The 57,671-nt window shown below is 41.4% G+C and carries 46 protein-coding genes; 21 read left to right on the forward strand and 25 right to left on the reverse strand.

Annotated features, from left to right (window positions below; translation table 11 throughout):
- Window positions 1–346 precede the first annotated feature (346 nt).
- The gene (locus tag AB4238_RS14830) at window positions 347–2,800 is read left to right on the forward strand and encodes a M1 family metallopeptidase (RefSeq protein ID WP_372034121.1); all 2,454 of its coding nucleotides are present in this window, start codon (window positions 347–349) and stop codon (window positions 2,798–2,800) included.
- A gap of 3 nt (window positions 2,801–2,803) precedes the next feature.
- Window positions 2,804–3,301, forward strand: coding sequence for a DUF6702 family protein (locus AB4238_RS14835; protein ID WP_372034122.1), 498 nt, complete (start codon window positions 2,804–2,806; stop codon window positions 3,299–3,301).
- A gap of 62 nt (window positions 3,302–3,363) precedes the next feature.
- Here AB4238_RS14835 and AB4238_RS14840 read toward each other — a convergent pair whose 3' ends face one another.
- Window positions 3,364–3,753 (reverse strand): glycine zipper family protein, encoded by a 390-nt coding sequence (locus AB4238_RS14840; RefSeq protein ID WP_372034123.1) that lies wholly within the window; start codon window positions 3,751–3,753, stop codon window positions 3,364–3,366.
- A gap of 127 nt (window positions 3,754–3,880) precedes the next feature.
- Here AB4238_RS14840 and AB4238_RS14845 point away from each other — a divergent pair, with 127 nt between their 5' ends.
- A complete protein-coding gene (locus tag AB4238_RS14845) occupies window positions 3,881–4,906 on the forward strand; it encodes a phosphotransferase (protein ID WP_372034124.1) in 1,026 nt (341 codons plus the stop codon).
- A gap of 111 nt (window positions 4,907–5,017) precedes the next feature.
- Here AB4238_RS14845 and AB4238_RS14850 read toward each other — a convergent pair whose 3' ends face one another.
- Entirely contained in the window at window positions 5,018–5,524 is a 507-nt protein-coding gene (locus tag AB4238_RS14850; RefSeq protein ID WP_372034125.1) for a hypothetical protein, read from the reverse strand.
- Window positions 5,525–5,931: 407 nt separating this feature from the next.
- Here AB4238_RS14850 and AB4238_RS14855 point away from each other — a divergent pair, with 407 nt between their 5' ends.
- Window positions 5,932–6,975, forward strand: coding sequence for a tyrosine-type recombinase/integrase (locus AB4238_RS14855; RefSeq protein WP_372034126.1), 1,044 nt, complete (start codon window positions 5,932–5,934; stop codon window positions 6,973–6,975).
- A 122-nt stretch (window positions 6,976–7,097) separates the two neighbouring features.
- On the opposite strand, the gene AB4238_RS14860 is transcribed toward AB4238_RS14855, so the two are convergent.
- The 4 genes from AB4238_RS14860 to AB4238_RS14875 all read right to left on the reverse strand — a co-directional run bounded on the left by AB4238_RS14860 (window position 7,098) and on the right by AB4238_RS14875 (window position 14,211).
- A complete protein-coding gene (locus AB4238_RS14860) occupies window positions 7,098–9,092 on the reverse strand; it encodes a bifunctional UDP-sugar hydrolase/5'-nucleotidase (RefSeq protein WP_372034127.1) in 1,995 nt (664 codons plus the stop codon).
- 388 nt (window positions 9,093–9,480) lie between these two features.
- The gene (locus tag AB4238_RS14865; RefSeq protein ID WP_372034128.1) at window positions 9,481–12,060 is read right to left on the reverse strand and encodes a M1 family aminopeptidase; all 2,580 of its coding nucleotides are present in this window, start codon (window positions 12,058–12,060) and stop codon (window positions 9,481–9,483) included.
- A 289-nt stretch (window positions 12,061–12,349) separates the two neighbouring features.
- Window positions 12,350–13,045, reverse strand: a complete 696-nt coding sequence (locus AB4238_RS14870) for an RluA family pseudouridine synthase (protein ID WP_372034167.1) — start codon at window positions 13,043–13,045, stop codon at window positions 12,350–12,352.
- 350 nt (window positions 13,046–13,395) lie between these two features.
- Window positions 13,396–14,211: a porin gene (locus AB4238_RS14875; RefSeq protein ID WP_372034129.1), complete on the reverse strand. Its 816-nt coding sequence runs from the start codon at window positions 14,209–14,211 to the stop codon at window positions 13,396–13,398.
- Between AB4238_RS14875 and AB4238_RS14880 the strand changes: the two genes are divergently transcribed.
- Window positions 14,197–14,568 (forward strand): response regulator transcription factor, encoded by a 372-nt coding sequence (locus tag AB4238_RS14880; RefSeq protein ID WP_372034130.1) that lies wholly within the window; start codon window positions 14,197–14,199, stop codon window positions 14,566–14,568. The genes AB4238_RS14875 and AB4238_RS14880 overlap by 15 nt on opposite strands.
- Before the next feature lie 22 nt (window positions 14,569–14,590).
- Here the strand turns inward: AB4238_RS14880 and AB4238_RS14885 are convergent, their stop codons facing one another.
- The 4 genes from AB4238_RS14885 to AB4238_RS14900 all read right to left on the reverse strand — a co-directional run bounded on the left by AB4238_RS14885 (window position 14,591) and on the right by AB4238_RS14900 (window position 17,468).
- Window positions 14,591–14,860, reverse strand: coding sequence for a hypothetical protein (locus AB4238_RS14885; RefSeq protein ID WP_372034131.1), 270 nt, complete (start codon window positions 14,858–14,860; stop codon window positions 14,591–14,593).
- Between the two features lie 105 nt (window positions 14,861–14,965).
- Window positions 14,966–15,724, reverse strand: coding sequence for a tRNA-uridine aminocarboxypropyltransferase (locus AB4238_RS14890; RefSeq protein ID WP_372034132.1), 759 nt, complete (start codon window positions 15,722–15,724; stop codon window positions 14,966–14,968).
- 87 nt (window positions 15,725–15,811) lie between these two features.
- Window positions 15,812–17,125 carry a CDP-diacylglycerol--serine O-phosphatidyltransferase gene (gene pssA / locus AB4238_RS14895; protein ID WP_372034133.1) on the reverse strand — a complete coding sequence of 438 codons (1,314 nt, stop codon included), beginning with the start codon at window positions 17,123–17,125 and terminating at the stop codon, window positions 15,812–15,814.
- A 10-nt stretch (window positions 17,126–17,135) separates the two neighbouring features.
- A complete protein-coding gene (locus AB4238_RS14900; protein WP_372034134.1) occupies window positions 17,136–17,468 on the reverse strand; it encodes a DUF1904 family protein in 333 nt (110 codons plus the stop codon).
- Between the two features lie 258 nt (window positions 17,469–17,726).
- Here AB4238_RS14900 and AB4238_RS14905 point away from each other — a divergent pair, with 258 nt between their 5' ends.
- Window positions 17,727–17,906: a hypothetical protein gene (locus AB4238_RS14905; protein ID WP_372034169.1), complete on the forward strand. Its 180-nt coding sequence runs from the start codon at window positions 17,727–17,729 to the stop codon at window positions 17,904–17,906.
- Window positions 17,907–17,937: 31 nt separating this feature from the next.
- Window positions 17,938–19,329: a D-alanyl-D-alanine carboxypeptidase/D-alanyl-D-alanine-endopeptidase gene (gene dacB, locus AB4238_RS14910; protein WP_372034135.1), complete on the forward strand. Its 1,392-nt coding sequence runs from the start codon at window positions 17,938–17,940 to the stop codon at window positions 19,327–19,329.
- A gap of 106 nt (window positions 19,330–19,435) precedes the next feature.
- On the opposite strand, the gene AB4238_RS14915 is transcribed toward dacB, so the two are convergent.
- Window positions 19,436–21,196: an acyl-CoA dehydrogenase family protein gene (locus AB4238_RS14915; RefSeq protein ID WP_372034136.1), complete on the reverse strand. Its 1,761-nt coding sequence runs from the start codon at window positions 21,194–21,196 to the stop codon at window positions 19,436–19,438.
- Between the two features lie 360 nt (window positions 21,197–21,556).
- Here AB4238_RS14915 and AB4238_RS14920 point away from each other — a divergent pair, with 360 nt between their 5' ends.
- The gene (locus AB4238_RS14920) at window positions 21,557–22,204 is read left to right on the forward strand and encodes a hypothetical protein (protein ID WP_372034137.1); all 648 of its coding nucleotides are present in this window, start codon (window positions 21,557–21,559) and stop codon (window positions 22,202–22,204) included.
- Between the two features lie 127 nt (window positions 22,205–22,331).
- Here the strand turns inward: AB4238_RS14920 and AB4238_RS14925 are convergent, their stop codons facing one another.
- The 9 genes from AB4238_RS14925 to aroA form a co-directional block, all read right to left on the reverse strand.
- The gene (locus AB4238_RS14925) at window positions 22,332–22,874 is read right to left on the reverse strand and encodes a DUF2058 domain-containing protein (protein WP_372034138.1); all 543 of its coding nucleotides are present in this window, start codon (window positions 22,872–22,874) and stop codon (window positions 22,332–22,334) included.
- 17 nt (window positions 22,875–22,891) lie between these two features.
- The gene (locus tag AB4238_RS14930; RefSeq protein WP_372034139.1) at window positions 22,892–23,704 is read right to left on the reverse strand and encodes an SDR family oxidoreductase; all 813 of its coding nucleotides are present in this window, start codon (window positions 23,702–23,704) and stop codon (window positions 22,892–22,894) included.
- A 95-nt stretch (window positions 23,705–23,799) separates the two neighbouring features.
- A complete protein-coding gene (pyrF, locus tag AB4238_RS14935; RefSeq protein WP_372034140.1) occupies window positions 23,800–24,495 on the reverse strand; it encodes an orotidine-5'-phosphate decarboxylase in 696 nt (231 codons plus the stop codon).
- A 64-nt stretch (window positions 24,496–24,559) separates the two neighbouring features.
- A complete protein-coding gene (lapB, locus tag AB4238_RS14940; protein WP_372034141.1) occupies window positions 24,560–25,720 on the reverse strand; it encodes a lipopolysaccharide assembly protein LapB in 1,161 nt (386 codons plus the stop codon).
- 1 nt (window position 25,721) lies between these two features.
- Window positions 25,722–26,030 carry a LapA family protein gene (locus AB4238_RS14945; RefSeq protein WP_372034142.1) on the reverse strand — a complete coding sequence of 103 codons (309 nt, stop codon included), beginning with the start codon at window positions 26,028–26,030 and terminating at the stop codon, window positions 25,722–25,724.
- 122 nt (window positions 26,031–26,152) lie between these two features.
- Window positions 26,153–26,440, reverse strand: coding sequence for an integration host factor subunit beta (gene ihfB, locus AB4238_RS14950; protein WP_044555860.1), 288 nt, complete (start codon window positions 26,438–26,440; stop codon window positions 26,153–26,155).
- A gap of 72 nt (window positions 26,441–26,512) precedes the next feature.
- On the reverse strand, window positions 26,513–28,180 hold the full coding sequence (gene rpsA / locus AB4238_RS14955) for a 30S ribosomal protein S1 (RefSeq protein WP_020912589.1): 1,668 nt from the start codon (window positions 28,178–28,180) through the stop codon (window positions 26,513–26,515).
- A 97-nt stretch (window positions 28,181–28,277) separates the two neighbouring features.
- Window positions 28,278–28,970 carry a (d)CMP kinase gene (cmk, locus tag AB4238_RS14960; RefSeq protein WP_020912588.1) on the reverse strand — a complete coding sequence of 231 codons (693 nt, stop codon included), beginning with the start codon at window positions 28,968–28,970 and terminating at the stop codon, window positions 28,278–28,280.
- 180 nt (window positions 28,971–29,150) lie between these two features.
- Window positions 29,151–30,431 carry a 3-phosphoshikimate 1-carboxyvinyltransferase gene (aroA, locus tag AB4238_RS14965; protein WP_372034143.1) on the reverse strand — a complete coding sequence of 427 codons (1,281 nt, stop codon included), beginning with the start codon at window positions 30,429–30,431 and terminating at the stop codon, window positions 29,151–29,153.
- A gap of 428 nt (window positions 30,432–30,859) precedes the next feature.
- On the opposite strand from aroA, the gene AB4238_RS14970 reads away from it, so the two are divergent.
- Window positions 30,860–32,050, forward strand: a complete 1,191-nt coding sequence (locus AB4238_RS14970; RefSeq protein ID WP_372034144.1) for an amino acid aminotransferase — start codon at window positions 30,860–30,862, stop codon at window positions 32,048–32,050.
- Window positions 32,051–32,110: 60 nt separating this feature from the next.
- On the opposite strand, the gene serC is transcribed toward AB4238_RS14970, so the two are convergent.
- Window positions 32,111–33,202 (reverse strand): 3-phosphoserine/phosphohydroxythreonine transaminase, encoded by a 1,092-nt coding sequence (gene serC, locus AB4238_RS14975; RefSeq protein WP_372034145.1) that lies wholly within the window; start codon window positions 33,200–33,202, stop codon window positions 32,111–32,113.
- A 354-nt stretch (window positions 33,203–33,556) separates the two neighbouring features.
- Between serC and AB4238_RS14980 the strand changes: the two genes are divergently transcribed.
- Window positions 33,557–34,717: a serine hydrolase domain-containing protein gene (locus AB4238_RS14980; RefSeq protein WP_372034146.1), complete on the forward strand. Its 1,161-nt coding sequence runs from the start codon at window positions 33,557–33,559 to the stop codon at window positions 34,715–34,717.
- Between the two features lie 78 nt (window positions 34,718–34,795).
- On the opposite strand, the gene gyrA is transcribed toward AB4238_RS14980, so the two are convergent.
- Window positions 34,796–37,486, reverse strand: a complete 2,691-nt coding sequence (gene gyrA, locus AB4238_RS14985; RefSeq protein WP_372034147.1) for a DNA gyrase subunit A — start codon at window positions 37,484–37,486, stop codon at window positions 34,796–34,798.
- A gap of 290 nt (window positions 37,487–37,776) precedes the next feature.
- Here gyrA and ubiG point away from each other — a divergent pair, with 290 nt between their 5' ends.
- The 11 genes from ubiG (at window position 37,777) to AB4238_RS15040 (ending at window position 53,722) form a co-directional block, all read left to right on the forward strand.
- Window positions 37,777–38,487: a bifunctional 2-polyprenyl-6-hydroxyphenol methylase/3-demethylubiquinol 3-O-methyltransferase UbiG gene (gene ubiG, locus AB4238_RS14990; protein ID WP_372034148.1), complete on the forward strand. Its 711-nt coding sequence runs from the start codon at window positions 37,777–37,779 to the stop codon at window positions 38,485–38,487.
- Window positions 38,480–39,178, forward strand: coding sequence for an HAD family hydrolase (locus AB4238_RS14995; RefSeq protein WP_372034149.1), 699 nt, complete (start codon window positions 38,480–38,482; stop codon window positions 39,176–39,178). The genes ubiG and AB4238_RS14995 overlap by 8 nt, the downstream gene beginning before the upstream one ends.
- Window positions 39,179–39,724: 546 nt before the next feature.
- Window positions 39,725–42,013 carry a class 1a ribonucleoside-diphosphate reductase subunit alpha gene (gene nrdA / locus AB4238_RS15000; RefSeq protein ID WP_372034150.1) on the forward strand — a complete coding sequence of 763 codons (2,289 nt, stop codon included), beginning with the start codon at window positions 39,725–39,727 and terminating at the stop codon, window positions 42,011–42,013.
- Window positions 42,014–42,087: 74 nt separating this feature from the next.
- Window positions 42,088–43,218: a class Ia ribonucleoside-diphosphate reductase subunit beta gene (gene nrdB, locus AB4238_RS15005; protein ID WP_372034168.1), complete on the forward strand. Its 1,131-nt coding sequence runs from the start codon at window positions 42,088–42,090 to the stop codon at window positions 43,216–43,218.
- Window positions 43,187–43,573 (forward strand): class I ribonucleotide reductase maintenance protein YfaE, encoded by a 387-nt coding sequence (gene yfaE / locus AB4238_RS15010; protein WP_372034151.1) that lies wholly within the window; start codon window positions 43,187–43,189, stop codon window positions 43,571–43,573. Before nrdB ends, yfaE begins: the two co-directional genes overlap by 32 nt.
- 214 nt (window positions 43,574–43,787) lie before the next feature.
- On the forward strand, window positions 43,788–44,156 hold the full coding sequence (locus AB4238_RS15015) for a hypothetical protein (RefSeq protein ID WP_372034152.1): 369 nt from the start codon (window positions 43,788–43,790) through the stop codon (window positions 44,154–44,156).
- A gap of 382 nt (window positions 44,157–44,538) precedes the next feature.
- On the forward strand, window positions 44,539–45,225 hold the full coding sequence (locus tag AB4238_RS15020) for a response regulator transcription factor (protein ID WP_372034153.1): 687 nt from the start codon (window positions 44,539–44,541) through the stop codon (window positions 45,223–45,225).
- Between the two features lie 98 nt (window positions 45,226–45,323).
- A complete protein-coding gene (locus AB4238_RS15025; RefSeq protein WP_372034154.1) occupies window positions 45,324–46,559 on the forward strand; it encodes a histidine kinase sensor domain-containing protein in 1,236 nt (411 codons plus the stop codon).
- 133 nt (window positions 46,560–46,692) lie between these two features.
- Entirely contained in the window at window positions 46,693–48,837 is a 2,145-nt protein-coding gene (locus tag AB4238_RS15030; RefSeq protein ID WP_372034155.1) for a TonB-dependent receptor domain-containing protein, read from the forward strand.
- Window positions 48,838–48,960: 123 nt separating this feature from the next.
- Complete coding sequence (locus AB4238_RS15035) at window positions 48,961–52,920, forward strand: RHS repeat domain-containing protein (RefSeq protein ID WP_372034156.1); 3,960 nt, start codon at window positions 48,961–48,963, stop codon at window positions 52,918–52,920.
- 553 nt (window positions 52,921–53,473) lie between these two features.
- A complete protein-coding gene (locus tag AB4238_RS15040) occupies window positions 53,474–53,722 on the forward strand; it encodes a tyrosine-type recombinase/integrase (RefSeq protein WP_372034157.1) in 249 nt (82 codons plus the stop codon).
- Between the two features lie 271 nt (window positions 53,723–53,993).
- Here the strand turns inward: AB4238_RS15040 and AB4238_RS15045 are convergent, their stop codons facing one another.
- From AB4238_RS15045 to AB4238_RS15055, 3 genes are read right to left on the reverse strand one after another with little or no spacing between them, the layout of a single operon-like run.
- Window positions 53,994–55,220 carry an ABC transporter permease gene (locus tag AB4238_RS15045; RefSeq protein ID WP_372034158.1) on the reverse strand — a complete coding sequence of 409 codons (1,227 nt, stop codon included), beginning with the start codon at window positions 55,218–55,220 and terminating at the stop codon, window positions 53,994–53,996.
- The gene (locus tag AB4238_RS15050; RefSeq protein WP_372034159.1) at window positions 55,217–55,930 is read right to left on the reverse strand and encodes an ABC transporter ATP-binding protein; all 714 of its coding nucleotides are present in this window, start codon (window positions 55,928–55,930) and stop codon (window positions 55,217–55,219) included. Before AB4238_RS15050 ends, AB4238_RS15045 begins: the two co-directional genes overlap by 4 nt.
- On the reverse strand, window positions 55,927–57,300 hold the full coding sequence (locus AB4238_RS15055; RefSeq protein ID WP_372034160.1) for an efflux RND transporter periplasmic adaptor subunit: 1,374 nt from the start codon (window positions 57,298–57,300) through the stop codon (window positions 55,927–55,929). Before AB4238_RS15055 ends, AB4238_RS15050 begins: the two co-directional genes overlap by 4 nt.
- Between the last annotated feature and the right edge of the window lie 371 nt (window positions 57,301–57,671).

Consider the following 57,671-nt stretch of genomic DNA (forward strand, 5'->3'; position numbering starts at 1 on the left):
CTCGAAAGATCAACAACCCTAAGTATTTAAATGATTAAAACGGCAGTTCTAGGTCAAAGGATAAAAGTAAAAATTGTAAACCTTTGTTAATATTTGGTATTTCGCGGTTGAGTAAGACGCTAAACATATCTAGTTTAGCGGTATAATATGCTGCTTTCTGCAAGATATCTGCAATAAATTCCTTTTGTAAAGCCAATGCAGCGCGAGATCCTATAAGAAATAACTCACCAAACCTTTTAGCAACAGAGTTAACTTAGTGTATCGAGTCTATTGTATAATTTTCTAAAACTACCCCATAAAAATAAGCAATGACGCAATGTCATTGTAATAATAAGAGATGTATCCAGTGTATAAGAATAACAATTCAACAATATTACTGTGCGCAGTAATAGCTGGTTTAGCTTTGCCAGTACAAGCCTCAGCAATAAAACAATCTAAAGGTGATTTTGAAGATAAGTTTCGTCAGCTAGATGTAGACTTACCGACGCCAAACGTATATCGCAATGCAGCGGGAGAACCTGGCCATCAATATTGGCAGCAACAAGTCGATTATCATATTAAGGCTTCTCTGAATGAAGATAAAAAGCGCCTTGAAGCTGAACAAACCGTCACTTACACCAATAACTCTCCTGACACGCTAAAGTATCTTTGGCTGCAGCTTGACCAGAACTACTATAAAGCTGACTCTATCGCCAGTCGCACTCGCACTTTCTCTAGCCCATCAGAACTAGCAAGCAGTGTTAATGGTAAGCCAACCAAAATCAGTTTAAAAACATTACGTGGTCAACAGTTATTAGCTGACACTGAAGTCGGATATCAAATAGGTGAAGTGACAGTTAATGGCACTCCTCTTCGTGTCACAATAGTTGGCACAAATATGAGAATTGATCTTCTTGAACCATTAAAACCTGGTAAAGAAGTAGAATTCCAACTTAATTATGCTTTTAACATTACCGATCAAAAAGCAGTGGGTGGTCGCAGTGGTTACGAGCACTTCCCTGATGATAAGCGTGACGGCGGCAATGACATATTTCAACTTGCACAATGGTTTCCTAGATTACATGCATACACCGATTATGAAGCTTGGACAAATAAAGCTTTCTTAGGCAGCGGTGAATTCACCTTGGAGTTCGGTGATTACGATGTTGAAATAACTGTACCAGCCGACCATATTGTTGCGGCTACTGGTGAATTAACCAATGCGAGTTCAGTATTAAATAAAACGCAGCGCAAACGTTTTGAAAAATCCAAAACCAGCAAAAGACCGGTTTTTATTGTGACCGAAGCTGAAGCTTTAGAGAATGAATTAGCGGCATCGAATAGTACCAAAACCTGGCATTTTGAAGCCGAAAATGTGCGTGATTTTGCATGGGCTTCCTCTAGAAAATTCATGTGGGATGCTAAAGGTTATCAACAGCAATCTGCTGAAAGGCCTTTAGTCATGGCGATGTCTTTTTATCCAAAGGAAGGTGGTGATCTTTGGAAGAAATACTCAACTGAATCTATCATCCATACCATGGAGGTGTACTCAAAGTATTCTTTTGATTACCCATATCCAACCGCTCAATCTATTAATGGACCCGTTGGCGGAATGGAATATCCAATGATCACCTTCAACGGTCCTCGCACCGAATTACAAGAAGATGGTAGCCGAACCTATACATTGTCGGAAAAGCGTTTTCTGATAGGCGTTGTTATCCATGAAATTGGCCATATTTACTTTCCGATGATCGTAAACTCAGACGAAAGGCAGTGGACATGGATGGACGAGGGGCTGAATAGCTTTCTAGACTCCGTAGCAAAAAGAGAATGGGAAACCGAATCTCATTGGGCTAGAGAGCCGCGCGACATTGTTGAATATATGAAATCAACAGTGCAAGTTCCGGTAATGACTCAGTCTGATAGTGTATTGAAACTCGGTCCAAATGCTTACACCAAACCCGCTGTGGCATTAGACATTTTACGGGAAGTAGTACTTGGACGAGAGCTGTTTGATTTCGCATTTAAAGAGTATGCCAATCGCTGGAAGTATAAACGCCCTACTCCATCTGACTTTTTTAGAACCATGGAAGAAGCATCTGGTGTCGATCTGGATTGGTTTTGGAGAGGCTGGTTTTACAGCACGGATCATGTTGATATCTCAATCGACAAAGTCTACAAGCTTAGAATGAATACTAAAAATCCTGATATCGATTTTGCTCGCGAACGCCAGATGGAGCAAGATAAACCGACTCCTATCGCGATAGAAAGAAACAAAGAGCAAGGGCTTAAAAGCTGGATAGATCTAAACCCAGATGTGACTGATTTTTATGAATCTAACGATGAATATACAGTTACCAACAAAGAGCGGAATAAATACAACAAGTTTATTAAGAAGTTAGAACCTTGGGAACGTGATGTAATACAAAGAGCAATTAAAGAAGATAAAAATTATTACGTACTTGAATTCTCTAACTTAGGTGGACTAGTGATGCCTATTTTGCTGCAATTAACCTATGAAGATGGCAGTGTCGAACAGCTAAACATTCCTGCAGAGATCTGGCGTAGAAGCCCGAAGTCAGTTAATAAACTCATCGTATCAGACAAAGTTCTAAGAGAAGTTGAAATCGATCCTAGCTGGCAAACAGCGGATGTTGATTTGAACAACAACTACTTCCCACGCAGGATTATTCCATCAAGAATTGAAGCCTATAAAAAAGAAAAAAGTAAGGCAAAAGTTAAACGCGATATTATGCAGGATATTAAAACAGAACTTAAAACTGAAGAAGATGAAGAGTATAACTCAGAAAAGGCTGGATAAAATATGAGATTAACAATAATTATTGCGGTTTTCATTGGGTTAATCTCACTTTCGTTAAACGCGCATCAGCAAAAGATGGCAACCACTACCGTTAGTTTTAACCACAGAGTTGATAATATAGAAGTAATGCACAAGTTTTATCTTCATGATGCTGAGCATGCGGTAAGAGATCTTTTTGATCCCAGTGCAGATATTTTAAGTAGTAAAGCAACCCAGAATAGCTTTGCAGAATATGTACAGACTCAATTTGCAATTGAGATTAATGATTCCAAACAGCTACCACTTAAGTTTGTTGGATTAGAGCTTGATGGCAAGTACATTTGGATCTACCAAGAAACCGCAATTCCAAGCAATATCACTGAACTTTCCATTTCAAACGGAGCCCTACAAGAACTTTGGCCATCTCAGTTAAATTTAGTCAATATTGAAGGCAAAGGTGAGTTACAGTCTTTACTATTCAACGATAGCGATCAATGGCTTAATGTGTCATTGGCCGAATAACATATAAAAGGGCTAACACTAATAAAGTGTTAGCCCTTACGCTAACTCGGACCAAATCACATTTAATTCAGCACGACATAACCACGGTTTACCATACAGTTTTTAACCACTTGTTGTTGTTCAGCTTCAAATTTTGCAGCATCATTGCGTCGACTTCTACCGTTAGACAGCACACCAAGCCCAAGGCCTATCGCTGCACCTTGTTTGGCACCGTCAGTCCCGGAACCACCGGCGATTGCTTTACCCGCTGAACCAATTGCTGCTCCTTTTGCTGCACTACCTACCGCGCTACTACTGGTATCCGTTTTTTGAACTTGGGTCGATAATTCAGTGCATTGGTGCAGATCATAGATATAATCTTTCTCATCCACTCCTGTTTTATCTACAATAATATTTGCCGTAACATTTGATGAAACCAGTAGTAAAATAACCATGAGCATGCTTTTATTCATTGAGTGCACCTTAGCTGTTCTAATTCAATAATTGACAAGTACGCTAACAGAATGCAAAAACACATCACACTCGTAAAAGTACCAGTATTATCAATTATGGTACAAAGGCTTAGATTAGGTTGTTAAATTGACACAAAATGCAGTAAAACTCGAAGAAAGATTGTCTACGCTTTTGGCAACAACTCAGTTTGAAAAAATTGAAATAATCCAATCACTTTGGTCAGGTTATGGTGAAATTGGCCGCTATGAAAATACAGATAAATCGAATCGCTATTTCGGTCGCTTTATTGTAAAACATATCTCACCGCCGACTAACCAACAACACCCACGAGGCTGGAATGGAGCACTAGCACATCAACGAAAGCTAACCTCCTATAATGTAGAGGCGGAGTTTTATCAATATTGGGCAAATAATATTAAACCGACTTGTGCAGTTCCCAAGTTTATTGCCCAGGAAAACCTCGATAATGCATGCCCAAATTCAAAAATAATCGTTATGTCAGATTTAGATGCTGAGGGTTACCCAATAAGACTTTCAAATGCATCGGTTAACGTTGCAGCTACTTGTCTACAATGGCTGGCGAGATTTCATGCACTTAATTTGCAGTCTAAAGTTTCTGACGATTGGCCGAAAAATCTATGGCCGATTGGCACTTACTGGTATTTAGATACTCGTCTAACTGAGTATGACGCGATGGAGGAAAGTGAGCTTAAACGTTCAGCAGCTCTACTCGATGCGAAGCTTAATAACTGTCGGTTTAAGACTTTGGTCCATGGTGATGCCAAAATTGCAAACTTCTGTTTTACTGAAGATTTATCAGAAGTAGCAGCGGTTGATTTTCAATATGTAGGTGGCGGATGCGGCATGAAGGACGTTATTTATTTGCTGGGTAGTTGTCTAGATGAAACAAGTCTAGAACAGAATTTCGACGACTTAATCGACGTTTATTTTAAGCAATTAAATGCAACACTCTTAACGTTAAACAGCAAACATAGTTTCAAAGATATTGAATATGAATGGCGTGAATTAATCGATATAGCATGGGCTGATTTTGAACGGTTTCTCGCGGGTTGGGCGCCGACACATACCAAGCGCACCAACTTTAGTCAAAGCCGAACAATGGCTGCACTTAGCAAAATCCATAGTGGTTAAGCTGACCGTTCTACAATAATATTATTTCGCCAACCAAAGTAAGTAATCTTTAACTATCTAGAGGCTACAATACAAAAAGATAGTTAAAGGGTGTTTCTCTACAGGCTTAACTTAAGTGGTTTCGCCCTCATTGCTGGGATCAATCTGTAATGACTCACACTCGCTCAGCAGAAAATCTAACGCTTGATCAAAACTGTCTAGTTGTTTTATCGACATAAAGGCTTTGAGCCTATGAATGAGATCATTGCTTAATTCTATGTGTGATTTCTTTTTGCGCTTTTTAACTTGTGCTAACTCCTTCCTGACCATACGCCAGCCATAGTCGCTAAACATTTGGTTTAAACATAAATTGAGCTGTTCTAACTCTACCCTTAGATCCGAATTTAGCTTTCTCTTTCGAGTCACTAATGAAAGTAACTCTGATACTTTCAAGAAATTTGTTTCTGACTCCGCACCACTTTCAAACCAATCTAGTCTTTTTAAAATTTGGTCTCTGGGTATGAGTCTAAAGAGCAGCGGTAACGCAATAACGATCTCATCTCTTTGAAGCAGTAACAGCTTACGTCCCTTTGTCGGTTTATTACTATGGTATTGCCACTCTTGCTTCGTATGATTCATCAGCTTAGCCATTATTTTTAAAGTATGGTATCACCATTAATATAGAGATAATATTTAATAACCCACAGATAAACAAGTGTTTGCAGCGATTCTCTTAGACAGCAATTAAAATGGTATAACCATATTAATGATTGGATTAGTCTGCATAAAGTTAAAGGGACCTTAACTTCGAAAAGTAACGCCTTAAAAAAATAGCTTCTTGGAGCTAAAAATTTTATACCGATAGCTTCCTCTGTTTATTATTTCGACTAAACCTAGTCGTTTTGTTTGCATTTGTTTATAACTCAACCACTACCAGTGATAATGACGATTATCACTGGTAGAGAGTGTTAGAAATAGATAAACTATCTGGCTCATATTGACGCTAAATCCATAAATTAACGATATAGAAAGAGGTAATCTAGGAAATGAGCCGCAAGCATATCAGCCCCATTTCCAATAATGTGCCGACCACTAACAGCGACAATGGCTTTTACCAAGAAGCTGAACTTCCTATTTCGATGCTTAATGATTTTGAAAGTGCAGCCAAAGAAACTCGCTATGAAATTTCTGACAACACTCGGCGAGTTTATCGTTCAAGTTTTGCTATTTTTAAAACTTACTGTGAAAGCCATGGCCTAAGCTCAAACCCTGCCGATCCCAGAACGGTTATTTCTTTTATCGGTCATCAAAAAGATTTTTATCAAGCTAAAAGTGGCCACCAGCTATCGACTCAAACTATCAATAGTCGACTAGCCGCAATTCGTTTTTATCATATTCAATCTGGTACAGCCTCGCCAACTGAACACCCTTTGGTTATCCGAGTTATGCGCGGACTTATGCGTAACCACAACCGAATAGTCTCCGACTATGATCAACAACCGATTATGTATGATGAACTTGAGTTACTTATTCAAGCTATTGAAAACCAGAGTCAGGCTCTAACGCAAAAGCGTGACAAAGCAATTATACTATTGGGTTTTCAAGGTGGATTTAGACGATCAGAATTAGCGAATATAAAAGTTAATCATTTAAGTTTTTTAAGAGACAAACTCAAAGTTAGGCTGCCCTACTCTAAAAGTAATCAGCAAGGACAAAGAGAGTGGAAAGTACTTCCAAAAGATGAAACATTTTCAGCTTATGAAGTTGTAAAAGAGTGGATTGATGTCGCTAAAATAAAACAAGGCCACTTATTTAGATCACTAACTCGAGATGGTAGATATATTAGAGACTATCAAGTTATAGATGCAAACTCAGGTAAAGGTTTCTTACGTGGTGATGATATTTATCAATTAGTAAAACGTTATTGTATTAAGGCTGATTTAGATCCTAAATTTTATGGTGCTCACAGTTTAAGAAGCGGTTGTGTAACGCAACTACATGAAAATAAAAAAGATCACCTTTACATTATGGGGCGGACAGGCCATACCGATCCTAGATCGTTAAACCATTATTTAAAGCCTAACGATTAGAAACATAGGCAAAGCTTATATTGTTGGTTACCGAAACCTATTATTATGCCAAATAGAAAGGGCGCTCTCTTAGAGCGCCCTTTTAATATTTAATACACCATACATTTATTATATAAACGTATTTAGTCTTTATAAATCACTGTTGTAGATTCAAATGGTAACTGTTCTAAAACAACTTTTTGCTCAGCATAATTGATAAAGGAAAGCGCATCTGTATTACAAATATCTGTACCATTATCATCACAACTTGGTGCGTTATCTGCGTATACAACGCTATAAGTATTTTCAGTTGAATTATAGGTTAAATGATCGACTTTATAAGCTTTATAACCTGCCGCAGTTTTAACAAGATCAACTCGGTCAGTAGCTTGCAGTTGAGCATCACCTAATGCATTCCAACCATCATTACCACTAGCATTATAGTTATTAACGATGACGACGTAGTCAGTGTTGTCGCTAATAGGCTCCCATCGAGGTTCAGATTCAGTGCCGGTGTTGATATCAATTGAACTGATATTACCACTGGTATTTTTAACCTCTTCGGTAAAGGTATAACGCATGCCACCTACATAGGGGAATTTACCTGCATGGCTGCCAACTGGAAGTGTCGCATCAATAGTAGAAGTTAATAGATCTGTTAGTACCTCACCATTAATCGTCAATACCGACAGGTAATTGGAAAATGGCAGCAACTCAAGGCTAGCGTGCCCTTCCCTAAATTCGCCAGATGCAATGTCAGTTCGTACCCCACCAGCGCCAACTAAACCAATCTGCACTTTTTTACCAATCACTGAATTTACATCAGACTGGTTTGCCCAATAGACCATACCTTCAGCAATTAATGGCGCGACATCAGAACCGTGTTTGTCGGTTCCTGCATCACCAGGACGACGCTCATGGTTTATCTCTTGTGGAGCATTGGCTACTACTTCGCCGTAAGCCTCTTCCAATGCTGGTTTATAAGTTGCGTCAATATGAACGCGCATATCTATATTTTCGTCAACATCATCAATAAGTGCAGTCTCATCAATGAAGCTTTCTACTTTTTCATGCTCGGCGCCAGTAAGCAGATCGCTTTCTTCACGTTTGCCATCACTGTAAAACTCCTCGTTGGTCAATAACGTATTTTGACCCGCACAAGACAACAGTTCACCTTCACTGTCAAACTTTACATCAACCTTACCAATAGCTTGTGCATATTGGCCTGCTTGGACAATACATGTTTGCCCAACTTCATCTTTTTGTTTTATCAGCTGAGCATATACACCATTATCACCATGACCTAAATCAGTAAAGTCACCGAGTAAAGTATGGGAGTGGCCGCCAACGATAACATCGATACCGGTTGTTCCTTCTGCAAGCGCAATATCTCTGGCATTACCAATATGAGACAACACTACAATTTTATTGACGCCTTCGGCTTTAAGTGCAGTAACAGTCACTTGAGTAAATGCGATTTCGTTTTCAAATTTAACGTCGCCAGTACCCGTTGCTATGGTTGGCATATCTTCTAAAACAACACCAACAACGGCAACGATTTGCTCATTGTCGTTCGCTTCAGAAACTTCATTGACTTTACGTTTGGTTGCGCCGTCAAATGCAAACAGCTGATAAGGCTTAAGATTCGTAGAGCCACTTAATGCAGAATCAAAACCAGCATCCATATTGTTAGCCAGTAGTGGGAAGTTAACGCTATCAATAAAGCTAGCAAGTTTACTCGTATCTAAATCGAACTCGTGATTACCTAATGCCATTGCATCTAATCCCATTTGGGAAAGTAAATCTGCGTTCGCCTTGCCTTCATTTAACTTAAAGTAAGCGGTGCCTTGCCATGCATCACCACCATGTAAAAATAGTAGAGGCTGGCTAGTCTCTTCCTTAATCTCATTTGCAGCTTCAAGTAACCTCGGATAACCACCGAATTCATTAAAGACAACCTCGCCATCCTTACCCATAGTAAAGCTCGACTTTACCGGATCAAAGTTCGAGTGAGTATCATTGATATGGGCAATAGTTAGGTTAAAACCTTTATCAGCCTGGTTTGTGTCATCATCATTTGAACAAGCAGATAACGCCGCTAGTAAGGCTACTGCTATAACTGTTTTTTGTAATTTCATTATAATTTCTTCTTTATATAGGACCCGCCGACAAAATAGCAGAAGTATAAAAGAGAAACCACATTGGTTAACTCCGTGTAAAATCAACATATACAACAACTTAACTACATATATTCAGGGTTTTATATCAAGATAAAGTATAAAGCAGCAATAGGAGAATACCTTTAGGCATATTAAAACTAGCTGCAGTATTTTTTGATTCGATTAGTCGATTAACTAGCTGTTTTGAATTTAAAAACCCGGGCTGATTGTTGGTTTATTGTGTTGAGAGTGGCGACACTTGGTTACGCCTTTGTAGGTTGCAAAACAGCAAATAATTTCAAATTGAAACGTGAATGTTAATAAAAAAAGCCAGCGTTAAAGCTGGCTTTACTCGAAAAGGTTTACTCTAGAATTGCTTTAGGTAACTGGCAACACTTGCTTGTTCACGTTGTTTTAGCCTTACACAATTTCGGACGCTCTCATCTAACTTTGCCAAGGTTCTTTTAAACTCTGGATTAGCCTTCAATTTAGGCGCAAAAAACTTGTCAGTGGTTTCAAGTGCGCTTAACTCACAACCTGAACCGGTATAATACGGAATATTTGCTACCGCAAATGGAGGCAATTTTTCTTTTATCGTTGAATAGTTAGCATAAACCCAATTTCTAAAGCGTATTCGACGTGCTTCTGTATAAGATTGCCCAGACAAAACATACCTCAAATCCGGGGCATTGATCTTATCAGTCAGAGAGTAAGCGAGCATATCATCTTGCAGTTTTTCTGTAGGAGCATAACCCAACGCGTTCATTAATCGAGTACGTTTTTGTGGATCTTTAGTCTTCTCAAACTCACTCTTAACGAGGTTTAGCAACTGTTCATCACCGTAATACACTGCCACAGTTAGATAAGTACCGATAAGATAAGGATCAACTTGGTTGCTTCCTGCAATATAGACCTTAGCTTGTTTAGTAGCTGTTGCAATAATATCTTTGTCTTTGGCTTCAAACGCCAATAAGTTGATCAGTGTTGGACGAAGCTTGCTAATTGCAGTCTTTTCATTGGTTTTAGCTGCTACGCCGTATTTATCGATCGCACTACTCGCACGCTTTGAGATAAAGTTTGCCCATTGTGCTTGGTTGCTTTCATCAATAAATGTACGTTTCTGTGACTGCAGATAACCCAATGCAGTAGACACTATCTCTGGATGTTGGTCATCAATGAACTCACCAAGGATATTAAGCAGCTCGCCACCAGAAACAAAACCAGCATCAAGTAATGCATCTGCAGATGAGATTAACGCTTTACGCTCTCGTGGCGTTAACTGTGTTTTAGCATTGGCGAGCAAAGATTGCATCTGCGCGTCATCTAATAACCAGCGATAATAACCCATTGCATCTAAATCCGGGTAGATCCAATCTGGTGCAAAATCTAGCGCTACGGTTTGGCTCTCTTTGGTGAGCAAAACCGTTTTATGTTTAACCTTGTCACCTTTACCAAACTTGATAGAAACAGGCACTGTCCAAGTTTGATCTTTAGCCTCTGTTCCTGCTGTTACAAATCGGCTTTGTGTTAAGGTCAGCTTATTGCCTTTAAGATCAACTTTTATTAAAGGATAAGAAGACTGCTCAATAAACGTACCTAATACCGCACCGACATCCTTACCAGAAGATTTAGACAACGCATTCCATAAATCGTCCGCCTGAGTATTCTCAAAAGCATGATCTTTAATATACTGACGAATACCCGCCTTAAACTCATTTTCGCCGATATAGTTTTCAACCATATCTAGCACGGCTTCGCCTTTGCTATAAGCTAGACCTAAACCGTCCATAATGTCAGCTTCGGTTTTAATTGGCTTACGAATAGGCTTTGTTGAAACCCTAGCATCCATCGCCATCACATAGTTTTTTGATAGAGAAAGATCAGATTCAAACTCTGGGTGAATTTGATGGGTAATTTTTGCTGCCATCCAACTCGCGAATGCTTCGTTTAACCAAAGATCATTCCACCACTGCATGGTCACTAAGTTGCCATACCATTGGTGTGCTAGCTCATGAGCAATGATCGACACTGCTCGCTCTTTACTATTTTGACTGGCATTTTTTTCATCAACTAGCAGAATGTCTTCTCTGTAGGTAACTAGGCCGGCATTTTCCATTGCACCGAAAGGAAACTCAGGTACAGCTACGGTATCCAGTTTTTCATAAGGGTAATCAACACCAAAGTAATCCTCTAAAGCCGACAACACTTCAGGCATTTTTTTAGCCGCGTATTGTGCTATCTCGATTTTTCCCTTTGTGGTAATTACCCTACCCGGGACTTTCATACCTTTAACTTCTATCTCTTCAAATTGCCCGATAGCAAATGCAACGAGGTAAGACGACAAAGGTTTAGTTTGTTTAAAGACATGTGTGGTTAAACCATTCTTTTCATTTGCAGATAGTTCTGGTGTATTGCTATAAACTTTTTCAGTACTCGGCGCGGTAATCGTCACTTGATACGGGATCTTGTAGCCTGGCTCATCAAAGCTTGGAAACGCTCGGCGTGCATCACTCATTTCAAACTGAGTGAACAGATACGGCTGTCCACCATCAATAGTCTTATAAAGACCAACCGACTGCCTATTATAGGGCGCAGTAAAGTCCATAGAAAGCTGGTATTTACCTGGCTCAATGACATGCTTACAATCAAACAAAACAACGCCAGTGTCTTGCATAGTTGCTGCCATTTGGCAGTCTTTGGCACCCGCTAACAAGATATTACTGGCTGTATATTCTAAGCCGTTTAACTGCAGCTGTTGAGTGGGCTCTTTAACAATAAGCTCTATTGATGTACTACCTGAGAAATTATCTTTTTGCGGATCTAGATTAAGCTTCACCGACTGCGTGATAGGCTCGGCAACTTTACTTAATACGTATTCGTTAGAATATGTATTAAAGCTAGTTACACAAGAAAGTGTGACCAAAGAGGCCGTGACGACTCTATACATGTAAATTCCTATTTTCTTGTTTTGCGCTAAATCGAGCTTCCATGCTTTTGTCTGCATCGATTTTTTGCCAAAGAGAGTTGCGGTACTCGCGTAAAAATGGTTAGAACCTTTACAAGCGGTAACGCTTTACCCAAGTAAGATAACAAATATTTAACAGCAGTGTGAGCAACAACATGCGGTGAGTTAAAGCATGTTGTAACAATTCATGACTAGCACTAAGGGAGTAGTATAAAGTTATTCAATAAAGGTTAAATGACGTGCGATTAATGCCAAAAGGCAATAATACCTGTCAAAAAGGGCATGGACTAAAACCAAGCACTTTTACGCCTGTAATCGGATGGTCGAACTCTAGGCGGGTAGCATGTAACATTAATCGGGGCGCTAGCTGGTGCGAATAAGAGCAACCATACAGATCACAGCCTATAATGGGGTGACCAATATATTGGCTATGGATCCTAAGCTGATGGGTACGCCCAGTTTCTGGGGTAAGCTCTACTCGGGTAACCATTATCGCTTTGTTTAAGCTGTCTGCTTGATACTCTTCTTTAGCCAAAACATTGTAAACTGAGCGAGCGGACTTGCCCTCCTCCTCACATAACTTCATCAAGGGAAAATTAGGTTTATCTTTAGCAATAGCGGCACTTATTATCCCTGTAGTTTCACTCAACTCCCCAATTAATAAAGCCGTATAGCGCTTAAGCACGCTGCGCTCACTAAATTGGCGACACAGTAGCGCATTAATCAGTTTATTCAGCGCGATGACCATTATGCCTGATGTACCAAAGTCCAATCGGTGCACTAAAGAGCAACCCGGAAAATCTTTTACTAAACGGTAATGAACTGAATCAAAGTTTAGCGGGTTTTTGCCCGATAATGACAATAAACCAGAAGGCTTGTTGATTAGCAGTAGGTAATCATCTTGATAAAGAATGGTAATCTCTTCAAAACAAGTAGGAGCAATAAAATCATCAACCACAGGGGGCATATGTGAAACCGTATATACGACAGAGTTGGCAGCAATCATACAGCATGCGTAGCGATTCAACGACTGAAGTAACGGTATATGGGTTAAACATTCATTGCTACAACGCACTTTAGCACTAACAGAGTAGCGAGAAACCTCAATATTATAACCAGTCAAAATAATGCATAAATAGTCAGACTGAAAAGTATATCCCCGAGATATTTTTAACATACTTGCATACCTAACCAACTGCATGAATAAAAACAATAAGTGTTAAAGCGGAATTAAGGGATAAGACTGCATGTTTGACATAAAGCTAAGTCGAATGCGCTTCCCTGCGCATTCTATGGGGTTAATTTATTTCCTAAGCTTTAGAAATCAATTCTAAAACCAATGCTAGCAATGGTATCGTCAAAATCTGAATATTGCTTAACATCAAATTGACCGATCTCAGTGTGAATACGTGTCGATTTGCTCAATCGATATTCAGCGCCTACTGCCCACTGTGAAACTTCTGGAACATCGGTTGCGGCTTCACCCAGTGCATCATAAACTCGTCCGGCGATTTTACCTGTGCCCGAATCGTCCTTGCCGTATTGCAGTTTTAGCAATAGCTTATCGATTTGGTACTTTGCACTAATAATAAAGCCATCACCATCTCTTTGCTGCCAGTTAGTCTTGTTAGGATTAACCAGTTCAGAGCTTTGGTAAATCGTCCCCAACATTAGCTTACCCGCTTTATATTGAGCAACTGCTCGCACACCTTTGATATCTTCTACGCCATCGGTATAAGCGGCAGCTAAGTACAAATTACTGCTCTTAAAGTGCTTATCACCATAAGTCACTGCGACTTGGTAATTGCCATTGTCGCGCCGAATATCATCTTCGGCGTAATAGTTATCTTCCATAATATAGCTGGCGCCAAACTGGATTTTGTTCCATGTTTGGGTTCTATATAACAATGAATCTCCCCAACGCTTATCACCAGCAAACAAGCGGTCGTGTTTCATCGAATACATATCCATGGCGTCAGCTGTTCCTTTAGCCATTTTAAATACAGGATCAATTCGACCTGCAGCTAGCTGTCCATAGGCGCTGTGTTTTATACCTAAAAATGTGGCAGTGCATTGTTGAGCCACATAACCAGCCTTCATAGCCCGATAGCGGTAATTATGTTGAGTGGTCATGGCAGTATTGCTATGGCCGTACAAGCAATCCAAAAAGGCGCTATTGATTTCCTCGAAAAGCCTGTTGATGGTGATAAACTTTTATTATTACTGGAAAAGGCAAAAATACAAACGATGCTGTACACGCAACGTAACTTAGATCGAGTAGCCTTAGAAACTAAACTCGCAACACTGACACCAAGAGAATATGAGGTAATGGAAAAGATATTGGAAGGCAAACTGAATAAAGTGGTGGCCGCTGAATTAAACGTAGCCCAAAGAACTCTAGAGTTACATAGACAAAAAGTAATGCAAAAAATGCAGGTAAGTAATATTGCTGAACTCGCGTATTTGATGGGGAAAAGCTCAGAGCACTAGCTTAAGGCGAAGCGGCTTATTTTTAAGCTATGCGGCTACCTGGAATACGTTTTATATTCGCCCATGAAGCACAGAACTCCCAACCTTTGTCTTTACATACCAACCCTGCACTGTAACGACTTTTGGCGATTAAACTTGAATTTCCTTTTGCAATTACACCGTGTTGGTTCACGCCGCTAAAAGCGCTTGAATAAATTATATTTAACACTACTGCAGAAACTAAAATAGAAAGGCTACAAAGTACATATGTATTGGAGGCCAGATTAAACAGTGTGCTGTTACGTTGCGCCATAATCTGCCTCCTCATTTGCATATCGAAGTTAAAGCATATCGTAAACCACAATAAATTCAATATATTGATTTTAACTGAGACAGATATTTCTATCTGAAATGGTAATCAATCATTCACTAATGTCAGTGTATATGCTTGTTGGAAACGGTGCTGAAGTTCACCAATTATAGCACTATCGCGACTATTGCGACTTCTTCCGTGTAGTGAGGATTCAACAAACAACTCAAACCAAGCTTCTAATACGCGGCCATTTAATGGCTCTCCAGCGACACTTAATGCTAGTGCTGCAACCTCTGCAGTACCAAGTTGAAACTCTCGCGCTCCTTTCCTTAACGCATAACTTGCCGTTGATTCTGGCGTAAATGAAAGTAGTGGTAATTTATGCAGATAACTACTTTTACGGAACATCTTTATCGCTTCACGCCAACTGCCGTCGAGTACTATAAACAAAGGGCGCTTGCCGTTAGGTAGTTTAGCTTTATTTACTTGGCTAACTACCGTTTGATTTTCTATTGCATATTCACTCGGAAAGATAACAAATGCTTGATATTTGGGGTCATTGATTATCGACAACATTTTTTGATTAGGCTCATTCCTCGACCAAATAAATGCATGAGTATCAGGAATTATATCGGCAATCAGTCGACCACTATTACTTGGCTTTAATACTTCATCGTCGTACATGATAAGCAAAAAAGATAGCTCACTGCAGACTTGTAAGCGGTTTTGGCAAGTACAAAACTGTTCAGCTAGTAAGCATGATTGACAGCGCACAACATTTTTACCTCTGGCAGTAAAAGGCTTAGAGGATATGGCTTTTCTGTATTCATATAAACGATGAATCGCATGTTTTGGCAAGTTCATGTATAAAAATCTATCCGGTTATCATTGGCGCTCAAAAGAAAAAAGCCTACTCATAGGCAGGCTTTTATCTGTATAAATGCATCTTAATTAGAGTATACGTCTTAACAGAAAGTCTGCTTTTAAACGTTTAATACGTTTCATTATTTTGCGAACTGGAGCAGGATAGTTATGCAGCGTTTCGATTTGAGAATAATGGTACAACCTTTCAGTATGCTCCAGAATATGGGTTTGTTCCTCTTCGAACTTTTGCTTCCAACTTTCATTGTCGTCTTGGATTAACAATCCATTCTCTAAATCTAATGCCCAAGCTCTAGGGTTAAGATTACTGCCAGTAATGAGGTGACGTTTGCCATCTGCACTGATCCCTTTTAAATGGTAACTGTTACGACCATCTTTCCAAAGGTGAATATTGAGTTGGCCGTTTTCAATCGCCCATTGCTGGCGTTTAGCAAATTTCCGGAGCGATTGCTCGTACATATAAGGCAATGCACCTATGGTTGAGAACTCCTCTTCAGGCGGTATATAAAAATCGTTAGAGGTCTTATCGCCGACTACGATATCAATACGTTTACCATTACGTAAATGCTTAGCAAGTGCCCTAACTAATATGTAGGGAGGATTAAAGTAAGGTGTACAGATAAATAGCGCATCTTCCGACTCCTCTACCATGGCAACCACAACTTTATTTAGCAGGTTTTTCTTTCGACCCAAGCCAACAAGTGGCGTAACTCGGTTGCCTATCTTAGTAGAAGCAAACTTGTATTCAGCTTTAGACAAACGATGTTTTAAACTACTGACTTCAACTTTAGTCGGTAAACGTTCAGCATCTTTGGGTTGAGTTAATGAGCTAACGGCAACATCGTTGACTAAGTAAGTCAAGATCATCTCTCGCATACTACGTGCAAGTTCGGCAGACTCAATCACATGATAACGGTCAAAACGATACTTATCATTTTGATGAAGGTAGATATTATTGAGACTGGCGCCACTAAAAATAACGGCGTCGTCAACAATGAAGCCTTTTAAGTGAAGCACCCCCATAAACTCGCGAGATTTCACTGGCACGCCGAGTATATCGATCTGGTGCTCTGCAGCCTCATTGACTTTGCGATACATGAAGTAGTTACCGCTGTCGCCCTTGTGTCCAATTAACCCACGTCTAGCTCTGTGAAAGTCTACTAACACTTTAATATCAAGCTCAGGGTTACGCTGCTTGGCAGCCATTAAAGCACTGAGTACTTCCCTACCCGCTTCATCATCTTCAAGATAAAGTGCTGCGATGTAAACTGAATGGGTAGCGTTTTCAATACGCGTTAACAGCTCTGCTCTTAACGCCTTAGGCGTCAACAACCACTGTAGGGATTCAGATTGTAACGGTATACCACCTAGCTGACTCAGCAAGGCTCTCTCCTTAATAATGCTTACCATCTTTATAATAAGTGCTAGGCGTTAACTCTCTAAACATAACGACGGTATGTTTAAGCTCCGGATAAGCACAAATAACGGCTTCACGAATAGCCCTTTCAGCACGATGGTGTGTTTCGGGATCTTTAGGGAACCATAACACTTCGATTTGAGCTATATCGTTTACGCTTTGACCGCGTCTATAGCTTTGACTATTAATCGAATCGATAATGAATGATTCAGCCTTTGCCTGACAAATTTCTGCTAGAACGTCAATGAGTATATCGCTTAAGTTGGCAACAACACTTTGGGACATTCCGTAAACTCTAATATGCGGCATCAAGAATCCTCTTAGATAAGGGCATAGAAATTACCGATTTAACACGCTTTCGGCAAGTATTTTCTACGGAATAGCGCTGTAGTACGCATAAAACAGCTTTTAGATAGCTGTTTAGGTAAATTTTTAGACAAACCTAATACTTAAAGGTGATGAGCAATAGCCTCATAATTGTTCTATCAACCGCCAATTACCTCAGTGATCACAGCATCTTTAAGGTTCTTTTGATACTATCGAATCTTACTTTTAACTATCGAGATCATGATGAATTTTAAATCTTTATTGACTCTTTTAGCAGTTTTGTTAGGCGCTTGGGCTATATTTCACTTTAAAGCGCAGTTAGGGTTACTCATGTTGCCACTTTTCTTTGGTCTAGTGCTATTTGTAACGTTAAAGCTTTATCGTTTAATGGAAAAAGATGATTCAGATAAACCCGATTAATCCTTTTCGATTTTTACCCAAGGAAACCCTATTGAACCTCAGAAATATTGTAACGTCTGCCATACTGTTAACGTTATCAACAAACGTTTTCGCCAAAGATATCAAGCTAATATTGCCTGATACCAGCGCTCTTACGGCAATTAAGTACAGCAATCATCAAAACAACAGTAAGTTGGATCAGAATGCTGACAAATTGTTTATTCCTGCTAGCACGATGAAACTACTTACCGCAGTTGCGGCTACCGCAGCACTAGGTAATGAATTCCGCTATCAAACAAAAGTGTTTGCCAAGACGCCGATACAAGATGGCAAGATTGACGGTGACGTTTACATAGTATTCTCAGGCGACCCAACACTCACATCCCTAGATATTGAGAGTTTGTTTGCTCAGTTGCAACAACAGGGGCTAGCGCTCATTACCGGTAATATCTACCTTGTTGGCGACCAGTACGAGCTACAACATGCACCAGGAAGAGTTTGGGATGATTTAGGGATCTGTTACTCCGCACCAGTTTCAAGCTACGTCATTAACGAAAACTGCTTTAAAGCGCAATTTATCCCCAAGCTCGCAGATGATGCGGGAGAGGTTAAGATCGTTGGTAGCGAACCGGTAATAATAGAAAGCAGAGCAGTATTTGATAAAAACTTGCAACAGCCTATTTGCGATCTGACCTTGGCTCGCCTTGAAAATAACCATTTTAGGTTAGATGGTTGTTACCCGGGTAGCAAACCTCTAAAGTTAAACATTGCCATTACTGATCCCGCTCGCTTTGCTAAAGATAAACTGACCCAAATCGTCAATAAAAGTAATATAGCCCTGCGCGGTCAGGTATTACTGGCTAATCAACGTCCTGCTTCTTCTCTGTTAATCGCTGAGCATCAATCTGCGCCATTAACAGATTTAATAGCCACTATGTTATTAAAGTCAGATAACTTGATCGCTGACAGCTTTCTAAAGCGTTTAGGACAGCATCTCTACGGTGCACCAGGGACATTTTCTAATGGTAGCGCTGCGATGAAGCTTATTCTGACCCAACAAGGGGTAGACTTATCAAGCGCTCATATAGTCGATGGTTCAGGTTTATCCCGTTATAACTTGCTAAGTGCAAATCAGCTTGCTGAAGTATTAGCATTAATTAAAGATAAATCTGCCTACTCAAACATTTTAACCTCACTGCCCGTTGCCGGAGAGAGCGGTACACTAAGATACCGAAAAGGCTACACAAACTCGACGCTTAAAGGAAAGGTGACGGCAAAGACAGGTTCCATGTTGGGAGTATCAAATATGGCTGGCTTCATTAAGGATGGCGATGATATATCAGCAACATTTGTTATTCTACAAAATGGTGTCAGCCCTGAAAAAGAGCAAACTGTAAAGCCAAGCTTTGATGTATCGATACTGCAGCAGTTTGTCGAGCAGTAATCAAGCGTTACCCTCTCCATTTGTCCTTTGCATGTATTCTGAATAATAAAAGCCAGCGTTCAATTGACTTGAATGCCGGCTTTTAGTTTATTCCATTTATATTAATTTAGAACAGAGACTCATCAATCTCCATAATTGCAGCATCACCCGCTGCTACTTGCGATAAATGGTAGTCCGCTTTTGCTAACAACTTATCAAAATAGAAACGGCTTAAATGTTGTTTTTGTTGCATAAAGCGACTGTCCTCATGATCATGCGCCGCATTTGACATCGCCAACCAAAAATAGCCGTACACGCTATAGCCAAACGCATCAAGGAAATCGACTGCACAGGCATTGATTAACGCTGGCTGGGTGAGCTTAACCTCATTTACACCGTTCGCTACATTGATTAATTTCTCAAACAGCTGCAATACTGCTGCTTTATCATCTGCAGAGACGTTATCAAATTGGGCGATATTCGCGGTTTGCTCAGCGACAAATTCTGTTAATGCGCTGAGATTGTCGCCAGTCACCTTACGACCTAAGAAATCAATAGCCTGTATGCCATTGGTTCCTTCGTAGATCTGAGCAATACGAGTGTCACGCACTAGTTGTTCAATACCTGTCTCACGAATATATCCGTGTCCGCCAAATACTTGTTGCGCCATAATCGCTGCATCTAAGCCTCGATCGCTTAAAAATGCTTTTGAAACTGGCGTCAGTAAACCAACATAACGGCTAGCTTTAGCTTTCTGTTCGGCATTATCCGAGTATTTCGCTAAATCTAATTGCTGACCGGTATAAACAGAGAGTGCTCGTCCAGCTTCAGTTAACGTTCTTACCGTTAACAACATGCGTCTTACATCACCGTGTACAAGGATAGGATCACTGGTCGCTCCCGTTGGCGAGCCGCCTGCCGCAACACCCTGCACTCGCTCTTTGGCGTAATCAGCGGCCATTTGATAGGCCGCTTGCGAAGTGCCTAAGCCCTGAATACCAATGGCGAGCCGTTCATAATTCATCATGGTAAACATGCAAACTAAACCACGGTTCGGCTTACCAATGAGATAACCTTCAGCATCATCAAAATTCATTACACAGGTTGCAGAACCCTTAAGGCCCATCTTGTGTTCAATAGAGCCGACGGTAACGCCGTTATTTTCGCCTAAGCTATTGTCATCATTAACTTTGATCTTTGGTACAAGAAACAGCGAAATGCCATTAGTATTTGGCAGTTTTGCCAGCACTAAATGGATGACGTTTTCAGTTAGATCATGATCGCCACCAGTAATAAAGATTTTACTGCCAGTAATATTGTAACTGCCACTTTCATTTGGCACCGCTTTGGTGCGTATATTGCGCAGATCAGAGCCCGCTTGTGGCTCTGTCATATCCATCGCACCAGCCCATTCTCCGCTATACATCATCGGCAAATACTGCTGTTTAATTTCTTCAGTACCGTGAGCGTGAATAGCCAAGGCTGCACCGGCGGTTAACGAACCATACAAAGTAAAAGCATTACATGCACTGTAAGCCATTTCGTCAACCAGAACGCCAAGCATCTTCGGCATTCCCATACCACCGAGTTCAGGATCGCCACATAAACCTACCCAGCCGCCTTCCGCATACTGGTCATATACCGCTTTATAGCCATCAGGTGTGATCACCTTATCAGCTTCATGACGAACACCTTGCTCATCGCCACTGCGGTTTATAGGATGGATAAGTTCTCTACTGATTTTGTCTGCTTCTTCTAAAATCGCAGCCGCAGTGTCCATATCAACAGCTTCCGCCATTGCAGGTAATTCAGACCAGGTTTTAGGCGCGTCAAACACCTTTTCAAGTAGAAAGCGCATCTCTGCTAATGGGGCGTTGTAGGGATTCATATAATGCTCTTAAACGGTAGATTTAAACAGTTGTTTCAATCTATCAGATATAGCAGAAAAAGGAAGTAAATTATTAACAGGTGCTGCTTATTTAACCAAGTCAACATCTAGTCAACTCACTGTGACCTTATCCTTTATTTACTATTATTAGCCTTCTTTAATCTGCGCTTGGCGTATGTAATAAAATCAGAGAACCATTCACTGATTCTTCTTCAAAAATCAACATTCTTGGCTGACGTTAATCAACTCTATAGGTCCTTAAACTCGTAGTTTCACCAGTATCATTACTGCATCACTATCTCTATGATTCTTAGTGAGTTAACCATCTCAAGAATTTATCGATACAATAACGGACAATGAATGAACCTACCCCAACGAATTAGCTTCCTTGGTCTTACAGCCTTTTTATACTCAGCTCCGGTCATATCATCAGAACAAAAAACAGAAAAGCATTTAGATGACCCGACTCGTATCATGACAAAAGTCGGTGCAGGCTACGACGGAGAGTTAACGTTTAATGGTTCTATCGGATTGGACGAAACACGGATGTTACGAGGACAGATTAATGCTGACGGCAGTCAATGGCAGTTAGGTGGTTCATGGTTATTTGAAAAAGGCATTCTAAATGCTTATCTCAATGGCCATGAAGAGCGCAATACCTACAATTTAGGCACCTATGTCTCGTTATCATTAATGGGCGTTGATACCGGCAAGTGGATGGTGTTTCCAATGGCGGGGCTTAGTTTTGTAGACGGTAAGAAAAACAACGATAATAGTACCGGAGCCTATTTAGGTGCATTTGCCATTCGTCCAATAGATGCTCAGTGGTCGCTGGTCACTTATGCGGGTGGCTCAATTGGCTCTAAGAACTACTCGAGCTATTGGCTCGGTGCAGGCGCTAGTTATAAAATCACTTCTAAACACAGTGTCAGGCTTATGGGATCTTATTCAGAGGATAATTATCGTACCGATAACAAACTCAGCTTGTCTTATAGCTACGAGCTTTAGCTAAACTTGCGGTTCGTTAGGATAAAATTGCGGTTCGTTAGGATAAAATTGCAGACGGATACTCTTTTTATAACCTCAAAAAAAACCGCAGTGACAAAACACTGCGGTTAGTTAATCTAAATATTGATTACCACATTAGATCATCAGGAATAACGTACTCAGCGTAAGGGTCGTCTTCTTCAACGACTTCAACGTTATCTTCTTGTGCCCATAAATAGCCAACCCAGGTTGGTACTAGTAGGTTTACACGCTCTACAAGTTTATGTGGCACTAAGTAACTAATATCTTCGTGTCTTACAATACCCAAGTGCCCTTTCAATAACTCACTTTGCATTTTCTTATCGACATAAAGAGAATAAATTTTCTTATCGAAGGTAAAGTTAAATTTAATGTCTGCCTCTTTAGACGGAGTAATGGCAAACTTTTTAAATTCAGTCACGAGTCCGCGAACTAAACCTTTCTCTGAGGCTTCGTTAAATCGCTGTTCATTTAACTGCTTATCTTTTTCGATTTGCGCTAGCTTCTTGGCTGCGATCTCTTTCTTTAGCGCCTCGCTACCGTCATCAACTTTTGCTTTTTTGTCGCGACGTTTTTGAGTTTTAGTGTCTCTTACTTTCTGCTTACTAACCAAACCAGCTTTAAGCAGCTGTTCCTGAAAAGGGTTTGCCATATCTAATATTCTCTAATTCAACTTTGTTTTTGTTTCGCTAATTGGCCTATTTCCGCTATCGCGGCGCCAGCGCCACCGAGAGACCAGCCTCCATCAACCGGTAAAACGGCACCTGTTATATAGGAAGCCATATCGGATGCTAAAAACAACGCTGCATTCGCGATGTCTTCGCAGCTGCCATTGCGTCTCAGTGGTACACCTTTAGCAACATGTTGCTGTAACTCTTGTGTTGGTGCTAACCGATCAAATCCTTCAGTTCCTGCTATAGGGCCCGGTACAATCGAATTAATTCTAATACCTTTATAGCCCCACTCTATTGCTAGGGTCTTAGTTAACATATCGACACCAGCTTTTGCTGCACAAACATGTACTTGCATCGGCATTGGTACAAAAGCTTGAGGCGCTGAGATCTGAATAATCGCGCCGCCTTTGTCTTTCAATAAAGGCAAAGCTTGCTTTAATACCTGGAAACTCCCGAGCAAGTCTATGTCCATTACAGACTTAAAACCATTTTCAGATAACTTCTCTGCACTCGCTGGAAAGTTACCTGCAGCGCCACTAACTAATACATCGACGCAACCAAAAGCTGCTGCTATATACTCAAAACCGAGTGATAAAGCGTCTAAATCTCGTACGTCAAAACAAGCGCCTATATGATGGCCATCAGGGTTTACAATGGTTAGTTCTGCCACTGCAGCATCGACTTTATCTTTGCTTCTACTCGCGACGGCGACATTTGCACCAGCTTTTGCAAAACTTAACGCAATACCAAGATTGATGCCGCTAGTCCCACCGACGACAACGACGTTTTTCCCCTGATAATCAAACATAAAGTGCACTCCGATTGCTATATTAATTTCAAATTAGTCATTAATTTCTAACTTATAGCAGTACACTTTATTTTTAAAGCATTTAATCTAAACAGCTATACAATTGATTGATGTATCTCTTGCAAAGCTTTTAATGGGTCAAGCGCTTTAGTGATCGGTCGGCCTATGACTAAATAGTCAGACCCAGCAGCCAGCGCTTGTGGTGGCGTCATCACACGATGCTGATCACCCTTGTCACTGCCAACAGGTCTTATCCCCGGAGTGATCAATTTAAACTCTTGACCAAATTTGGCTTTTAATAAGCTCGCTTCTTGCGCAGAGCAAACCACACCATCTAGTCCGGCGCGTTGAGTTAATGCCGCTAAACGCAGTACATGCTCAGATGCAGGTACGTTTATGCCAAGTAATTGCAACTCGTCATCGCTCATTGATGTTAAGACAGTTACAGCAATCAGTAACGGTGCTTTATCACCATATTGCTCAAGTGCTCTTTTAGCCGCTTCCATCATCGCTAACCCGCCTGAAGCGTGGACATTTGTCATCCAAACGCCTAACTCTGCAGCAGCTGAAACGGCTTTAGCGACCGTATTGGGAATATCGTGAAATTTCAAATCTAAAAACAGATCAAAGCCGCGGCTATGAATATCGGTTACGATTTGAGGGCCAAACAAGGTAAACATCTCTTTACCAATTTTAAGACGGCACATATCAGGGTCTAGCTTATCTATCAGCTGCAAAGCATCGTTTCTATTGTCGTAATCTAATGCTACCAAAATAGGTTTGTTCGTCATTTTTTCTCCAATCACTTTGCGTTGTAAATACTATTAATATGTTTTTAGGGTGACAAGAGAACCACTACTCTCCGTCTAGCCCTCTTACTCTTTTTATACTGCCCCAATTCTTACAAGAGGGGCAATGCCAATACAATCTATGAGACGGAAAGCCACATTCGCTGCAGCGATATCCAGGGCGAAACTTAATTTGCTGCTCAACTAATTGTTCTAACATTGATAAGCTTTTTTTAGCTTGGCCATCCTCTGCTTGCTTTACATGCATCTTCATAAGATGTTGAAAGCTCTTCATAGTAGGGTGCCTAATCAAACCTTCTAGAATAAGTTTCTCTGCATCTTTCTCATGTCCTTGAGAAATCATGTGCTGGGCTAAAGTCACTGCGATGCTTGCGCCTGCGCCCTTCTCTATCGCTTCTCTAAGAAGTTCTTGATAGCCTACATTGTCATTAGTCAGTGAGTAAACTTGCTTGGCAATGGGTAGACTATCAGGAAAGAGGTCTACATCGGTATTGAGCAACTTCTCAATCGATTGCTTGCAGGACTTAAATTCTTCTAGCTTTAAGTAAAGCTCAGCTAGTGTTAATAGCGCACGACCACAGCTTGGATCAATTTTGTTTGCTGATAGTAACCGTTTTAATTTTATTGAGTCGTCAGTCGATTCTGCTGCAAGTTCACAATAAAAGTGGGCGCTGTCGTGTTTTAACACTTGCTGACGTTTACGTTTAAGCTTCTTAATGATATCAATCGCTTTTTGCCAGTCTTTGGTGACTTGATAAATGGCAATAAGCTGAGTTTCAGCCTCTTCGCTATGATCTTCCTGACTCACAAGATTAATAAATATCTCTTCTGCGCGATCGTAAAACCCGGCGGCAAGATAGTCCTTACCCAGCTCCATCATCGCAATATCTCTTTGCTCCGTGGTTAGGCTAGGCCTGGCGATAAGGTTCTGGTGGATTCGAATCGAGCGGTCTACTTCTCCGCGCTTTCTAAAAAGGGAACCTAAAGAAAGGTGAGTATCTATGGTTTCATCATCAACATCCAACATAGATATAAACAGGTCAACCGCTTTGTCAGATTCGTTAGACAGTAGAAAATTCAAGCCAGTGAAATAGTCTCTACTAAGCTGTTTTCTTTGATTTGTCTGTTTCTGTCTGACACTTCTGCGCCCCATGTACCAGCCATATCCGGCGGCAATTGGTAGCAACAGAAATAAAATCTCTAACATATTACGCGTCTACATCCTTTGTTGCACTTTCGGTCACTGAGTTAGCTTTATCGGCTGCTTGCGTGTCATTTGCTGCAACTTGCTTCTTTAAGCGCCTAATAGAAAGCTTAAGTCCGGCGATATGGTACATAGCAAACACCCAGCTCACTAAAAAGCCAGCTAAGAATACGCATGCAAGCACAACAGGCAATCTAAACTCACCCTGAGCAACAAAATAGCTAATATTAACAATTTGTTCGTTACGGGCACCGAAGATAAGCGCTAGGAAAAAAAATGCGGCGACTAAAACGGCAATAATGAATGACTTCACGTTAAGCTCCATACACGTGTTGGTAAGCTTTGATTATCTAAGAAAAAGAGTGAACTAGCTAGTGTTACCTAAGTTTTAGATATAAAAAAGCCTCCCAAGGGAGGCTTTTAATACAGTGTAAATTACGCGTTGACCGCGTCAACACGTTCGCGCAGTTCTTTGCCTGGCTTAAAGTGCGGAACGTACTTGCCTTCCAAGTCGACTGAAGTACCAGTCTTTGGGTTACGGCCAGTGCGCGGTGCACGATAATGAAGTGAGAAACTACCAAAGCCACGGATTTCGATACGATCTCCACCCTCTAATGTATCAGCCATTTGCTCCAACATTTCTTTAATAGCGCTTTCCACTTCCTTCGCAGACAGCTGCGACTGCCTAGTGGCAAGTTTTTCGATCAGTTCGGATTTTGTCATCCTATACCCTCTATTATCAAGCCAAACACAGTCACCTTTTAGGGGTGCATGCACCCCTGAACTTCAAGGCGATTATTTACGAGCTGCTTTGAACGCTTCAGCCATCGCACTGCTCATGACAGCGTCTTCCTGCTTGTTCAAGCTAGCCATTGCTTCTTTCTCTTCAGCTTCATCCTTAGCACGGATAGAAAGGCTGATGGTGCGGTTCTTACGATCTACACCCATGAACTTAGACTCGACTTTGTCACCTACAGAGTAAACTGTTGATGCATCTTCGATGCGCTCACGAGAGATATCTGAAACGCGAAGGTAACCTTCAACAGTCTCAGCTAGTTCAATTGTAACACCTTTTGCGTCAACTGCAGTAACAACACCATTTACAACAACACCTTTCTTCTTATCAGCAAGGTATGCATTGAATGGATCGTCTTCAGTTTGCTTAACGCCTAAGCTGATACGCTCGCGCTCTGGGTCAACAGAAAGAACAACTGCGTTGATTTCGTCGCCTTTCTTGTATTCAGCAACTGCGTCTTCGCCAGTACCATTCCAAGAGATATCAGAAAGGTGAACTAGGCCGTCGATGCCGCCGTCAAGACCGATGAAGATACCGAAGTCAGTGATTGACTTGATCTTACCAGAAACCTTGTCGCCCTTGTTGAAACGCTCTGCGAAGTCATCCCATGGGTTAGTCTTACATTGCTTAAGACCTAGAGAAATACGACGACGCTCTTCATCGATGTCTAGAACTAGAACTTCTACTTCATCACCTAGGTTAACAACCTTTGATGGGTGGATGTTCTTGTTAGTCCAATCCATTTCAGAAACGTGAACAAGACCTTCAACGCCTTCTTCGATTTCAACGAAACAACCGTAGTCAGTTAGGTTAGTAACGCGACCAGTCAAACGTGTGTTTTCTGGGTAGCGCTTGCTGATTTCTAACCATGGATCTTCGCCAAGTTGCTTAAGACCTAGTGATACACGTGTGCGCTCACGGTCGTACTTAAGAACTTTAACGTTGATTTCGTCACCAACATTAACGATTTCTGATGGGTGCTTAACACGCTTCCAAGCCATATCAGTAATATGTAGAAGACCGTCAACACCACCAAGATCAACGAATGCACCGTAGTCAGTAAGGTTCTTAACGATACCTTTAACTGATTGACCTTCTTGAAGGTTCTCAAGAAGAGCATCACGCTCTGCGCTGCTTTCAGATTCGATAACTGCACGACGAGAAACAACAACGTTGTTGCGCTTCTGGTCAAGCTTGATAACTTTGAATTCTAATTCTTTGTTTTCTAGGTGAGCTGTATCGCGAACTGGGCGAACGTCAACTAGAGAACCAGGTAGGAATGCACGGATACCGTTTAATTCAACAGTGAAACCGCCTTTAACCTTACCATTGATGATACCGATTACAGTTTCAGCATCTTCGTACGCTTTTTCTAGAACGATCCAAGCTTCGTGACGCTTAGCTTTTTCGCGAGACAGTTGAGTCTCACCGAAGCCATCTTCAACAGAGTCAAGAGCAACGTGCACGGTATCGCCAACAGAAATTTCAAGTTCGCCAGAAGCGTTCTTGAACTGTTCAGCTGGGATTGGGCTTTCAGACTTAAGACCTGCGTCAACAAGTACAGTACCGTTTTCGATGCGTACAACTACACCAGTTACGATAGAACCTGGACGGAACTCCAAAGTTTCAAGGGATTGTTCAAATAGATCAGCAAAAGATTCAGTCATGTTTAAGTTACTTTCTTTAATAAACCACAGCCCATCCTGGACGCGGAGTCAGTATAATAATTTGCCTCATCCTTGGAGCAAATAGTTAAATACCTGCTTACGCAGGTACTTGAAAACTTTTATGAATATGAGTCAGCGCCATAGCTAACACATCTTCAATAGAAATGTTCGTCGTATCGATAACAAGTGCGTCTTCGGCTGGCACCAAAGGAGCGACGCTGCGATTCATATCGCGATCATCACGCTCTTTTATCTCAGACAAAAGCTGATCGATTTTAACATCGAAGCCATTGTCCTGCAACTGATTATAGCGTCTTTGCGCCCTTTCCTCTGCACTAGCAGTCAAAAAAAGTTTTGCTGGCGTTGCAGGGAAAACAACCGTTCCCATATCACGCCCATCAGCTATCAAGCCTGGTGCTTCAGCAAAAGCACGCTGACGACGCAGCAATGCTTCTCTAACACGCGGGAAAGCCGCTACTTTTGATGCAGCATTTGAGCACTCTTGGCTGCGTATCGTCGTTGATACGTCTTCGCCTTCCAGCACCACTTTAATGCCTTTGCTTTCATTACCTGTAATAAATTGCACGTCCAAATGTGCAGCCAGTAATGTTAGCGATTCTTCATTATCAAGTTCTACGTTGTGATGAATAGCAGCTAATGCTAATACGCGATAAATTGCACCACTATCTAACAACTTGTAACCTAACTTCTCAGCAAGTAATTGACTAATAGTACCTTTTCCCGCACCGCTAGGGCCGTCAACAGTGACAACAGGAGCCCGTTCTAACATAAAATCCTCCACAAGAAATTCAATCTTCCTTGATATAACCGAAAATGAGCGCGCGCATTATAAACCATGTAACGCGAGAAAGCGGCATCTAATTCAAATAAACGGAGATATCATTAAGATATGGTTCAGATTTATGACAAAAACCTGAACCATTTAACCTAATGTACTAGAGGAGGTATTTTAGTTTGCAAGCGCGTTAAACTGATTAAAGTAATCAGGGAAAGTTTTAGAGGTACACTCAGGTTCATTAATCGTTATGCCACAATCAGCAAAGGCTAACATTGAAAAGCACATCGCCATTCGATGATCGTTGTAAGTATCAATATTAGCGGTATGCGGTTTGGTTGGCGGTGTCACACTAATGTAGTCATGTCCTTCATCAACAATAGCCCCTACTTTACGTAATTCAGTAGCCATCGCCGCTAAGCGATCAGTTTCTTTAATGCGCCAGTTATAAATATTACGTATATGCGTTGTACCGGTTGCAAACAGCGCCGCGGTGGCAATTGTCATTGCAGCATCCGGAATATGGTTCATATCAAGATCAACAGCGTTTAACTTCGAGCCACGAGCAATAATGTAGTCATCGCCCCACTCTATGTCGGCGCCCATCTGCGCCAATACATCAGCAAACTTTACATCACCTTGAATACTGAGTTTGCCTACACCTGTCACTTTGACTTCGCCGCCCTTAATTGCACCTGCCGCAAGAAAGTAAGATGCTGATGACGCATCACCTTCTACCAATAGCTTTCCAGGACTGGTATAGCGTTGGCCAGTTTTGATTTCAAAAGAAGTGTAACTATTATTGGTAACGTTAACACCAAACTGCGCCATTAACGCTAAAGTAATATCAATGTAAGGCTTAGATACTAGTTCGCCTTTAATGTTAATATTGACATCACCTTTCGCTAGCGGTGCAACCATGAGCAAAGCTGTTAAGAACTGACTAGAGAGATCACCCGCTATTTCAACATCACCGCCGCTCAAGCCCGTAGCATTAATGGTTAATGGCGGAAAGCCATCATTTTTTAAGTAGCTAACATCGGCGCCAAGTTGGCGTAATGAGTCAACCAGATCGCCAATGGGACGTTCTTCCATTCGAGGTTCACCGGTTAAGGTAAACTCTCCATTGCCTAATGTAAGTGCTGCGCAAAGTGGACGCATAGCAGTGCCTGCATTGCCCAAAAATAATGTTTGTGCAACATCACTGTTAAGCGTGCCAGCGAGTCCATCAACTTCACAAACTGTGTTGTTATTTGATAAACGATAGTTCACGCCTAATTGCTTGAGTGATGCCAACATATAGCGGATATCGTCAGAATCGAGCAAGTTTGTTAATGTCGTGGTCCCTTCGGCTAACGTTGCAAGTAACAGCGCGCGGTTAGAAATGCTTTTAGATCCTGGGATATTAATGATCCCGTTTACTTTTTCGATAGGCTCTAAACGTAATTGATTCATTGATAACTTCTTTAATTTACTGCAGGAGTCAAACTCACCTGCGGGTTAACAGTAGACGTTCATGCTAAATGCTTGTTAGGTCACCACGACAAAATGACAGCGGTTTAGCGATTGTTTGAACTTCGTAGTTACAAATTTACTGATTGCTGCGAAGTATTCAACACTTTTTTGCTAAAAACTCACCTTTAAGGCTTATTAGTTATTCAAGTGGTAGAAATAAGCATTTATTAGGGATGAAAATGACACCTCAGCTCAAAAAAAGACGTATTGGAATATATTATTGCCAATTTTTAACTAAACGAAATTCATGATGATCACTATTAAATAACTACAACTTTACGTTACCCTAGGTAATATAAGAATAACTGAATAAATTGGCATTATTTGCTATAGAAAGTAGGCCAATAAACAAAGAGGTAGATGGAGCTATGTTCAACAAACTGACCGCTATGCCTGCAGATCCAATTTTAGGATTACTGACTAAATACCGTGAAGATAATCATACACAGAAAGTTGATCTAGGTGTTGGGGTATATAAAGATGAATCAGGTCACACGCCTATTCTTACCTGTGTAAAGAAAGCAGAGAAGTATCGTTTAGACACTGAGTCAACAAAAGTTTACATCGGCCCAACAGGTTCAGCTGACTTTAATCGCCTAATGTCTGAACTGGCTTTTGGTGCAGAAAACCAAGCTATTCTTGCTAATAGAGTACGTACTGTGTCTACTCCAGGCGGCACTGGTGCACTAAGAGTGGCAGCTGACTTTATTAAGCGCTGTAATCCAAACTCTGTACTTTGGGTTAGCGATCCAACATGGGCAAACCATACAGGCTTATTTGAAGCGGCTGGGATCACTGTTAAAACCTACCCTTACTATGATTACGACACTAAATCGCTAAAATTTGCAGAGATGAAATCTGCACTGTCAGAGATTGGTAGCGATGATGTGGTACTACTGCATGCTTGTTGCCATAACCCAAGCGGAATGGATCTTAACCAACAACAATGGGATGAGATTATCGAACTTACCGCCGAGCAAGGTTTTACCCCACTAATTGATATGGCCTATCAAGGTTTTGGGGACGGTGTAGATGAAGACGCATACGGCGTTCGCAAAATGGCTGCGACTGTCGACAACATGATCTTATGCAGTTCTTGCTCAAAAAATTTCGGCCTTTATAGAGAACGAATAGGCGCCTGTAGCATCATAGGTAAAGATGCTGCCGCTAGTGATGTTGCTTTCTCAGTGTTACTTTATGTTGTGCGTTGTATCTATTCGATGCCGCCTGCCCATGGCGCCGCGATAGTCGAAACTATTCTGGGCTCAAATGAGCTAAAACAAGAGTGGTTAGATGAGCTAACAGTTATGCGCGATCGCATTAACGGCAACCGTGCCATGTTAGTTAATAAGCTAAAAGAGATAGGCGTGACTCGTAACTTCGACTTCATCACAGAGCAAAAAGGTATGTTCTCGTTCTTAGGGATAACCCCTAAGCAGGTTGCACAGCTTCAAAGTGATTACAGCGTCTATATGGTCGACTCTAGCCGTATAAGCATTGCGGGCATAGGAACAGGGAATGTTGATTACTTAGCAAAATCGATTGCTAAAGTACTCTAAGCTTTAAAAGCCATTAAAAAGCCGCTTTTGATAGCGGCTTTTTATATTTTAATTTACGCGTTAGCTATGTTTGTTAGCAAAAGCCTGCATGAAGGTCACTAATTCAATGACGCCTTCAATAGGCATGGCATTGTAAATACTCGCGCGCATTCCGCCTACACTACGGTGCCCTTTTAGTGCAACCAATCCAGCCTGTTTAGCTTCTTCCAAAAATAGGTTATCAAGCTGAGTATTAACCAGCTGGAAAGTGACATTCATACGAGAGCGATTACCGCTAGCAACGCCACTAGTATAAAAATCAAGATCGTCTATGCAGTGATACAGACGCTTAGCTTTCTCAATATTAATTTGTTCTACAGCCTCTACTCCACCACTCACTTTTAGCCAAGCAAAAACCTCTGCAGCTAGATACCATGCAAAAGTAGGCGGAGTGTTATACATAGAACCGTGTTTAACTGCCAGCTTATAATCCATGATAGAAGACTGCGGCAAGCTCGGAAGCACCAACATATCATCTCGAACAATGACAATACTCAAACCTGATGGACCAATATTTTTTTGTGCACCAGCATAGATAAGGCCAAACTGACTTACGTCTATTTTTCGCGACAAGATATTTGATGACATATCAGCGATAACGGGCCATGGGCTATTAACAGTGTCAAAGATCTCTATACCATCTACAGTCTCGTTCGGGCAATAATGTAGGTATCGATAATCTTTATCGATAGTTGATAACTCAGGTATAGAAACGCTGTTTAAGCCATTACTTTTTTCGACAATATTAATGGTGTCGATATTATCTTCACCAGCCAGTTTTTTAGCTTCTTCGACTGCTGCTGAAGACCAGCTGCCATCAACAAGGTAGAGCGCTTGTCCGTTATCTCCAAGAAAGTTATTGGCAATAGCTGAAAACTGACCTCGCCCACCGCCATGCATAAAGAGCACATGATAATTTGACGGTATATCCATTAGCTGTCGTAGGTCTGCTTCAGCTTGAGTCGTTAGCGCTATAAACTCTTTACTTCGGTGGCTAATCTCCATCACCGAGGTTCCCATATTATTCCAGTCTAACAACTCACTCTGTGCTTTTTGCATAACTGGTTGAGGTAACATGGCAGGTCCAGCACAGAAATTAAAAGTAGCGCTCACAGTATTGTCCTTTTATGATCGATCAGTTTATACATGGGTTTTTAGATTCTTTTCTTAGTATATCGTAACGATCTGGTGGCTAACACGAAAAAGTCGTTTCACTTTAATAAATCACTGTTTTGTAAAAGTGCTGTATTGAGTAATAATTTAAACGCCTTACTTTAGCTGCCCATTTTAAAATTCGTATTATTGCTTTTTACAGGAGCTTTACAGCCTCTTTTATATTAAAAATACTAAAGTCATTTCATTTGAACAAAAACTAGCCTTAAACGATAGACAGCCACTAGTATTGTGGAACCTTATGCTCAACAATAGCCATATAAGAATGATTATAATTTTTCATTGGATCCATACATGTTTTTAAGACCCTTTTTATTATTCAGCTCTCTGTCGATTGCTACCTTGTTACCAAACACTGCAGCTTTTGCTAGTACCTCTGAATACAAAGTCCTTGCTGATAATTTCAAACACAATTTCCACAGTAAAATGAAAGCCAATAAGGTACCAGGTGGTGCATTTGTTATCGTTGAGGGAGACACAATACTTAAGTTAAGTACTTACGGAAAGCGCACTAAAGGTGGGAGTAAAAATGTAAACTCGGAAACCGTATTTAGACTCGCATCAGTGTCTAAGACTTTCGCTGGAACACTTGCTTCAATCCTAGTTCAAGAACACAAGCTCGATTGGAAGCAACCGGTTATAAGCTATATTCCTGAGTTTGACCTTGCTGATAAGCAAGCAGCAAAACAGATCAATCTAGGCCATATTATTGGACATAGTACGGGTCTATGGCCCAACAGCTATGACAACTTAATAAATGCTAATGTAAAAATGCCTAAAATTATCTCCAAGTTTGATGAACTTACACCAATGTGTAGCCCTGGAGTCTGCTATGGCTACCAAAATGTAGCCTTTTCGTTTATTCAAACTGCGATAGAAACACAAACCCATCAAAACTATGCTGAACTTTTACAGCGCAGAATTTTTACACCACTAAAAATGAGTTCTGCGTCGGTAGGCTACGAGGCTTTTCAAAATACGAAAAACAGAGCTGAACCGCATGTAAAAACAAAGTCTGGATTCAAAAAGGTAAAAGTTAAACCGAACTACTATCAACTCGCACCTGCTGCTGGTGTTAATGCCAGCATTAGCGACATGTCCAAATGGCTTATGGCAAATCTTGGGCAAAACCCAAGTGTAATATCAGAGAGCGTGCTTAAGGATGTCACTACACCTGGCGTTAAAACCACTCGAGAGTTGAGACGCAGAGATTGGCGCGCCTACCTTGATAGCGCACATTACGGAAAGGGTTGGCGTGTTTATGAGTTTGAAGGTCGACCTTTAATCTATCATGCTGGATGGGTCGCAGGTTACGTTGCAGAAATATCCTACTCTCCAGAGCTCAATATCGGAATGGCTATGCTTTTAAATGGTGAGTCGAGAGTCATTGCAAAGCTTAGTTCTCAATACTGGCGAGATGTTTTCAAACAAGCTGATAAACTCGACAAACAATAGTATTTCTTATTTAACCCTGACTAAAACAAAAAAGGATGCCAATGGCATCCTTTTTTACTTGATAGTAAGTTTAGCTATTTAGTCTTCAGACTCTGTTGATTCAGAACCTTCTGCATCAGAAGCTACTTCAGTAACCTCCTCGCTGACGATAGGGTTACCCTCTTCATCAAGTTCAACTTCGTCATCTTGTATCTCATCAATACGCTGCAGACCTACTACTTTTTCATCTTCCGCGGTACGGATAATAGTAACACCTTGAGTATTACGACCAATACTAGATACACCTGTTGCAGGAGTACGAACTAAGGTACCTTTGTCGCTGATAAGCATGATCTCGTCATTCTCACCAACTTGTACCGCACCCACAACCGCACCGTTACGTTCGCTTACTTTGATAGAAACAACACCCTTTGTACCACGGCTCTTAGCTGGGTACTCAGACAGTGCAGTTCGTTTACCATAACCATTTTCGGTTACCGTCAAGATAGCGCCATCTTCTTTAGGCACAATTAGCGATACCACGGTTTGGCCATCTTCAAGCTTGATACCACGAACACCAGTAGCAGTACGGCCCATCGCACGCAGTGCAATTACCTCTTCTCCAGTTTCTGGATCAATCTTCACTTCACCAGTTTCAGCATTACGTGCTTTTTCGTTAAAGCGAACGACTTTACCTTCGTTAGAGAACAACATGATATCGTCATTACCATCGGTAATATCAACACCAATCAGTTGGTCACCATCTTTCAAGTTAACAGCAATAATGCCGTTAGCACGAGGGTTGCTGTAGGCTGTTAACGCTGTTTTCTTAACGGTTCCGTGAGAGGTTGCCATGATGATATATTTATCATCGGCATATTCACGTACAGGTAGAATAGCAGTAATACGCTCGCCTTCAGAAAGTGGTAATAAGTTTACAATTGGACGTCCACGAGCAGTACGACTTGCAAGTGGCAATTGGTAAACTTTCAGCCAATACATTTTACCGAAGTCAGAGAAACACAAAATAGTGTCGTGGGTATTTGCTACCAATAGTTTCTCGACGAAATCTTCATCTTTAACTTTAGTTGCTGCTTTACCCTTACCACCACGGCGCTGCGCTTGGTAATCTGTAAGCGCTTGATATTTTGCATAGCCAAGATGAGAAAGTGTAACTACCACGTCCTCTTCGTTGATGAGATCTTCAAGACTCATATCAACTTCATTAGCATTGATAACTGTGCGACGTTCATCGCCAAAGTTTTCAAGTACTTCATGTAGCTCTTCAGTAATCACTTCCATCAAACGTTGTGGGCTGCTTAAAATAAGTAGCAACGCCGCGATGATTTCAAGTAACTCTTCATACTCAGCAATGATCTTGTCGTGCTCAAGGCCTGTTAGACGGTGTAAGCGAAGCTCTAGAATTGCTTGAGCTTGCTGTTCTGTCAGGAAGTACTTGTCATCACGGATACCAAATTCTGGCTCTAACCACTCAGGACGTGCGGCATCATCGCCGGCTTTTTCAAGCATGCCTTTAACATGGCCAAGCTCCCAACCTTGTGCCACAAGCTTAACTTTAGCTTCAGCTGGCGTTGGCGATGCTTTAATGAGTGCAATGATAGGGTCAATGTTTGCTAGTGCTACTGCAAGCGCTTCCAAAATATGGGCGCGTTCACGGGCTTTACGTAGTTCAAATACGGTACGACGCGTAACCACTTCGCGGCGGTGAAGAATAAAGCACTCTAGCATCTCTTTAAGGTTAAATAGTTTTGGTTGACCGTTAGTCAACGCAACCATATTGATACCAAAAGAGCATTGCATTTGTGTTTGAGCGTATAAGTTGTTGAGTACAACCTCGCCGACTTCACCACGTTTGATCTCAATAACAATACGCATACCGTCTTTATCAGACTCATCGCGTAGGCCACTGATCCCTTCGATCTTTTTATCTTTAACTAGCTCAGCCATCTTCTCGATAAGGCGGGCTTTGTTAACTTGATATGGAATTTCGTGAACAATAATACGTTCGCGACCATTCTCTTCTTCAATTTCAGCTTTAGCACGCATAACTGCGCGGCCACGGCCAGTCTTATAAGCATCAATAATGCCCTTGCGACCATTAACGATAGCTGCTGTTGGGAAGTCAGGTCCTGGAATATGTTCCATTAACTGTTCGATTGATAACGCAGGATCTTCAATAAGCGCTAAACAACCGGCAATTACTTCACTCAAATTATGAGGTGGGATGTTTGTTGCCATACCAACCGCGATACCTGAAGAACCATTAACGAGTAATGTCGGTATGCGTGTTGGTAAAACAGCAGGTATAAACTCGGTACCATCATAGTTAGGTACAAAGTCAACCGTCTCTTTTTCAAGATCGGCTAGTAATTGATGCGCGACTTTGTCCATACGGATTTCGGTATAACGCATTGCAGCTGCTGCATCACCATCAACTGAACCAAAGTTTCCTTGGCCGTCGATAAGCGGGTATCTCATAGAGAATGGCTGTGCTAAGCGAACGATCGTGTCGTAAACCGCGGTGTCACCATGTGGGTGATACTTACCGATTACGTCACCGACCACACGAGCCGATTTCTTATATGGTTTGTTCCAGTCGTTTTTCAATTCGTTCATGGCGAATAAAACGCGACGGTGAACAGGCTTTAAGCCATCACGAACATCGGGCAGTGCCCGGCCTACGATTACACTCATAGCGTAATCGAGGTAAGAATTCTTTAATTCGTCTTCAATATTAATTGGTGTTATAGATGAAGCCAGATCAGTCATAAACTGCTCGATCCCCTGAAATTTAGCACGCTATTCTCACTGTTAAGAATGGCCATGCTTGAAAACGTGATTTGGCATTCTAACACAGTTATTTGATGGCGCTAGACCCAATACTGTATTCATTTTAAATAAGCGGTAAAAGCCAATACTATTGATTAAAATCAAGGCATAAGTGCATTTAATCACCACTTTCAATTAATCCTTTAAAAGCCAGTGATATCCGCTTTGTTTATTGCTACTAATCATTATAATGAGCACAAAGATGATTTAATCGATTCGGGGTACAAACTGTGCAAAACAATAATAATGTCGATCTTGAAGAGATTGCAAAATTTGAAAAAATGGCTGCTACCTGGTGGGATCCAAACGGAGAGTTCAAACCACTGCATAACCTCAACCCTCTTCGCCTCAACTATATAGATCAAACTGCCGCTGGCATTTTTGGTAAGAATGTTCTCGATGTAGGCTGCGGTGGTGGCATTTTATCGGAAAGCATGGCCCGCATAGGCGCGAATGTTACTGGCCTTGATATGGGCGAAGAACCGCTTGATGTTGCTCGTTTGCACGCATTAGAAACTGGCGTTTCAATAAACTATATTAAAAATACCGCCGAAAACCATCGTGATGAACACCGACAACAATATGATGTCATCACCTGTATGGAAATGCTTGAACATGTGCCTGATCCAAGCTCAGTCATCCAAGCATGTGCCGATATGGTTAAACCTGGCGGCTATGTATTTTTCTCCACCATTAATAGAAACATTCGAGCCTACATAGAAACTATTTTAGGTGCCGAATATTTATTAAAAATGCTACCGGTCGGCACCCATGACCACAATAAGTTTATTAGACCCTCGGAGCTGATAGGTCTAGCTGACAATGCCGAGCTGATCTGCACCGATGCAGTAGGTATTACCTACAACCCTATTACCGATGTGTTTAAGTACACAAAAAGTTTAGAAGTCAATTATATGATAGCAACAACTAAAAATGACTGATTGTCACTTAACAGACAAGCGCCTCGCCATTAAAGGGGTGCTTTTTGATCTTGATGGCACATTAGCCGACACTGCACCAGATATGATTGAGGCACTCAACATTAGCCTTACACAGTTCGGTTTTGCTGCAGTTAATAGCAATGAGCTTCGTTATCAAGCGTCACATGGTAGTTTAGCTTTAGTGCAAACAGCATTGCCTGAGCAAAACGAAGCTATGCATGCTCAAGTACAATCAGCTCTGTTAGCAAACTATCCCCAAGTAAACGGTAAGCATTGTCAGCTTTTCGCTGGCTTGGATGCTTTTTTAAACTTACTGTCTGAGCAAAACATTCCATTTGGGGTTGTCACTAATAAACCTGCTAGGTTTACCCGTCCACTGATGATTAAAATGGGCTTTGATAAACGCATGCCAACAATAGTGAGTGGCGATAGTACTTTGCATTCAAAACCTCACACAGCGCCAATGCTACTCGCTGCGCAGCAGTTGTCAGTCAGACCAGAACAGATCCTCTATCTTGGTGATGCTGAGCGAGATATGCAGGCAGCGAAAGCTTGCGGTATGCATGCGGGGCTCGCAGAATGGGGGTATATTGGACCCGATGATGCAATTATAGAATGGCCAAGCGACGTCAGTTTTGGTGATCCATACGCCCTAAGCAGATGGCTTAAAAACCATCTAAATATATATTGATTTTACTAAGGGAACGACCATTAATCGCAATCAATGCCTCGCCTACATGGATGTAGGTGCTTAGGTTCAGCATGGAGCAAAGAACCTGTGATTAAAGCCCATTAAATTCCCACTGAATCCTGCATCTTCAAGTAGAACGGCTATAAGCATTCGATCTGGATTATTAGAGATGAAGATCGCTATAAGATCCTGCGATCTTCAACAAGTTTTTTGGCTGGCTAAATATTCATCTTCAACGGAGAACTCAAATCAAAACAAGCTTCAAGGGTTAGCTATTACTAACCCTAACAATTATCCTCAAGATATCCACAACTTGTACCCACAATTCATACTTGCAAAAATCCAATAACCTCACTATCTTGTACCTTAGAAATTTTAAAACACCATATATTGTGTGTGAGTGACAATCGTAGACACTAGTTAGTAGGTTGTGTCAACAGATTGGATGCCACTGTTTTACAGTTTTATTTGGATTGTTTACAGGGAAACGTACAGTGCGCCTATACAGGTCACTTTCATAAATATAAGAACCAAGGTTTATCTTTAATGAATAGCAATATGACAGTCACAAAACGTAGTGGCGAACGTGAAACCATTGATCTTGACAAGATCCATCGTGTTATAGAATGGGCAGCTAAAGGACTCACCAACGTGTCAGTCTCTGAAGTTGAATTACGTTCTCACCTACAGTTTTTCGAAGGGATCCCGACAGAGGCTATTCACGAGACTATCATTAAAGCAGCTGCAGATTTAATCTCGCCTGAAGCGCCTGATTACCAGTTTTTAGCAGCCAGACTTGCCATTTTCCATTTACGTAAAAAAGCATTTGGACAGTTTGAACCACCAAAACTATTTGACCATGTGGTTAAGCTTATTGAGTTAGGCAAGTACGACGCCCATATACTTGAAGATTATAGCCGCGAAGAGATCGACATTTTAGGCGGTTATATTGATCACTGGCGCGACATGAACTTTTCTTACGCTGCCGTTAAGCAGTTAGAAGGTAAGTATTTAGTTCAGAACCGTGTCACTCATGAAATTTATGAAAGCGCTCAGTTCCTTTATATCTTGGTTGCCGCATGTCTATTCGCGAAATATCCAAAAGAGACTCGTCTTAAATACATAAAAGATTTTTACGATGCGACCTCTATGTTCAAGATTTCGCTTCCTACACCGATTATGGCTGGTGTTCGTACCCCTACTCGCCAATTTAGCTCATGTGTATTGATTGAGTGCGGTGACAGCTTAGATTCAATTAACGCCACCTCATCTTCAATCGTTAAATATGTGTCGCAGCGAGCCGGGATCGGCGTTAACGCAGGTCGTATTCGTGCATTAGGTAGTCCTATTCGCGGTGGTGAAGCATTCCATACAGGTTGCTTACCTTTTTATAAGTACTTCCAAACTGCAGTAAAATCTTGTTCGCAAGGTGGCGTTCGTGGCGGAGCTGCAACCCTGTTCTACCCTATTTGGCATTTAGAAGTTGAATCACTACTCGTGTTAAAGAACAACCGTGGTGTAGACGACAACCGTATCCGTCATTTAGATTACGGCGTTCAAATCAACAAGTTGATGTATCAACGTATGATCCAAGGTGGCATGATCAGCTTGTTCAGCCCATCTGACGTTCCTGGTATGTATGATGCATTCTTTGAAGATCAAGATGAGTTTGAACGTCTTTATTTGAAGTATGAAGCAGACGAAAGTATTCGTAAGCAACAAATCAAAGCCGTCGAGCTGTTTTCATTAATGATGCAAGAGCGTGCGTCAACGGGTCGAATCTATATACAGAATGTCGATCACTGTAATACACATAGCCCATTTGATTCTAAAGTCGCTCCAGTTCGTCAATCTAACTTGTGTTTAGAGATTGCTTTACCAACTAAGCCACTGAATAACATTAATGATCCTGATGGTGAAATTGCCCTTTGTACGCTTTCTGCGTTAAACCTAGGCGCAATTAAAAATCTAGAGGAGCTTGAACCTTTAGCGGACCTAGCTGTACGAGCACTGGATAACTTACTAGATTATCAAGATTATCCAATCATCTCTGCTGAGAAAGCATCGATGAATCGTCGTACCTTAGGTATTGGAGTAATTAACTTTGCCAATTACCTTGCTAAAGAAGGTGTACGTTATTCTGACGGCTCAGCGAACAGTATTACTCATAAAACGTTTGAGGCGATTCAGTACTATTTGTTAAAAGCTTCAAACAATTTGGCAAAAGAGCAAGGCGCGTGTCCTTCGTTCCATGAGACTACATACTCTAAGGGTATCTTGCCGATTGATACCTACAAGCGAGATCTTGATAAGATCTGTGATGAACCATTACATATGGACTGGGAATCACTACGCGAAGAGATTAAAACACATGGACTGCGTAATTCTACAGTTTCTGCATTGATGCCATCTGAGACTTCATCTCAAATCTCTAACGCAACCAACGGTATTGAACCACCACGCGGTTTAATCAGCGTTAAGGCAAGTAAAGATGGTCAACTTAAACAAGTTGTTCCAGATTTTGATAAATATCAGTACAGCTATGAACTCTTATGGCAAATGCCAAACAATGATGGCTATATCCAGTTAGTTGGTTTGATGCAAAAGTTTGTTGATCAATCTATTTCGGCTAACACGAATTACGATCCGGGTCGTTTCCCTGATGGTAAGGTGCCGATGAAGGTCCTGCTAAAGGATCTATTGACCGCCTACAAATATGGTGTGAAAACACTTTACTATCACAATACCCGTGATGGAGCTTCAGATAGTCATGACGATATCACTGCCATTGAAGTAGAAGATGACAGTTGCGCTGGTGGCGCATGTAAGATCTAATCCAACGGATTTTATCACTCGTATTTAAACGTTAATTAAAGGGGGCTATGCCCCCATTATCGGAAGATAGAAAAATGGCCTACTCTACATTTTGTCAAACACCAAACAATGCAATGCTCGAGCCTATGTTTCTTGGGCAGTCAGTCAATGTTGCGCGCTATGATCAGCAAAAGTATGAAGTTTTTGAAAAACTAATTGAAAAGCAGCTTTCATTTTTTTGGCGTCCAGAAGAAGTAGACGTAAGCAAAGATAAAATTGATTATGCCGCTTTGCCTGAGCATGAGAAGCATATTTTCATCTCAAACCTAAAATATCAAACACTACTTGATTCTATTCAAGGTCGCTCGCCTAATGTTGCGTTTTTGCCATTAGTGTCACTGCCAGAACTTGAAACGTGGATTGAGACTTGGTCTTTTTCAGAAACCATTCATTCTCGTTCTTACACCCATATCATTCGTAATATCGTTAATGATCCTTCAATTGTTTTCGACGATATTGTCGAAAATGAAGAGATTTTAAAGCGTGCAACTGACATTGCAGCCTACTACGACAAGCTCATTAAATTGAGCCAAGCGTTTCATTTGCATGGTGAAGGCAGCCATCAAATAGACGGTGAAGTCATTGAAGTGACTAAGCGTGAAATCAAGAAAGCACTCTATTTGTGTATGGTGTCAGTAAACGTACTCGAAGCGATTCGTTTCTATGTCAGTTTTGCTTGCTCGTTCGCATTTGCCGAGCGCAACGTTATGGAAGGTAATGCCAAAATCATCCGCCTTATTGCCCGTGATGAAGCTTTACACTTAAATAGTACCCAGCATATTTTGAAAATTATGCATGGTGGTAAAGATGATCCAGAGATGGCAGAAATTGCTAAAGAGTGTGAGCAAACAGCGATAGACATTTTTGTAAAAGCGGCAGAACAAGAAAAAGAGTGGGCTAAATACCTGTTTAAAGATGGCTCAATGATAGGTCTAAACGAGCACATACTTTGCCAATACGTTGAATATATTACCAATGAGCGTATGAAGGCGGTTAATCTAGAATCTCCTTACCAAGAGCAGTCAAACCCTCTACCATGGATGAAGAACTGGTTAGAGAGCGACGCTGTGCAGGTAGCACCTCAAGAAGTTGAAGTGTCATCCTATTTGGTTGGGCAAATTGATGCTTCAATTGATGAAGATGAGTTCTCTGACTTTGACCTTTAAAGCCGTCAGTTTTAGCCAAGCTAGTTTTAAAAAGGCTCCAATCGTAAGCCTGCAAGGTCAACCTGTGCTGTTGTTTAATCAACAGCACCTGACCTTGCTTGAGGCACTAGAGCAAAAAAAAGTGAGTACATTTTCAGAGTGTCGCAATGGCTTTTGTGGCCAATGTAAGACTAAAGTTATTAGTGGTTCGGTCAGTTATATCACCGAACCACTGGTTACCTTAGAAGCCGACGAATGCCTGCCCTGCTGTTGTGTTCCCAGTAGCGATATCAATTTAGACCTTTCAGCCGACGGTGCTGAAGTGGTTGTTAAAGCACCTAAGCGCCAGCAAACTGAAACCTGTGACATACCGTAATTAAGTGGCAAGCAGCCCCTGATAGCTGTCACTTTTGAAATATATACTTCTGCAATTTATCTCCGCAGCACTGAAATCTTGATTTAATCCTGCGCCACGATGTTAAATGTTGTTACAGATGTTGATGGGAGCGGGTATCGTGTGCCTGTTGGGGGAACTAAAATACAATTTCCGTATATCGTACCAAGTAAATTTATAGGGATAGAAAAGTAGTATGATCGGATGTGAATGGTTAAGTAAGTACGGTATTGATCTGAAACTTCTTGAACAAGCTAAACATGGTCAGGTTATTCCGACAACCTTATCAGAAGTATATGTTAAGTTAAATGATGTAGATCGGGGGGAAATGTTACATTTAATAGGATCTTGGCTTTTTTCGAATAGTGCGGAGAAAAGATATGATGCTAGATTTATAATTAGCAAAAATAATATAATAGAGCTCTTACCCACTCTTAAAAGCATCAAGTCAAATATTATGCATAGCGCAGATATTTCATTTAAGTATGAAATTGACTTAATAGCAGATTTAATATTAAAGCTAGAAAAAGCTAGCATAAAAATTATCTCGGAAAGTAAAACATAGATATTGTTAATGGCACAAAGCTTAGTGAAGTTTGTCCATAAGATCCCCTGGCAGTCCAATGAGGACTTAGAAAGTGTCTAGAAAACTAGGGCTTATCACTGCCAGTTTTCCCCATAAATTTCCTAATGGATAAACCAAACTTCCAAGTTGTTCAACTATCACGCTTTTGTCCCATTCCATGTAGACCAAATCATGGTGACGCTTGGCTCACATCAGAGCATAAAGGCATAAGTTGCTCACCCATCAGAGTTTAAGCAGGGTTACTTTTAAGTAAGCCGAATCCACATAAACTATTTACATATTAAGCATATTTACTTCACAAATACATAGGATTACAATACGAATAGTAATAATTATCGTTTTCAACTAATTTGAGGTAATCATGTCGGGCATAAGCATACTGTTAATTGAAGACGATAATACATTAAATAATTACTTAGCAGACTTACTGATAAAATCCGATTATGACGTGCAACAGTGCTTTGATGGCATAATGGGCTTAAGTCTGGCGAGTTCTAAACAATATGATCTCATTCTACTCGATAAGATGTTACCTAAATTGGACGGTGTTTCGTTACTGAAGGCGTTACGAAAAACCAGTCAACAACCTGTCATCATGATTTCAGCCAAAGGGGCAGAAGAAGAGCGAATTCTAGGCTTACAACATGGCGCTGATGACTACATTGCCAAACCCTTTAATACTCAAGAGTTGCTACTAAGAATTGAGAGCATTTTAAGACGTAGCCTGTCCATATCTGCACCTAAAACACCTGCAGAATTAATCGTAGATGGATTAACAATCAACCCTAAAAACCAAACCATTTATGTGAATAGTAAAAAACTTGATTGCACAACCATTCAGTTTAAATTGCTTTGGGAGTTGGTTTCCCAACAGCATAAAATAGTCACTAAAGCTGACTTATATCAAACCGTTCTCAATAAAAAACTAGGGGCCTACGATCGAAGTTTAGACATGCACTTAAGCCGTGTTCGACGTAAATTGAACGAAGCCAATTGGTTAGGGGATCGCTTGCAAACAGTCCACGGAAAGGGATATTGCTTCAAATGAATCGAAAAATACTGTGGAAGCTTTGTTTTATTATTGCGACGGGTCTCGTCGCTTTTTTTTATGTGCTGCATGCGCTAACCACACAAACTGAAGAGCAGATGAGTTTTATTGCAGACTATGATCGTGATGAATTACAAATATGGGCAAATGAAGCTGAAGAATTAATGATATCAGACAATTCAGAAGAGTTAGAGGCGTTACTGATCTCAATACAAACGCAAGAAGATACTTGGGCCTCTGTAGCAGGCTTTACCGCCATACCAATTGCAGGCCAGCTACCCGAAAAAAGTATTGTCGGTCGTTATCACTTTGGACGAAGTGTCGACTGGAAAATTCATTTATATTTTAAAGATAACCCCATTATGGAGTTACCTTTTAAAAACATAGATGCCAGTTTTTTGATTCGGCTCCCCGAGAGAATGCGTCCTGGAAGTTATTGGGGAACAACTCGCATTTTACTTCAAGTTTTCATTCCGATGGCTATTTTAATTGCGCTTTTCATCGTACTTTATAGGCACATTATTACGCCTTTAAAACGCCTTGAAAAAGCTACATCCGCATTTAGTGAAGGTAATTATAATGTTCGAGTAAAAAAGCATCTTGGTAAACGTAATGACGAGTTTACCCATTTAGCAGCCACTTTTGATCAAATGGCCAGTCGCATTGGTGAATTAATATCAAATCAGCGAGATCTCATTTCAGACTTATCTCATGAGCTGAGAACTCCTTTGACGCGCTTAGATATTGCAGTAAATAGTTTTGAAGAAAAAGAAACTCAATATCATATTGAACGCATTTCTAGGGAGTCACAGCAAATCCGAAAGCTCGTTGAAGATACACTCACTTTGGCATGGCTTGATAATGAAAAACCTATAATAAAACAAGAAGATGTAGATTTGGTCGACTTAGTAGATGTATTAGTTGAAGACGCTAGGTTTGAATATCCTGATCGACACCTAGTGTTAAATAGCCCCAGTAATGCTGTGATTAAAAATAGTAGTCATAAAGCGCTTGCTCCCGCTATCGAAAACATTATTCGTAATGCCCTGCGTTATACTCCCGTTGGTCAAACTGTGCAGGTAGATTTAATACACAATGACGCTCAATATATCATTAATATCCTTGATCAAGGCCCCGGTATTCCAAAGCAGTATCTAAACCAAATATTTCAGCCTTTTTTTAGAGTCGACAATGCTCGGATTAGCGAAAGTGACAACTTTGGCCTTGGACTGGCCTTAGCCAAACGTCACTTAAATAGTGTTAGAGCACAAGTTAGTGCGAACAATCAAGCAAGTGGCGGCTTAGTCGTTAAGATAATCATTCCCACATTCTAAACTCTAGCTCCTAAACACCACACTCTAAACGTATAAAGAATGCTAAATGTAATAAATGTAATAATGATGGACGCCACCGCTACAAATGATAATAATTATCACTCAATAAATGTAAAATGTTTGAGAAGTCATAATGTCATTTGTGTTAAAGAGAGCCCCTTTTTTTAAAACACCAGTAGCAATCGCAGTTTTAGGTATTTGTTGTAATGTAAATGCAGCACAAACAGATATTGAACCAGAAGCTGAAGAAATTGAAAAGGTTGAAAAAATAACCATTGTAGGTGCCACTACTAATGCTGAAATCACACCAGTAGAGCTTGAAAATTATCAAGCAAACGACTTAGCGGATATTTTTCGCCATACCCCATCAGTAACCGTTGGTGGCTCACTTGGTATCGCTCAAAAAATATTTGTCCGCGGTATGGAAGATTCAATGGTCAATGTCACCGTTGATGGTGCGCCACAAACAAGTACACTTTTTCATCATATTGGTCGTGTAGCCATAGAGCCTGAGCTTCTACAAAGTGTTGAAGTGCAAGCAGGTGCAGGTGAAGCCACATCGGGAACGGGTGCTGTTGGCGGGGCGATCCGCTTTAAAACAAAAAGCGCCAATGATTTACTTGGCAAAGATGAAAAGTTTGGTGGTATTGTCAAAGGCAGTTACTTCACCAACGATGGCCATAAAGAAAGCATTACCTTATACGGAAAACTCGCTGATAAAGTCGGAGTACTTGCTTCATACGTTAATGTTGAACGCAACAATATGCAAGACGGTAATGGTGATGAAATCCCCGGTACGGCTTCAGAGCAAACCCTTGGCTTTGTAAAGCTCAATGCAGAGCTGACAGAAAACCAAGATTTAACTGTGAGCTACGAAAACCGCCAAGAAGAAGGTGAGTTTGGTAAGCAAACTAACTGGGCACCGTTAGAGGGTGACCCATTATTTGAATCATGGGGCGAACGTGAAACCATAGTACTAAATCATGCTTGGTATCGTAATAACCTCCTTAACCTCGAAACCACTATCTACAACACCGAATCATCATTTAAACGCGAACTCTACACTTGGGATGCCTCGATTAAAACCACAGGTTTTGATTTACGTAATACCAGTGACATCGGCGACCATTCTATTACTTACGGTGTCGAGCACAAAATTGATAAGGTGCATGCGCAATCTTATGAAGATTTTGGTGGCATTTTTGACGAAGAAGGCAATGTAACCGGTCTTTATCTGCAAGATCATTGGCAACTAACAGATAGTTTATTAGTGAGTATTGGTGGCCGTTATGATGCTTATGAACTTGACCATAATGGTATTGAAGCCAATTGGATTAAAGTTGACGGCGTTTGGGTTATTGAAACCGATGCCAATGGTGATCCTGTAACAAGTGCGTCTGAATTTTCAACCGAAAAACAAGATGGCTTTAGCGGCAATATTGGTTTTGAATATAGCTTCACCCATGCACTAAAACTCTCAGCGGGTTACGCACAAGCCCTACGTGGTAGACAAGTTGCTGATGCCTTTACTGTAGGTGAATTAACGCCTAACCCAGACCTTTCACCGGAAGAAGTCGATAACACCGAAATCGGACTGGTATTTAATGATGGCACGTGGTTATTGGAAGCCTCTGCTTACCTAAGTGTTATCAATGATGTGGTATTTGATAAGTTTAAAGGTCGTGAAGGCGTATTTTACGAAAACATTGGCGACCTAGAAACCAAAGGTGTAGAGCTTGTTGCTGGCTATCAAGGTAACGATTTTAACATCATTGTAAGTTACAACCACAACAATGTTGAACTTAATAACGCTTCATTCGTGTGGCCTGATGCCAATGACCCGTCTGGCTACAGTGCAGTAACCTTAGACGGCATTGATATGGCTTCTTATGAGTACGGGGGCTTAGGTAATGCTGTTGGTGACTCACTGAATGTGAACGTGAATTATGAAGTGAATGAACAGATTCAGTTAGGCCTTAACTATAAGCATGTTACCGATTTAAATGACATTGAAGTATTTCATCGCTCTATTGAGCTAGGTTGGGTATCTGAGTTAGAAACTGTTGATAAGCCGGGATATGACGTAGTTGATGCCTATGTAACTTATATGCCAATTGAGAGCTTAAAGCTGAATTTATCAATTCAAAACCTCTTTGATGAAAACTACCGAAGCCATGGCAGTGTTGCTGATTATGGCCATATACCTGGCTACGAGACTGTAGTAGGAATTAATGAACCGGGTCGAGATATACGTCTAGCTGTTTCTTACCAATTCTAACTCTACTCTAGTTGGTGCTTATAAACGCTATTTATGAGCACCAAAATAGCACGCCAATGAATTTTACAAACAAACACATCCTTGCATTCCACATTACTTGTCGCGTGTTAATCGCATTAGTGGGTGGCTATATTATGTCAGCCAGAAATTGACAACTTAAACAGCAACGGAAACATCCAGTTTGCCTCTAGCATGTATGTCGTCAGTCAGTTTAGTCAAAGCAATGGTATTGGGGGGAATAACAGTCAAGTATACGCTTATAAAGGTGCAACATTTAGCTTGGAAGGCCTTGGGTTTCAAGGCTTTACTGAAATCATAATGCAAGATGTTACAACAGGTGCAGTCACTCGTACCGTCTTCCATACCGGTTTTCCATATGCAGGTAAAATACAGCAGTTGCAACATTATCAAGACCAAACTCAATTAAACTATGGAAGCCCTTACCGAAGCGAAACCTATAGCTGGCAGGTCAATGCAGCTCATAAAGCTGAGAGTGCAGGAGCTGTGCATATTTATTTAGCAGAGAGGGTGCATGAAACCTTTGATTTGAGCACCTTAGAGTTACTCAGTACTACAACCAGTAAAATGACTGAGATTGACCGCTGGGGTAATGTGCTTAAAAGTCAAAGCCGCGTTGAAGATAAATACGGTTATCAATTAACGGAACAAAGCCGTGAAGTTGAGGTTGATGAAACAAACTGGTGGCTAAATAAAGTCACTAAAAGTACCAAGGTTAAGTCATCAAAAGACTCGTTAGCCACTGATAGCGGCTCAAGCGTAACCCAAACTTTTAGCCAATGGCATAGCAGTCGCAAGCCTCAACAAGTGGTAACGACGGTAAGTGATGATCCTCGAGCAGGCCAAACAAGTGTGTTTGAGATTAACGACTATGGTTTAACCACTTCGGTTGCAACTACAGCTCAAGCTTATGACAATGGCCGTTGGCACAATCAAACTAGAAGCAACAGTACCAGCTATAGTTTAGATGGTACCAGTGCTGCTAGTGATGGTTATTTCCCTTATACCCAGACCAATGCTTTAGGGCATAAAACGACTCTTAAGACATCGCCGGCTTTTGGCCTACCAACCCGTATTATCGATGCCAACGGGCTTGAATTACGCAAGGACTACGATGGACTTGGGCGCACGGTTGCTGTAACACAATATGCTGCCAGCGGCATAGAAGCGAGCCCCACTGTTTACACTGGCTACCAAAACGTGATGTATGATGCTGACGCCCCTTCTCATGCTTACAGCAAAACAATGACAGTCAGCCCGGGAACTGCAACCAGTGTACAATACTTTGATAGACTAAACCGCCTGATACGGACGATGGTTCAAGACTTTGATGGTGGTGGTTATAGCGTCTCAGATATCGAATATGATGCTCTCGGCCGTAAGGTATTTGAATCACGGCCCTATTCCAACTTAAGTCAAAGTCGCTATGGAACATATTACTTGCAGTATGATCTACTCGGGCGTCCAGCTATAAAACAAGTAGATACATTAGCTGGTTTACATAGTACGGCCTATCAATACTTGGGATTAACAACCGAAATTGATGCTGGCAATTTACCCACCATGAGTCGTAGCTACAACAGCTTAAAACTGTTAATGTCCACAACAGATGCAGATAACGGCCAAACACGTTATGGCTATAATGCCAGTGGTTTTCCACTCATTATTGAAGATGCGATGAAGAATCGTATTACGGCACAATATAATGCCATAGGGACTAAATTGTGGGTGAATGACCCTAATCAAGGCCGCAGCACATACATCACTAATGGTTTCGGTGAGCTTGCTCAGCAAACTGATGCTAATAATGATGTTATTCGGTCAAGCTATGATAGCTTAGGGCGACTCATTAGCAGACGCAGTAGTTATGCAGCTAACCGCTTGCCGACACGAACCGCCACATGGCAATGGGACGAAGGTAAGCTGGGTTTGTTAGATAGTGAATCCGTCGGTGATTTTAGCCAGCAGTACTATTATGACGATGCCAGTAGAGTCATTGAGGTGGCAACCGGTATTGGGGAATTATCGTATTCATTGGCTCATGTTTACGACGATAACTATGGCCGCCTAAAAGCAAAGGTGTACCCTAACAATCTCGTCGTGGCAATGACTTATAATGACAGCGGTTATTTAACCAAAGAATACAACACCGCAAACAATCTCGTTTATCGGCAAATAACGGCTATGGATGCCTTTGCTAATATCACTGCTGCCAATATAGCTCATGGCGCAATGACCGGCGAATACGAGTATTCGCAAATCAGCGGTCAAATGCTGGCAAGTCGAGTAACAGCCAGCGGCAATGATATACAAAACCTAGAATATCTAGACTATGACGAATATGGTAATTTGTTGACGCAGTTAGATAACCTTAGCGGCACCCTTGAGACATTTGACTACGATAATTTGCAACGTCTTACCGATAACACTTTGTATCATGAAGGTAATCTCGTCCAGCACATCGATTATGAGTACGATGCACTCGGTAACCTTACCCGAAAATCTGATTACGCTAACAGCTATCGCTATAGTCAAACTGGCAATGCTGGACCTAATGCTGTGTCGAGCGTCATAAAGCTGAACGGCCAAAGCTCAAACTTCAGTTATGATGCCAAAGGTAACCTCACAAGCGGCGATGGTAAAGCGACCAAGTTTAATGCTTTCAATAAGCCCGTAGCAATAGCACAAGACAGCAGCACATTAACATTTTCTTACGGCAGTGACTTATCCCGTTACCGCCAGGTTAAAGAGGTCGATGGTGTCACCACACACCATTATTATGTTGGTGGTATTTATGAGGAAACTCGCAATGCTGACGGTGTGTTCCAGTCTAGCCGCGCTTATATTAGCGATGTCGCTATAGAGAAGGTTGAGCAAGGTACCGACAGAAGCGTAATATTTACCCATAAAGATCGCCTGGGCAGCAATCATGCGCTAACAAATAGAAGCGGCCACATATTGAGCCGAAGAAGTTTTGATCCCTTTGGTAAGCCCAGAGCCCACACCTGTGATATTTTAACGTTGCCGACGTTAGCTAGTCTCGATGGTAGTGCGCTCATCACCCCGCGGGGCTTTACCGATCACGAACATCTTGATGATGTTCAGTTGATCCACATGAACGGCCGGGTGTACGATTACAACCTTGGGCGCTTTATGAGTGTGGACCCCTATATTCAGGCGGCGGGTAATAGTCAGTCGATTAACCCCTACTCTTACATCATGAATAATCCGTTGGCGGGAACCGATCCGACCGGTTATTGTGCAGAAACCGACGACCTGCAAGGTTGCGCTGACTCCTTACAGGAAAATGAAACTAAGGCGATAACTAATGGTGATGGCAAAAAAATCGGTCACGTAGGAAAGAGTAGTGACGGAAGCTTGCATATCACTAAAGACACAAGCATGTCGGGGCAGCAAGCGATTCAAACGTCTATGAGTAACAGCACCGATCTAGGTGGTATGAGTAGTCGGGATCAGGGTAATGCGGGAGCTGATGGGGGTAGGAGTACCAATGTAGGTCAAACAGATAATACAGCAGCCCAAGGTGTGCTCGCAGCACAGCAAGCAGCCTCAGTATTGGATGAGAGTGCCGTGGTAATGAAAACAAAACCAAATGTCCTTCCGTTCAATACTACCAACGCAAGTACGTGGGAGTTAGCAATCGAGTCGGCATCCACAAACTCCAAAATGGTGCTGCTAAATGGTGAGCTACTGATTAAAAAGTTATTTGCCGTCGGGATTGGTTTGGAGATTAATGAATACCTTGAAGGGAAAGATGGATTTGGTAAAACCGTGTTCGATATGGGAGTTAGTGCTGCACCATTCGTGTATCCCGCAACAACCATTTCTGCCGTAGGTTATGGAGCATCTGAAACGTTTTACCCCGGCGGCGCAAAAGGGTTTGCATCAGATGGCTTAGGAATCATGAGGCAAGGTGCTGTTAAGGCAATATCCCCCGTGACAAGACCTATTAATAACTTTAAACGGCTACAACCTAAGCAGCAAGAAAGTACCCTTAAAAGGATGCTCGCCATTCCTGATTTCGACCTTGGAGATAAAAAGTAATGTTTGTTAGAAGTGGTGTATTGTATGCGTATTTTTCCAAATTGGAATTTATGAGAACAGTGACAAACGGGAAAGCTGAAGACCATACAGTTTACTCAGTATCGCTACCGTTTATTTTTGTCACTTACATATTACTTACTGGAGTGCAGGTGATTTTAGGCATCCACGATTTAGGGAATCCTATTGTTTTACTGGTGATTATGTTTATCGTAATATATTTAACGAAATTTTTATGTAGGCACGATTCTTATTTTACTACTGTGGAGGAGCGGTATCGTGAGATGCCTCCCGAGTCAAGAAAGAAGGTAAAAGTGGCTGTGTACACCGTTGATTTGATAAGCTTTAGCTTGTTATGTTTGTCGATTTATATTCTGAAAAATGGATACATGACTTAACCACAAGGTTAAACGAACGACTCAAATTAATAAGATTGAGTCGTTCTTTTTACCCTTGCTATTCCCACCATCATCACAGTTCCCATTACTAGCAATCTTCATCACCGTATAAATCTTTCCTACTTTCGACTATAATCTCGAAAGTTACGGAGAGCCAGATGAGTAATATCAGCAACTTAGAAGATTACAGAAACCCCACCCCAAGCACCAAAAACTCGAAAGTTATCAATACCCGCAAATATAAAGATGTTCGTGAACGTGAATATCTAACATCATCAGAGATTGAGCGCATCAGCAAAGCAGCCAAATCGGTCGGTCGCCACGGTCATCGTGACAGTACCATCATCATGGTTGCTTACCATCATGCATTGCGTGTGTCTGAGTTGGTCAATTTGAAGCAGGAATAGATGAGCCACCCACTCTTAATCATTAAGTTTCCACGGCAAATTAACCACTCATAGCACAATATTCGAGTGCTTAAGGCAAATTTGCCATACTCTTGTTATTTTTGAATGTTGCCTACCAGTAAATGGCTCTCATACATAATACCAATTACATTAAAAGATTGATCCTTCAACGAGATTTTGGCGACACTAATCTAAGGTCGTTAATTGCTCCTTGGTATTCGATTGTACTAAAAACGTAGTCCCAATAAGAAACTACGCTTTACAGGCGGAGTTATTCGTATCGTAATGCCTCAATAGGATCGAGGTTAGCGGCTTTATAGGCAGGGTAAAAACCAAAGCCTATTCCAATCAGTGCAGTCCCCATGACGCTGATGACGATAATCGTGAGTGATAATGCCATTTCCCAGCCAACCCAATATTGCATGATGAACACAGCCAGCAGCGACAATAACACCCCCATTAACGCGCCAATAATACATAAGGTTATGCTTTCAATAAGGAATTGGATCAATATATGTTTTGGTTTCGCCCCAACGGCCATCCGTAAGCCAATCTCACGTGTGCGCTCAGTGACACTCACGAGCATTATGTTCATCACGCCTATGCCACCGACCAATAACGACACGCCAGCAACTCCAGCTAATAGCATAGAGAATACACGGTTTGCTTCAGCGCGCGTCGAAAGCATTGCAGATAGGTTCATGACATCGAAGGGACTTGTTTGTCCAATTGGCACACGATGGCGCTGGTTAAGTAAACGCTCGACTTCCTCACTAACGTAGTCCATATTTTGAGCTTCATTGACCGCTAACGTAAGCCGATTTACCTTGTTAATATTACTACCCGAACGGCCTAGCACACGCCTATTTGATGTGGTTATCGGCATGATCAGCGTATCATCTTGGTCAAATCCACGCAGATCTTGCCCTTTTGTTTGCAGCAGCCCTATTATCGTTATCGGGACCTTATTGACACGCACTATCTCGCCTACAGCGAACTGCGCATCACCAAATAAAGCTGCAGCCACGGTATGGCCTATCAGTGCAACCTTAGCACCTGATCTAACGTCATTTTCACTGAACATTTCACCTTGAGAAATCACCCAATTGCTGGCCTGAATGTAGTCTGTGTTAGTTCCCAGTATGCTGGTAGACCAATTTTGATTACCCCATACAACTTGCGCTTGACCGCTGTTTGATGCTCCAACGTAAACAACTTCGGCAATATCGTTTTTGATGGCAACGGCATCGCTCATTTCAAGCTTATTCACGTTTCCGACGGCTTGTTTCGCCCCGCCAGATTTACTCGGCCCGGCCCGAACCATAAGTACGTTTGTACCTAAGCTCTTGATCTGCTCTTCAACTTGTCGTTGTGCACCTTCTCCAAGAGCAAACATGACAATCACGGCGCTAATCCCAATAATAATCCCTAAAGTCGTTAAAATAGAGCGCATCAGGTTTCGTCTTAGCGATAATAATGCCGTGTGAACTAACGTCATGGCATCACCTTCACTTTGTATGCATCAGCACTCTCATCTGGGCTTTGAATTTTGCCGTCTCTTACCATAATGATCCTATCTGCGTAGGAGGCAACTTCATCTTCATGAGTGATCAAAACAACGGTTTTACCTTGCTGATTAAGCTTCTTAAACAGCAACATGATGTCTTTGCTAGTGTGACTGTCCAGTGCCCCTGTAGGTTCATCTGCCAAAATAATATTCGGTTGATGAATTAACGCTCGTGCGATAGCCACTCGTTGTTGCTGACCACCAGAAAGTTGGCTGGGTAGGTTCATCAATCGATCGCCTAACCCCACCGACTCTAGGCATTGTCTAGCCCGAAGAGTGGCATCTTTTATCAATTCATCTGCATACATTAATGGCATTTTTACGTTATCGATCGCAGAAGTACGAGCAAGCAAATTGAACTGCTGAAACACGAAGCCTATATGGTCACGGCGTAATGTCGCTAAACCCTCTTTCTTCATTCCCAGTGTCGAGCGATTCAAAATCCGCACCTCACCTTGTTCTGGCGTCATCAAACAGCCAATAAGATTCATTAGTGTTGACTTACCTGAGCCAGAAGGCCCCATGATCGCCACCATTTCCCCTTGCTTAATGTTGAGGTTTATATTTTTTAATACCTGAAATCGCTCTCCGGCCATCGGAAAGCTGTGGCTCAGATTCAAACACTCAATTGCTATACTCATTTTGAACTCGCTTTGATTTGAGTGATCACTTGCTCGCCCATTAGATCGCTATTCAATAGTTCTGTATATTGCCCATCGGTGATCCCCAACTTAACCGGCACAATCACTTGCTTGCCGTCACGTAGCAGTAGCAAACTAGCCACTCTGACTTTTCCGCTTTGAATTTCAAGCCTAAGCGCTTGTTGTTGTTTGGTCAGTACTGTGTTTAACGCTAGCTCAAGCTGTTGTTTATATTGCCTAGATCTTCCTGCCCCCCCACCTTCTGCTCGTTTGGGCATAATTTCTTTTAACTGTTGCTGTTGAGATTCACTCAAATCTAAGCTTGCTAATAGTGTCTGTGGACCACGTCGCTGGGTTTTATTTGAGTTATCATTGAATCGTGTGGCTAGTCGCAGTGCTGCATTAGGCACCCGAAGGCTACCTTGAACGCTATCAATGGCGATATCCAGATTGGCTGTCATACCGGGAAGTAACTCCCCTTTACGATTATTCGCAGAAACAATCACCGTATAGCTGACTACACCAGAGGTCGATTGTGCTGATCGTCGGATCTGCTTGATCACGCCGTTAAACTGCCCATCCGGGTATGCATCAACTGTAAAACTGACTCGTTGTTCCACTTGTAACTGACCAATATCAGATTCATCAATGTAGGCTTCAATCTCCATCATCGACAGATCTTTAGCCAGTTGAAACAACTCTGGGGTATTAAGGCTCGATGCCACGGTTTGCCCAGCTTCAATGGTTCGAGCTATGACGATACCTTCAATTGGTGCTCGGATCTCAGTACGATTTAGCTCAATCTGATTCTGATCCAAACTGGCTTTATTAGCCGCTAACGTGGCTTGCAATACTGCCAACTGGGCTTCTGACTGCTGTACATCAAGTTCAACTTGTTTGACTTGGGTTTCTATATTATCAAGCTCATCAGCTGAAATATGTTTAGCAGCAGCAAGTTTTGTAGCCCGTAGTAGGTCACGCTTAGCTTTATTGAACGTCACATTCGCACGTTCAATAGCAATGTGCTGTAAACGCAGATCGGCTTTAGTTTTATCGACCTGAGCTTGGGCTTGAACCACTTTGGCAGCAAAAGTGCTGGGATCAATTTGAGCCAGGAGCTGACCGGCGGTCACCGTATCGTTAAAATCGGCATAGACAGCGGTGATCTGCCCAGAAAGCTGCGCACCAACAATGACATCATCTACCGCCGCCAAGGTGCCTGTCGCACTGACAGAATTCATGATATCACCGAGGCTTATTTTATCTGTTTTATAAGTCGTCGCTGCTGGTGTAATTGAAGCTTGAGTCATGAAAAACCAGCACACAACAATCACTAGGATAGCGATAATAACTAAGGATAATCGTTTCATTATGGGTCAAAGTAGCAATTAGAGTAGCCCTTATGCTATCAAGCGATTAGCAAATAACCCCACGACTTTTACACTACTTTACGCCTCTCACTCATTAGCAGTTTAGCTTCGTTGTTCTATATAACGAGTTAACATTAACCATGATTTAAGGCATGCAGGCAGACAATTATGTAATTTCAGTTTTTCGATACCAATTGCGGTAAGTTATTGATAATTAGCTGACAATTCAAGGCGCTGAAATCGAGTAAGTAAATTGAGGCTATTCGTTCACTTTGGCAATGTTTCCATGCATGATGCTAGATAACTGCTCCTTGATTATTCTATCTTCAAACAGCTAGCACTTCTGCTGCCCAAATTTGACTTTCAATGAG

The sequence above is a fragment of the Shewanella sp. 10N.286.45.A1 genome (assembly GCF_041470405.1).
In the GTDB taxonomy this organism is placed as follows: Bacteria; Pseudomonadota; Gammaproteobacteria; order Enterobacterales; family Shewanellaceae; genus Shewanella.

What these genes read in the sequence shown, in the direction of transcription:
- ihfB (WP_044555860.1), bottom strand. Translation starts at nt 26,440, where the DNA reads ATGACAAAATCCGAACTGATCGAAAAACTTGCCACTAGGCAGTCGCAG.
- AB4238_RS14840 (WP_372034123.1), bottom strand. Translation starts at nt 3,753, where the DNA reads ATGAATAAAAGCATGCTCATGGTTATTTTACTACTGGTTTCATCAAAT.
- AB4238_RS14930 (WP_372034139.1), bottom strand. Translation starts at nt 23,704, where the DNA reads ATGTTTGATTATCAGGGGAAAAACGTCGTTGTCGTCGGTGGGACTAGC.
- AB4238_RS14885 (WP_372034131.1), bottom strand. Translation starts at nt 14,860, where the DNA reads ATGGCGCAACGTAACAGCACACTGTTTAATCTGGCCTCCAATACATAT.
- AB4238_RS14970 (WP_372034144.1), top strand. Translation starts at nt 30,860, where the DNA reads ATGTTCAACAAACTGACCGCTATGCCTGCAGATCCAATTTTAGGATTA.
- gyrA (WP_372034147.1), bottom strand. Translation starts at nt 37,486, where the DNA reads ATGACTGATCTGGCTTCATCTATAACACCAATTAATATTGAAGACGAA.
- AB4238_RS14925 (WP_372034138.1), bottom strand. Translation starts at nt 22,874, where the DNA reads ATGGCAAACCCTTTTCAGGAACAGCTGCTTAAAGCTGGTTTGGTTAGT.
- AB4238_RS14850 (WP_372034125.1), bottom strand. Translation starts at nt 5,524, where the DNA reads ATGAATCATACGAAGCAAGAGTGGCAATACCATAGTAATAAACCGACA.
- AB4238_RS14865 (WP_372034128.1), bottom strand. Translation starts at nt 12,060, where the DNA reads ATGTATAGAGTCGTCACGGCCTCTTTGGTCACACTTTCTTGTGTAACT.
- AB4238_RS14855 (WP_372034126.1), top strand. Translation starts at nt 5,932, where the DNA reads ATGAGCCGCAAGCATATCAGCCCCATTTCCAATAATGTGCCGACCACT.
- nrdB (WP_372034168.1), top strand. Translation starts at nt 42,088, where the DNA reads ATGGCCTACTCTACATTTTGTCAAACACCAAACAATGCAATGCTCGAG.
- AB4238_RS15020 (WP_372034153.1), top strand. Translation starts at nt 44,539, where the DNA reads ATGTCGGGCATAAGCATACTGTTAATTGAAGACGATAATACATTAAAT.
- AB4238_RS15025 (WP_372034154.1), top strand. Translation starts at nt 45,324, where the DNA reads ATGAGTTTTATTGCAGACTATGATCGTGATGAATTACAAATATGGGCA.
- rpsA (WP_020912589.1), bottom strand. Translation starts at nt 28,180, where the DNA reads ATGACTGAATCTTTTGCTGATCTATTTGAACAATCCCTTGAAACTTTG.
- AB4238_RS14915 (WP_372034136.1), bottom strand. Translation starts at nt 21,196, where the DNA reads ATGAATCCCTACAACGCCCCATTAGCAGAGATGCGCTTTCTACTTGAA.
- AB4238_RS14835 (WP_372034122.1), top strand. Translation starts at nt 2,804, where the DNA reads ATGAGATTAACAATAATTATTGCGGTTTTCATTGGGTTAATCTCACTT.
- AB4238_RS14905 (WP_372034169.1), top strand. Translation starts at nt 17,727, where the DNA reads ATGATGAATTTTAAATCTTTATTGACTCTTTTAGCAGTTTTGTTAGGC.
- AB4238_RS15055 (WP_372034160.1), bottom strand. Translation starts at nt 57,300, where the DNA reads ATGAAACGATTATCCTTAGTTATTATCGCTATCCTAGTGATTGTTGTG.
- AB4238_RS14900 (WP_372034134.1), bottom strand. Translation starts at nt 17,468, where the DNA reads ATGCCGCATATTAGAGTTTACGGAATGTCCCAAAGTGTTGTTGCCAAC.
- AB4238_RS15040 (WP_372034157.1), top strand. Translation starts at nt 53,474, where the DNA reads ATGAGTAATATCAGCAACTTAGAAGATTACAGAAACCCCACCCCAAGC.
- yfaE (WP_372034151.1), top strand. Translation starts at nt 43,187, where the DNA reads ATGAAGATGAGTTCTCTGACTTTGACCTTTAAAGCCGTCAGTTTTAGC.
- nrdA (WP_372034150.1), top strand. Translation starts at nt 39,725, where the DNA reads ATGAATAGCAATATGACAGTCACAAAACGTAGTGGCGAACGTGAAACC.
- AB4238_RS14920 (WP_372034137.1), top strand. Translation starts at nt 21,557, where the DNA reads ATGAACCTACCCCAACGAATTAGCTTCCTTGGTCTTACAGCCTTTTTA.
- AB4238_RS14980 (WP_372034146.1), top strand. Translation starts at nt 33,557, where the DNA reads ATGTTTTTAAGACCCTTTTTATTATTCAGCTCTCTGTCGATTGCTACC.
- AB4238_RS15030 (WP_372034155.1), top strand. Translation starts at nt 46,693, where the DNA reads ATGTCATTTGTGTTAAAGAGAGCCCCTTTTTTTAAAACACCAGTAGCA.
- AB4238_RS15015 (WP_372034152.1), top strand. Translation starts at nt 43,788, where the DNA reads ATGATCGGATGTGAATGGTTAAGTAAGTACGGTATTGATCTGAAACTT.
- AB4238_RS14860 (WP_372034127.1), bottom strand. Translation starts at nt 9,092, where the DNA reads ATGAAATTACAAAAAACAGTTATAGCAGTAGCCTTACTAGCGGCGTTA.
- AB4238_RS14890 (WP_372034132.1), bottom strand. Translation starts at nt 15,724, where the DNA reads ATGAACTTGCCAAAACATGCGATTCATCGTTTATATGAATACAGAAAA.
- cmk (WP_020912588.1), bottom strand. Translation starts at nt 28,970, where the DNA reads ATGTTAGAACGGGCTCCTGTTGTCACTGTTGACGGCCCTAGCGGTGCG.
- AB4238_RS14875 (WP_372034129.1), bottom strand. Translation starts at nt 14,211, where the DNA reads ATGACCACTCAACATAATTACCGCTATCGGGCTATGAAGGCTGGTTAT.
- AB4238_RS15050 (WP_372034159.1), bottom strand. Translation starts at nt 55,930, where the DNA reads ATGAGTATAGCAATTGAGTGTTTGAATCTGAGCCACAGCTTTCCGATG.
- AB4238_RS15045 (WP_372034158.1), bottom strand. Translation starts at nt 55,220, where the DNA reads ATGACGTTAGTTCACACGGCATTATTATCGCTAAGACGAAACCTGATG.
- AB4238_RS14880 (WP_372034130.1), top strand. Translation starts at nt 14,197, where the DNA reads ATGTTGAGTGGTCATGGCAGTATTGCTATGGCCGTACAAGCAATCCAA.
- AB4238_RS14995 (WP_372034149.1), top strand. Translation starts at nt 38,480, where the DNA reads ATGACTGATTGTCACTTAACAGACAAGCGCCTCGCCATTAAAGGGGTG.
- lapB (WP_372034141.1), bottom strand. Translation starts at nt 25,720, where the DNA reads ATGTTAGAGATTTTATTTCTGTTGCTACCAATTGCCGCCGGATATGGC.
- AB4238_RS14870 (WP_372034167.1), bottom strand. Translation starts at nt 13,045, where the DNA reads ATGCCCCCTGTGGTTGATGATTTTATTGCTCCTACTTGTTTTGAAGAG.
- pyrF (WP_372034140.1), bottom strand. Translation starts at nt 24,495, where the DNA reads ATGACGAACAAACCTATTTTGGTAGCATTAGATTACGACAATAGAAAC.
- aroA (WP_372034143.1), bottom strand. Translation starts at nt 30,431, where the DNA reads ATGAATCAATTACGTTTAGAGCCTATCGAAAAAGTAAACGGGATCATT.